This is a genomic window from Dyella choica, from assembly GCF_003977665.1.
In the GTDB taxonomy this organism is placed as follows: Bacteria; Pseudomonadota; Gammaproteobacteria; order Xanthomonadales; family Rhodanobacteraceae; genus Dyella_B; species Dyella_B choica.
Window position 1 is genome coordinate 115344 of record NZ_RYYV01000001.1, and the last position, 56484, is coordinate 171827.

Annotated in this window: 54 protein-coding genes and 1 tRNA gene (1 of these 55 cut by a window edge); 7 read left to right on the forward strand and 48 right to left on the reverse strand. The window is 62.5% G+C overall.

Annotation, left to right across the window (positions count from 1 at the left end; all coding sequences use genetic code 11):
* Both EKH80_RS00580 and EKH80_RS00585 read right to left on the reverse strand, forming a co-directional pair.
* On the reverse strand, window positions 1-838 hold the 5' portion of the coding sequence (locus EKH80_RS00580; protein ID WP_126682784.1) for a DnaJ C-terminal domain-containing protein. It extends 59 nt beyond the left edge of the window; 838 of the gene's 897 nt are visible here — the first part of the coding sequence; its start codon is at window positions 836-838; its stop codon lies beyond the left edge, outside the window.
* A gap of 123 nt (window positions 839-961) precedes the next feature.
* Window positions 962-1411 (reverse strand): Hsp20/alpha crystallin family protein, encoded by a 450-nt coding sequence (locus EKH80_RS00585; protein WP_126682785.1) that lies wholly within the window; start codon window positions 1409-1411, stop codon window positions 962-964.
* A gap of 137 nt (window positions 1412-1548) precedes the next feature.
* Between EKH80_RS00585 and EKH80_RS00590 the strand changes: the two genes are divergently transcribed.
* A complete protein-coding gene (locus tag EKH80_RS00590; protein ID WP_126682786.1) occupies window positions 1549-2034 on the forward strand; it encodes a peroxiredoxin in 486 nt (161 codons plus the stop codon).
* A 6-nt stretch (window positions 2035-2040) separates the two neighbouring features.
* Here the strand turns inward: EKH80_RS00590 and EKH80_RS00595 are convergent, their stop codons facing one another.
* The 44 genes from EKH80_RS00595 to EKH80_RS00810 all read right to left on the reverse strand — a co-directional run bounded on the left by EKH80_RS00595 (window position 2041) and on the right by EKH80_RS00810 (window position 48774).
* The gene (locus EKH80_RS00595) at window positions 2041-2877 is read right to left on the reverse strand and encodes a hypothetical protein (protein ID WP_126682787.1); all 837 of its coding nucleotides are present in this window, start codon (window positions 2875-2877) and stop codon (window positions 2041-2043) included.
* A 371-nt stretch (window positions 2878-3248) separates the two neighbouring features.
* Complete coding sequence (locus EKH80_RS00600) at window positions 3249-4085, reverse strand: hypothetical protein (RefSeq protein ID WP_126682788.1); 837 nt, start codon at window positions 4083-4085, stop codon at window positions 3249-3251.
* 303 nt (window positions 4086-4388) lie between these two features.
* Window positions 4389-5165: a hypothetical protein gene (locus EKH80_RS00605; RefSeq protein ID WP_126682789.1), complete on the reverse strand. Its 777-nt coding sequence runs from the start codon at window positions 5163-5165 to the stop codon at window positions 4389-4391.
* A gap of 405 nt (window positions 5166-5570) precedes the next feature.
* Window positions 5571-8180, reverse strand: a complete 2610-nt coding sequence (gyrA, locus tag EKH80_RS00610) for a DNA gyrase subunit A (protein ID WP_126682790.1) — start codon at window positions 8178-8180, stop codon at window positions 5571-5573.
* Between the two features lie 139 nt (window positions 8181-8319).
* Entirely contained in the window at window positions 8320-8730 is a 411-nt protein-coding gene (locus EKH80_RS00615; protein ID WP_126682791.1) for a GtrA family protein, read from the reverse strand.
* Window positions 8727-9746, reverse strand: a complete 1020-nt coding sequence (gene mtnA, locus EKH80_RS00620; protein WP_126682792.1) for an S-methyl-5-thioribose-1-phosphate isomerase — start codon at window positions 9744-9746, stop codon at window positions 8727-8729. Before mtnA ends, EKH80_RS00615 begins: the two co-directional genes overlap by 4 nt.
* Window positions 9747-9853: 107 nt before the next feature.
* A complete protein-coding gene (phaC, locus tag EKH80_RS00625; protein ID WP_126682793.1) occupies window positions 9854-10924 on the reverse strand; it encodes a class III poly(R)-hydroxyalkanoic acid synthase subunit PhaC in 1071 nt (356 codons plus the stop codon).
* A 9-nt stretch (window positions 10925-10933) separates the two neighbouring features.
* Window positions 10934-11959: a poly(R)-hydroxyalkanoic acid synthase subunit PhaE gene (locus EKH80_RS00630; RefSeq protein WP_126682794.1), complete on the reverse strand. Its 1026-nt coding sequence runs from the start codon at window positions 11957-11959 to the stop codon at window positions 10934-10936.
* A gap of 112 nt (window positions 11960-12071) precedes the next feature.
* Window positions 12072-14177: a polyribonucleotide nucleotidyltransferase gene (gene pnp, locus EKH80_RS00635; RefSeq protein WP_126682795.1), complete on the reverse strand. Its 2106-nt coding sequence runs from the start codon at window positions 14175-14177 to the stop codon at window positions 12072-12074.
* Window positions 14178-14196: 19 nt separating this feature from the next.
* On the reverse strand, window positions 14197-14466 hold the full coding sequence (gene rpsO / locus EKH80_RS00640; RefSeq protein WP_126682796.1) for a 30S ribosomal protein S15: 270 nt from the start codon (window positions 14464-14466) through the stop codon (window positions 14197-14199).
* Window positions 14467-14619: 153 nt separating this feature from the next.
* The gene (truB, locus tag EKH80_RS00645) at window positions 14620-15552 is read right to left on the reverse strand and encodes a tRNA pseudouridine(55) synthase TruB (RefSeq protein WP_126682797.1); all 933 of its coding nucleotides are present in this window, start codon (window positions 15550-15552) and stop codon (window positions 14620-14622) included.
* 100 nt (window positions 15553-15652) lie between these two features.
* On the reverse strand, window positions 15653-16012 hold the full coding sequence (gene rbfA / locus EKH80_RS00650) for a 30S ribosome-binding factor RbfA (RefSeq protein ID WP_126682798.1): 360 nt from the start codon (window positions 16010-16012) through the stop codon (window positions 15653-15655).
* A gap of 147 nt (window positions 16013-16159) precedes the next feature.
* Window positions 16160-18967, reverse strand: a complete 2808-nt coding sequence (gene infB, locus EKH80_RS00655) for a translation initiation factor IF-2 (protein ID WP_126682799.1) — start codon at window positions 18965-18967, stop codon at window positions 16160-16162.
* A gap of 130 nt (window positions 18968-19097) precedes the next feature.
* Window positions 19098-20603 (reverse strand): transcription termination factor NusA, encoded by a 1506-nt coding sequence (gene nusA, locus EKH80_RS00660; RefSeq protein WP_126682800.1) that lies wholly within the window; start codon window positions 20601-20603, stop codon window positions 19098-19100.
* A gap of 54 nt (window positions 20604-20657) precedes the next feature.
* Entirely contained in the window at window positions 20658-21173 is a 516-nt protein-coding gene (locus EKH80_RS00665) for a ribosome maturation factor RimP (RefSeq protein WP_126683184.1), read from the reverse strand.
* A 460-nt stretch (window positions 21174-21633) separates the two neighbouring features.
* Window positions 21634-21710: transfer RNA gene (locus EKH80_RS00670), tRNA-Met, on the reverse strand.
* 84 nt (window positions 21711-21794) lie between these two features.
* Window positions 21795-23234, reverse strand: a complete 1440-nt coding sequence (gene nuoN, locus EKH80_RS00675) for an NADH-quinone oxidoreductase subunit NuoN (RefSeq protein WP_126682801.1) — start codon at window positions 23232-23234, stop codon at window positions 21795-21797.
* A 12-nt stretch (window positions 23235-23246) separates the two neighbouring features.
* The gene (locus EKH80_RS00680) at window positions 23247-24755 is read right to left on the reverse strand and encodes an NADH-quinone oxidoreductase subunit M (protein ID WP_126682802.1); all 1509 of its coding nucleotides are present in this window, start codon (window positions 24753-24755) and stop codon (window positions 23247-23249) included.
* 15 nt (window positions 24756-24770) lie between these two features.
* A complete protein-coding gene (gene nuoL / locus EKH80_RS00685) occupies window positions 24771-26810 on the reverse strand; it encodes an NADH-quinone oxidoreductase subunit L (RefSeq protein WP_126682803.1) in 2040 nt (679 codons plus the stop codon).
* Window positions 26811-26815: 5 nt separating this feature from the next.
* Window positions 26816-27121, reverse strand: coding sequence for an NADH-quinone oxidoreductase subunit NuoK (gene nuoK / locus EKH80_RS00690; protein WP_126682804.1), 306 nt, complete (start codon window positions 27119-27121; stop codon window positions 26816-26818).
* Entirely contained in the window at window positions 27118-27771 is a 654-nt protein-coding gene (locus tag EKH80_RS00695; protein WP_196240312.1) for an NADH-quinone oxidoreductase subunit J, read from the reverse strand. Before EKH80_RS00695 ends, nuoK begins: the two co-directional genes overlap by 4 nt.
* A 10-nt stretch (window positions 27772-27781) precedes the next feature.
* Window positions 27782-28273 carry an NADH-quinone oxidoreductase subunit NuoI gene (gene nuoI / locus EKH80_RS00700; RefSeq protein WP_126682805.1) on the reverse strand — a complete coding sequence of 164 codons (492 nt, stop codon included), beginning with the start codon at window positions 28271-28273 and terminating at the stop codon, window positions 27782-27784.
* A 9-nt stretch (window positions 28274-28282) separates the two neighbouring features.
* The gene (gene nuoH / locus EKH80_RS00705) at window positions 28283-29308 is read right to left on the reverse strand and encodes an NADH-quinone oxidoreductase subunit NuoH (protein WP_126682806.1); all 1026 of its coding nucleotides are present in this window, start codon (window positions 29306-29308) and stop codon (window positions 28283-28285) included.
* A gap of 3 nt (window positions 29309-29311) precedes the next feature.
* A complete protein-coding gene (nuoG, locus tag EKH80_RS00710; protein ID WP_126682807.1) occupies window positions 29312-31639 on the reverse strand; it encodes an NADH-quinone oxidoreductase subunit NuoG in 2328 nt (775 codons plus the stop codon).
* Window positions 31636-32958, reverse strand: coding sequence for an NADH-quinone oxidoreductase subunit NuoF (gene nuoF, locus EKH80_RS00715; protein WP_126682808.1), 1323 nt, complete (start codon window positions 32956-32958; stop codon window positions 31636-31638). Before nuoF ends, nuoG begins: the two co-directional genes overlap by 4 nt.
* A gap of 12 nt (window positions 32959-32970) precedes the next feature.
* Window positions 32971-33498, reverse strand: a complete 528-nt coding sequence (gene nuoE, locus EKH80_RS00720; protein ID WP_126682809.1) for an NADH-quinone oxidoreductase subunit NuoE — start codon at window positions 33496-33498, stop codon at window positions 32971-32973.
* A gap of 20 nt (window positions 33499-33518) precedes the next feature.
* A complete protein-coding gene (locus EKH80_RS00725) occupies window positions 33519-34778 on the reverse strand; it encodes an NADH-quinone oxidoreductase subunit D (RefSeq protein ID WP_126682810.1) in 1260 nt (419 codons plus the stop codon).
* Window positions 34779-34780: 2 nt separating this feature from the next.
* Window positions 34781-35509, reverse strand: coding sequence for an NADH-quinone oxidoreductase subunit C (locus EKH80_RS00730; RefSeq protein ID WP_126682811.1), 729 nt, complete (start codon window positions 35507-35509; stop codon window positions 34781-34783).
* Window positions 35510-35524: 15 nt separating this feature from the next.
* Complete coding sequence (locus EKH80_RS00735) at window positions 35525-36082, reverse strand: NuoB/complex I 20 kDa subunit family protein (protein WP_196240313.1); 558 nt, start codon at window positions 36080-36082, stop codon at window positions 35525-35527.
* The gene (locus EKH80_RS00740) at window positions 36073-36429 is read right to left on the reverse strand and encodes an NADH-quinone oxidoreductase subunit A (protein ID WP_126682813.1); all 357 of its coding nucleotides are present in this window, start codon (window positions 36427-36429) and stop codon (window positions 36073-36075) included. Before EKH80_RS00740 ends, EKH80_RS00735 begins: the two co-directional genes overlap by 10 nt.
* Before the next feature lie 362 nt (window positions 36430-36791).
* Window positions 36792-37145: a PilZ domain-containing protein gene (locus EKH80_RS00745; RefSeq protein ID WP_126682814.1), complete on the reverse strand. Its 354-nt coding sequence runs from the start codon at window positions 37143-37145 to the stop codon at window positions 36792-36794.
* A 183-nt stretch (window positions 37146-37328) separates the two neighbouring features.
* Window positions 37329-38240, reverse strand: coding sequence for a PIG-L deacetylase family protein (locus EKH80_RS00750; RefSeq protein ID WP_126682815.1), 912 nt, complete (start codon window positions 38238-38240; stop codon window positions 37329-37331).
* Window positions 38240-39175, reverse strand: coding sequence for a DNA polymerase III subunit delta' (holB, locus tag EKH80_RS00755; RefSeq protein WP_126682816.1), 936 nt, complete (start codon window positions 39173-39175; stop codon window positions 38240-38242). The genes EKH80_RS00750 and holB overlap by 1 nt, the downstream gene beginning before the upstream one ends.
* The gene (gene tmk, locus EKH80_RS00760; RefSeq protein WP_126682817.1) at window positions 39175-39807 is read right to left on the reverse strand and encodes a dTMP kinase; all 633 of its coding nucleotides are present in this window, start codon (window positions 39805-39807) and stop codon (window positions 39175-39177) included. The genes holB and tmk overlap by 1 nt, the downstream gene beginning before the upstream one ends.
* Window positions 39804-40844, reverse strand: coding sequence for an endolytic transglycosylase MltG (gene mltG / locus EKH80_RS00765; protein WP_126682818.1), 1041 nt, complete (start codon window positions 40842-40844; stop codon window positions 39804-39806). The genes tmk and mltG overlap by 4 nt, the downstream gene beginning before the upstream one ends.
* On the reverse strand, window positions 40841-41656 hold the full coding sequence (pabC, locus tag EKH80_RS00770) for an aminodeoxychorismate lyase (protein WP_126682819.1): 816 nt from the start codon (window positions 41654-41656) through the stop codon (window positions 40841-40843). The genes mltG and pabC overlap by 4 nt, the downstream gene beginning before the upstream one ends.
* On the reverse strand, window positions 41656-43005 hold the full coding sequence (locus EKH80_RS00775) for an aminodeoxychorismate synthase component I (RefSeq protein ID WP_126682820.1): 1350 nt from the start codon (window positions 43003-43005) through the stop codon (window positions 41656-41658). The genes pabC and EKH80_RS00775 overlap by 1 nt, the downstream gene beginning before the upstream one ends.
* Before the next feature lie 8 nt (window positions 43006-43013).
* A complete protein-coding gene (fabF, locus tag EKH80_RS00780; RefSeq protein ID WP_126682821.1) occupies window positions 43014-44252 on the reverse strand; it encodes a beta-ketoacyl-ACP synthase II in 1239 nt (412 codons plus the stop codon).
* Between the two features lie 198 nt (window positions 44253-44450).
* Window positions 44451-44690 (reverse strand): acyl carrier protein, encoded by a 240-nt coding sequence (gene acpP / locus EKH80_RS00785; protein WP_126682822.1) that lies wholly within the window; start codon window positions 44688-44690, stop codon window positions 44451-44453.
* A 251-nt stretch (window positions 44691-44941) separates the two neighbouring features.
* Window positions 44942-45682: a 3-oxoacyl-ACP reductase FabG gene (gene fabG, locus EKH80_RS00790; protein WP_126682823.1), complete on the reverse strand. Its 741-nt coding sequence runs from the start codon at window positions 45680-45682 to the stop codon at window positions 44942-44944.
* 45 nt (window positions 45683-45727) lie between these two features.
* Complete coding sequence (gene fabD / locus EKH80_RS00795) at window positions 45728-46675, reverse strand: ACP S-malonyltransferase (RefSeq protein ID WP_126682824.1); 948 nt, start codon at window positions 46673-46675, stop codon at window positions 45728-45730.
* A gap of 209 nt (window positions 46676-46884) precedes the next feature.
* The gene (locus EKH80_RS00800; protein WP_126682825.1) at window positions 46885-47862 is read right to left on the reverse strand and encodes a beta-ketoacyl-ACP synthase III; all 978 of its coding nucleotides are present in this window, start codon (window positions 47860-47862) and stop codon (window positions 46885-46887) included.
* Between the two features lie 179 nt (window positions 47863-48041).
* Window positions 48042-48236: a 50S ribosomal protein L32 gene (rpmF, locus tag EKH80_RS00805; RefSeq protein WP_126682826.1), complete on the reverse strand. Its 195-nt coding sequence runs from the start codon at window positions 48234-48236 to the stop codon at window positions 48042-48044.
* Between the two features lie 19 nt (window positions 48237-48255).
* Entirely contained in the window at window positions 48256-48774 is a 519-nt protein-coding gene (locus EKH80_RS00810) for a YceD family protein (RefSeq protein WP_425481122.1), read from the reverse strand.
* 132 nt (window positions 48775-48906) lie between these two features.
* Between EKH80_RS00810 and EKH80_RS00815 the strand changes: the two genes are divergently transcribed.
* Both EKH80_RS00815 and EKH80_RS00820 read left to right on the forward strand, forming a co-directional pair.
* Window positions 48907-49359, forward strand: coding sequence for a Rossmann-fold NAD(P)-binding domain-containing protein (locus tag EKH80_RS00815; RefSeq protein WP_126682827.1), 453 nt, complete (start codon window positions 48907-48909; stop codon window positions 49357-49359).
* A complete protein-coding gene (locus EKH80_RS00820) occupies window positions 49356-49943 on the forward strand; it encodes a Maf family protein (RefSeq protein ID WP_126682828.1) in 588 nt (195 codons plus the stop codon). Before EKH80_RS00815 ends, EKH80_RS00820 begins: the two co-directional genes overlap by 4 nt.
* Here the strand turns inward: EKH80_RS00820 and EKH80_RS00825 are convergent.
* Window positions 49930-51558, reverse strand: coding sequence for an ArnT family glycosyltransferase (locus tag EKH80_RS00825; RefSeq protein ID WP_230473345.1), 1629 nt, complete (start codon window positions 51556-51558; stop codon window positions 49930-49932). The genes EKH80_RS00820 and EKH80_RS00825 overlap by 14 nt on opposite strands.
* Here EKH80_RS00825 and EKH80_RS00830 point away from each other — a divergent pair.
* The 4 genes from EKH80_RS00830 to EKH80_RS00845 are packed head-to-tail and all read left to right on the forward strand — an operon-like array spanning window position 51557 to window position 56069.
* Entirely contained in the window at window positions 51557-52498 is a 942-nt protein-coding gene (locus tag EKH80_RS00830) for an AAA family ATPase (RefSeq protein ID WP_126682829.1), read from the forward strand. The two genes, EKH80_RS00825 and EKH80_RS00830, sit on opposite strands and share 2 nt — an antisense overlap.
* An 11-nt stretch (window positions 52499-52509) precedes the next feature.
* Window positions 52510-53457, forward strand: a complete 948-nt coding sequence (locus EKH80_RS00835; protein WP_126682830.1) for a DUF58 domain-containing protein — start codon at window positions 52510-52512, stop codon at window positions 53455-53457.
* Window positions 53454-55424, forward strand: a complete 1971-nt coding sequence (locus tag EKH80_RS00840; RefSeq protein WP_126682831.1) for a transglutaminase TgpA family protein — start codon at window positions 53454-53456, stop codon at window positions 55422-55424. Before EKH80_RS00835 ends, EKH80_RS00840 begins: the two co-directional genes overlap by 4 nt.
* Before the next feature lie 51 nt (window positions 55425-55475).
* The gene (locus EKH80_RS00845) at window positions 55476-56069 is read left to right on the forward strand and encodes a Slp family lipoprotein (protein WP_126682832.1); all 594 of its coding nucleotides are present in this window, start codon (window positions 55476-55478) and stop codon (window positions 56067-56069) included.
* Window positions 56070-56135: 66 nt separating this feature from the next.
* Here EKH80_RS00845 and EKH80_RS00850 read toward each other — a convergent pair whose 3' ends face one another.
* Window positions 56136-56480 carry a histidine triad nucleotide-binding protein gene (locus EKH80_RS00850; RefSeq protein ID WP_126682833.1) on the reverse strand — a complete coding sequence of 115 codons (345 nt, stop codon included), beginning with the start codon at window positions 56478-56480 and terminating at the stop codon, window positions 56136-56138.
* Window positions 56481-56484 lie beyond the last annotated feature (4 nt).

The window sequence follows — 56484 nt, forward strand, 5'->3', positions numbered from 1 at the left end:
GGTCATCGCTCTCCGGCAGCGGCACCCTGATCGACACTTCCACCAGCTGATCACCCGGCGGCTGCCCCGGCCATCCGCGCTCTTTCAGCCGCAGCTTGCGGCCTGACTGGGTTCCTGCGGGAATGCGCAAGTCCACTGTGCCGGCCAGGGTCGGCACCGAAACGGTGGCCCCCAGCGCCGCCTCCCACGGACTGACCGGCAGAATGTGCAGCACATGGCGGCCGTCCAGCTTGAAACGCGCATCATCGCGAATCCCCACCTCCAGCAACAGGTCGCCGCCCGGACCACCTCCCGCGCCGGGGTGCCCCTGGCCGCCGAGGCGAATCACCTGGCCCGGCTGGATGCCGGCCGGGATCTTCACTTCCAGCACACGTTCTCGGCCACTGCCGTCGTCAAGGTTCAGACGCGTACGGCCGCCGCTGTAGGCAGTCTGCAAGTCGATTTGTACCTGTGCACGCACATCGCGGCCACGGCGCGCGCGTGGCGCATGCCGCCCGCCCGCGGCGCGGCCGAACAGGCTTTCGAAGAAGTCGCTGAACTCGCCGTCGCCGGCGTCGCCGAAGTCAAAACTCTGGCCCTGCCCCCAATTCGGCGGCGGACGGAACTGCTCGCCCGGGCGATATCCGCCGGCACGCAGCTGGTCGTAGGCCCGACGCTTTTCGGGATCGCGCAGGACTTCGTTGGCTTCGTTGATCGCCTTGAATTTCTCTTCCGCGCCCGCTTCCTTGTTCTTGTCCGGGTGATATTTGCGCGCAAGCTTGCGATAGGCCGCCTTGATATCGGCCTCGCCGGCGTCGGATTTGACGCCCAGGACTTCGTAATAGTCTTTGAATTCCACTGCCACTCCTCAAGCAAATCCGCACTGCACCTGCCCACTGCACATGTCCGGCCCCAACACGAACAGCTCGCCGCGGATCATGGTCCGCGGCGAGCCGTCTACGCAACATCGGGCGATAGGTACTTACTGTGTGCTGATGGTAATGCGGCGCGGCGCCTTTTCCGCCTTCTTCGGTATCACGATTTCCAGCACGCCATGCTTACCGGTGGCGCTGATGTTGTCGGCATCTGCACTATCGGGCAAGGCGAAGCGACGGTGGAAGCTACCGTGCGCACGTTCTACGCGCGTAAAGCGACCACTCTGATCCTGCTTTTCGACCGCACGCTCGCCCTTGATGGCAAGGATGCCTTTTTCCATGCTCACTTCGATGTTGGCGGGGTCCACGCCTGGTATATCGGCATAGATCACGAAGCGCTGCTCTTCTTCCTTGATGTCCACGCGCGGCGCCCACTGGCTGGTCACCACGCTGGAACCGTCGCTTTCTTCGCCTTGGAAGTAGCGTTCGAACCTGTGGCGGACGTCGGCTGGAAACGCGCGGCTGGCGCTCCAGAGATGGCTACGACTGACATTCATGGCTGTTTCCTCAATAAGGTTGCGGATTGCTTCCCGCTTGACAGCCAAATAAGTTCCCATGCACGCAGTTTCAAGGCGACAAGCTGCCTGTCCCGACGGTAGCATTCCCGCCGTTGCCCCTGTTTCAGCGAGCCCCCATGACCATTCAGATCGGACAGTCTCTGCCTGACTTCGAGATCGCCGTCATCGACGACGGCGCCGACATCCAGCGCACCAGCACCGCGCAGCTTTTCGCCGGCCGTAACGCCGTGCTGTTCGCTGTACCCGGCGCATTTACCCCCACCTGTTCAGAGCGCCATCTGCCGGGTTACGTCAAGCACTATGGCGACTTCAAGGCGCGTGGCGTCGACGTGTACTGCATGGCGGTGAACGACGCCTACGTGATGAAGGCCTGGGCTCTGTCGCAAAGCGTACCTGCCGGCCTCAAGCTGCTGGCGGACGGAAATGGCAGCTTCGCGCGCGCGCTGGGCCTGGAGATGGACGGCAGTGCCTACGGCATGGGCACGCGCTCACGCCGCTTTGCGCTGTATGCGGAAAACGGCGTGGTGAAATTGCTCAACATCGAAAGTCCGGGCGAGCTACGCGTAACGACAGCCGAAGCGATGCTGTCAGCCATCCCTTAAGGCACGCTACTGAAACACGGCTACCTGTCCGTAGTCATTACGGCAGAAAGCAGGAATACATCCGTTCACTAAGGTGGGATAGAAGCCCGCGACAGAGTCCGACCAACAGTTCACGGCCATCTGCAGGTAGCCCGAAGCACCTGGGGCGACGGGATCAGACCTGAATGCTACACACTTATTCATTACGGTAAGTCGTCCGGTCGCCATTCCGGATTGGGTCGAGCCGTATTGAACAGTCCCATGTACAGCAAAATTTGTATTAACCACGACAGACGTACTGGGTGCGACTGGATTGACGTAATCGGATGAGGCTGGTGCGGCTGAACTCGAAGGTTCGCTACCACTATTCTCCATCGTAGTGTCCTTGAGCACCCCGCCCTCAATTAAGCCGGCTTTTGGAAGGTACTTCGATGCCTTGGAGTTGGGGGATGGCCCTCTGCATGCCACTCCGTCCAAAGTACCGGGCTCGATAATCAGGCCGTCACCATCATTAGTGATATCGACACCGCCTAACTTCTGACAAAGTTTCTGCCGGTAGAGATCCGCCTCTTCCGGCTGCCTGCCGGGAACGATACGAAAATTACCGTCCCGAGTGCGCTCCAAGACTTGGCCTATGACAACTTGCTTGCCAGATTCGTCTAGGCTGACAACTTTTACCGATCGGTAAATCAGGGTTCTGCCATCGGGCTCCAGGCTTTCATGGTAATCAACGATGGCGTCCGGACTGAGCGAACCGAACGCTGACAGTGTGGGCGCCGTCTTTTGCCCCTCGGCCATGCATGCCAGTGGTGTGGCCCATGCAAACACCAGGCCCGGCAGAATGATCTTCGCTAGATTTTTCATTACTAGTGCCCTCCGTGAGTCTTGCCATAACGCCCGCAAAACGGCACAAGCCGAAGGTCAGTTATCGATCACGGCCTTAAGCACGATTCTGCGGTCGTCGTGGGAAGCTAACGTTGCCCTCGCAATGCCGTATAGGGGCATGCATCGCTTCTCCCTATCGGGAAATGCACACACTTTGTGTAGGCGAGCGGATTAGGACGCTCTGATCCATTCCACGTCTTCGTCAAGACAATGACGTCCGTAGGCTGGGATATCAATCCCAGCATCGCGATGTGGCATGCGAGGCAATGCTGGGATTGTCATCCCAGCCCACGCGCGGTGCCGCTTGCCTGCGGGTTCACTCGCCCGCAGGTGATGCTCACAGCCATTCCTTAGCGATCGCGACGACTGAATACAGCTATCTGTCCGTAGTCGTTACGACAGAAAGCTGGAATGCACCCGTTCACGACGGTCGGGTAGAAGCCTGCGACAGACCCGGACCAACAGTTGACGGCCATCTCCAATACGCCGGTTTGGCCTGGAACGACGGCATCGGATTGGAAGGCTATACATCTATTCATTACCGTAAGCCGCCCGGTCGCCATGCCAGCTTTGGTCGAGCCGTAAAAAGCTCTCCCGTACACAGTAAAATTCTGATTGGTTATCGTTGACGTGCTAGGCGCAGCTGGGTTGACGTAATCGGATGTGGCTGGTGCAGCTGGGTTCGAAAATTCGCCACTTTTCTCCGTTCCTGACTCCTTGAGCACTCCACCTTCAATGGAGCCGGCTCTTGGAAGGTACTTGGATGCCTTGGAGTTGGGGGACGGTCCTTTGCAGCCAACGCCATTCAAAGTGCCTGGGCCGATAATGAGGCCGCCATTATCGTTGCTGACGTCGATACCGCCCAACTTCTGGCAAAGTTTCTGTCGGTAGAGATCCGCTTCTTCCGGTTGCCTACCAGGGACGATACGAAAATTACCGTCCTGGGTGCGCTCCAAGACCTGGCCAATGACAACTTGCTTACCGGGTTCGTCCAGGCTGTCAACTTTTACCGATCGGTAAATCAGCGTTCTGCCATCGGGTTCCAGGCTTTCGTGGTAGTCAACGATCGCGTCCGGATTGAGCGCGCCCAGCGCTTGCGGTCGGGGTGCTGCATTTTGCCCCTCGGCCATGCATGCCAGCGGGATGAACGCCAGACCAGGCAAGATGATACTCGCGTACGTTTTCATCGCTTAGCCTCCGTAAGTATCTCTACAACGGCTGCAAAGCAGCGGACCGAAGGTCGGCTAGCTGTGATTTCGCGGTCGTTATAGGAGGCTAGCGTTGCCCAATCGATGCGACATATGGGCATACACCTCGCCCGCATAGCGGGGAATGCTTACACGATGCGTAAGTGAGCAGCTTAGGACGCAGTGGCTTAGCCCATCTACGCGCTAATGCGAGTGTGCACGCCTGCAGCTTGCACCTATGGCGTCGGCATAGGGGTGGGCTGGGATTGCGATCCCAGCCTACGTGCGCCACTTTGCGTCCTATCAAATCACTGTTACCTCCCCTCGATCCGCGGTGCAGACACCTTGCAGGCAACTGGTGGTTGAGGTCATGATGGTGCCAGGGCTGCTCGCATAGCACGCAATAATGAAATTGCTCGTTCCGCGTGAATTCGCATTGACCCAATCTTGCTGCGATATTCCACAACCATTGCCGATTTGCATCCTCGATGACAAGTAGCCCGCGACATTGGTGGTGTATTCCGTGTACCCCTGGTACACCACGTTTTGCCGGGCAGGAACGACAAAGTTTTTCGGCGCATATGCCTTAAGAATGATTAGATTGCCCGGAGCGTGAAAATCGTCCGCCTGCTTGATCGCGCCGGCACCGGTCGCTGGCTTTCTATTGGGCTCTTGCTGATCGGACTCGTCTTTGGTCCGTTCCTGCCACACACCATTGGCCATGACGCCAATCTTTGGCGTTACGGAAGAAGAACTCATGCATGAGGCGCCGAAGAGCGTGTTTTTCTCAAGAACGCGTTGACTGGCAAACGAGGCTACCCCTCCAACACGCTGGCAGAACGCTTGATCGAACTTCAACGTATCGGCGGACTGCAGCGCGGGAACATACGTAAACGTCCCGTCCTGATTCGGAATGAGCACTTGTCGAACAAGCGTCTGCTTTCCATCGGGATCAGGTAGGTAGACCATACGCTCAATTAAAGTCTCCCCTTGTGGGGAACGTATAGTCTTTTGACTGACCACCTGGGCGCTCGCCAAGGCAGGCGCTATGACCAACAGGCCAAGCATGAGGGATTTCATAGGCTGCTCCTGTTCTCAATCATTCATGGGATTGACACCGCGAACGAAACTTGGCGCATGCCAGACCGAAGATCGGTTAGCGACCACGAGCGGAAAACGATAAGTTATTTTTTGCGCCACATTGCGATCGCGCTGAAAAGCTAAGCCTCCCTATCGGCCCTGCATATCAGCGTACACCGCCTCTTCATCTAGGAAAGTGCTTACGCTGTGCGTAAGCGAGCGACTTAGGACTATCTATTTCTCATCCGAGACGCGCCTGAAGTTATGCGTTTGAGTTGAACGTATACGGATGGCGTACCTAAATGAGGTGATGGTCAAGGCGCTCGTTGGCTGGTATGAAAATCCCGGTCCAGAAAACCGCCGGAAAGCTGGAATTTGCATCCCAGCCTACGCCGATCTGCGGGCTTACTCGCCCGCAGGTTCCCCACCTTCTTGCGTACCATTCGGCTCTAGCGGCGCCCCTTCCAGGACGTCAGCCTCGTCACCATTGCTCTCATCTGCGTCCACACGCACTACGCTGACCAGCGACTCCTCGGCCGGCAGACGGATCAGCGTGACGCCCTGCGTGTTGCGGCCCAGCTGCGAAATTTCCATCGCACGGGTGCGCACCAGGGTGCCCTGGTTGGAAATCAGGATCAGTTCGTGCGTGTCGCTGATCTGCGTGGCGGCGACCAGGGCGCCATTGCGTTCGGAGCATTGGATGCCGATTACGCCTTGCGTACCACGGCCCTTCTTCGGGAACTCGTCGAGCACCGTGCGCTTGCCGTAACCACGCTCGGTGGCGGTAAGAATGTCGCCTTCCTGAGCGACCACCAGCGATACGAGCTTGGCCTCGTCAGTGAGCTTCATGCCGCGTACGCCGGTGGCAGTACGGCCCATCGGGCGCACTTCGCTTTCATCGAAACGCACGACCTTGCCGTTCGATGCGAACAGCAACACATCGCTATTGCCATCGGTAAGCATCACGCCGACCAACGCATCGCCCTCTTCCAGGTTGATGGCGATCTTGCCCCTTTGCAGCTGGTATTCGAATTCGGTCAGCGGCGTCTTCTTCACCGTGCCTTCGGAGGTGGCAAAGAATACATAGCGGTCGGCGCTGTACTCGTGGACCGGCAACACCGCCTGCACCTTCTCGCCCTGGGCCAGCGGCAGCAGATTCACCATCGGCTTGCCGCGCGCATTCGGGCCGGCATCCGGCATCTGGTAGACCTTCAGCCAGTACACACGGCCAGTGCTGGTGAAAGTAAGCAGCGTATCGTGCGTGTTCACCACCCACAGCTGCTCGACGAAATCTTCTTCCTTCAAGGCCGACGCGGAACGGCCCTTGCCGCCGCGACGCTGCGCGCGATAAATGCTGATCGGCTGGCGCTTCACGTAACCGGCATGCGACAGCGTGACCACCACGTCTTCCGGCGCAATCAGGTCGAGCACGTTGAGATCTTCCTGCGAAGGCTGGATCTCGGTGCGGCGCGCGTCGCCGAATTCGGCCTTGATCACTTCGAGTTCATCGCGGATCACGGCGAGCAGGCGTGCCGGATCTTCCAGGATCAGGATCAGCGCGCGGATAGTTTCCAGGATCTCGCGATACTCGTCGGAAAGTTTTTCCTGTTCCAGGCCGGTAAGGCGATGCAGACGCATGGCGAGGATTTCCTGCGCCTGCGTTTCGGAAAGCTGATAACCGTCGGCCTTCAAGCCCGCGCGCGGATCGAGGTCCTCCGGCCGCGAGGCTTCCGCACCGGCAGCGGCCAGCAGCGAAGCGACCATGCCCGGCTGCCACTTGCGCACCAGCATGCGCTCCTTCGCTTCCTGCGGCGAAGCGGAGGTCTTGATCAGCTCGATCATCTCGTCGATGTTGGCGAGCGCGACGGTCAGGCCTTCCAGCAGATGCGCGCGCGCGCGCGCCTTGCGCAATTCGAAAATCGTGCGCCGTGTAACCACTTCGCGGCGATGACGAATGAACGCCTCGAGGATTTCCTTGAGGTTGAGGGTGCGCGGCTGGCCATCGACCAGCGCCACCATGTTGATGCCGAAGGTCACCTGCAGCTGCGTCTGCTGGAACAGGTTGTTGAGCACCACGTCGGCCATCGCATCGCGACGGATCTCGATGACGATGCGCATGCCGTCCTTGTCGGACTCGTCGCGCAGCTCCGAGATGCCCTCGACGCGCTTTTCCTTCACCAGCTCGGCGATCTTCTCGATCAGCCGCGCCTTGTTCACCTGGTACGGCAGCTCGTGGACGAGGATCGTTTCGCGGCCGTTGGATTCGGTTTCGATCTCGGTCCGCGCACGCACCAGGATGCGCCCGCGACCGGTGCGGTAAGCCTCGACGATGCCGGCAGCACCGTTGATGATGCCGGCGGTCGGAAAATCCGGGCCAGGGACGTGCTGCATCAGCTCGTCGACACCGAGCGACGGATCATCGATCAGTGCGATCGTCGCGGAGATCACCTCAGTGAGGTTGTGCGGCGGCACGTTGGTGGCCATGCCCACGGCGATACCCGCCGAGCCATTCACCAGCAGGTTCGGCACGCGCGTGGGCAGTACCAGAGGCTCCTGCTCGCTTTCATCGTAGTTGGGGCCGAAGTCGACCGTTTCCTTGTCAATATCCGCGAGCAGTTCGTGCGTGAGGCGCGCCATGCGCACTTCGGTGTAACGCATCGCCGCCGCATTGTCGCCGTCGACCGAACCGAAGTTGCCTTGGCCGTCCACCAGCATGTAGCGCAGCGAGAACGGCTGCGCCATGCGCACGATCGCGTCGTAAACGGAGGCATCGCCGTGCGGATGGTATTTACCGATTACGTCACCGACGACGCGCGCGGATTTCTTGTAAGCCTTGTTCCAGGCATTGCCAAGTTCGTTCATGGCGAACAACACGCGGCGGTGCACGGGCTTCAAGCCATCGCGGACATCCGGTAGGGCGCGTCCCACGATCACGCTCATGGCGTAATCGAGGTAGCTCTGGCGCATTTCGTCTTCGATATTGACGCGGATGACTTCTTTGGCGAGATCTGCCATCAATCGGCTTCCCTGGTAGCAAATAAGAGCCCCGTGACGGGCGCGCCGGGCGCCCATCCAAGAGGGTCAAGTGTTAGCTTTGGAATTATACCACAACGGCACTCGAAAAGGCCGGAATTTCATCTTTTGAATCAATGAGTTACGAGTCAGTTTTGGCGCGCCGAAAAAGCAGCATGCGAGCGCTTGCGAAATTGACTACGGCAGCGAAAATCGAACCCACGCCGACGGCCCATGCCGGCCATTCGTGCCAGCCCGGAAAAGCCATCAGGCAAGCCACATAGGCGGCGTAATTCACCGCCGCTCCACCGCCCATCAGCGCCATCCAGTGCAGCCATTCCATCACCAGTGAACGTCCGCTATGACGTGCTGCGAAGGTATGGCTTCGATTCCACCACCAGGTGACGGTGGCCGCCGCCAGAAAGGAGATCACCCGGCCGGTGTAGGGATTGAAGTGCGCGAAAGTGACCAGCGTCTGCACGATGCCGGCATCGACCACGAAGCCGATCACCCCACCGACCGCAAACAGCATCACTTCGTGGCGCAGTCTCATGCGGCGAACACGGCCCTCATCCGCGCAAGCGTAGGCTGCTCGATCACCCCGCGCTCGGTAACGATGGCATCGATCAGGGAAGCCGGCGTGACATCGAACACCGGATTCCAGGCTTGCGCCCCTTCCACCACGGTACGGCGCCCCGCCACGCTCAGCAGTTCTGCGGTGTCACGCAATTCGATGTCAATGTCATCGCCCGTAGCGGTCGCCATATCCACCGTGGACGAAGGCGCTACCACCATGAACTTCACGCCATGGTGGCGGGCGGCAATGGCGAGCTGGTAAGTGCCGATCTTGTTGGCGGTATCGCCATTGGCGGCAATGCGATCCGCCCCCACGATCACCCACTTCACGGCGCCGGATTTCATCAGATGCGAGGCGGCCGAATCGGCAATCAGCTTGGCGGGAATGCCGTCGCGCACCAGCTCCCACATGGTGAGCCGCGCCCCTTGCTGCCAGGGACGCGTCTCGCCGGCAAACACCTGGTTGATCCGCCCCGCCGCGACGCCGGCGCGGATCACTCCTAACGCAGTGCCGTAGCCGGAGGTGGCCAGCGCGCCGGCGTTGCAATGGGTCATTACGCCGGAGCCAGGAGCAATCAACGCCGCCCCTAGTTCCCCCATGTGATGGTTGGCGGCCAGATCTTCATCTTGAATGGCCTGGGCTTCGCGCTCCAGGGCCGCCGTGTCCGCACCTGCGGCCAGGCACGCCTTCATCCGATCGAGTGCCCACATCAGGTTCACCGCAGTAGGACGTGCTGCTCGAAGCTCGGCCAGCGCCTGCTCCATCGGCGCACCGTGCCGCGCGGCAAGCACCACGCCCCAGGCTGCCGCAATTCCGATGGCCGGCGCGCCTCGCACCACCAGGTCCTTGATAGCCTGGGTAACCGCCTGGAAATCGCGGTATTCCAGCCACTGCTCCTCGGTGGGCAGCAGGCGCTGATCCAGCAGGCGCAGATGATCGCCGCGCCATTGCACGGCGCGGATGGTGTCATGGGCGGAGGCGAGATTAGTCATTGCGTTAGTTTAGCAGCAATGCTTCGCATGCCTTGGGCACGTAGGCTGGGATGACAATCCCAGCTTCGTGCCTGGGGGATGCTGGGATTGTCATCCCAGCCTACGCGCTACGCGCCGCGTTGGCGCAGCCACTGATGGATCGATGGCGCCACTTCGCGCTGCGCGCGGCCGGAAACGTAGATGCCGATATGCCCGCCCTTGAAGGCGATCTCAGTGTAATCGGTGGTGCCGACGTGGCGCTGCAGCGCCCGCGACGCATCCGGCGGCACCAGGTGATCCTGGGTGGCGTAGATGTTGAGCACCGGCTGGGTGACCATCCCCAAGTCCACCGGCTGCCTACCGATCTGAAGGTCGCCTTTGATGAGCTTGTTCTGCTGGAAGAATGCCTTGATGAATTCGCGGAAGGCTTCGCCGGCCTGGTCGGGCGAATCGAAGATCCAGCGCTCCATGCGCAGGAAATTTTTCAATTCCGCCGGGTTGTCGAGGATCTCGACCATGCTCACGTATTTCTGCTGGTTCAAGCGCAGCGGCTTGAGCATCAGGTACACCCAATTCATCAGCTCCGCCGGGACGTTGCCCAGCGTGTCGACGAACAGGTCCACGTCCATGCTCTGTACCCAGTGCGAGAGCATGTTGTCCGGCGTACGGAAGTCCACCGGCGTCACCATGGTGACCAGGTTCTTCACCTTCTCCGGGTGCATGGCGGTGTAGCACAGCGAAAACGTGCCGCCCTGGCAGATGCCGAGCAGGTTGATCGCGTCCAGGCCGTGGCGCTTGCGGACGGCATCGACGGCACGATCCAGATAGCCGTTGAGATAATCGTCCAGCGTGAGCCAGCGGTCTGCGCCGTCGGGATAGCCCCAGTCGATGAGATAGACGTCCTCACCCTGCTCCAGCAGGTTGCGCACCAGCGAGCGGTCTTCCTGCAGGTCGGTCATCCACACGGTGTTGACCAGCGCATACACAATCACGATCGGCACGCGCGCGGTGGGTTTGTTGCTGCCCTTCATATGCCAGACTGTGAGCTTGTCCTCGTTGTACACCGCTTCACGCGGTGTGTTGGCATACTCCTGCTCGCCGAGGCCGCGCAGGTTCTGCAGGCCTGCAGCCAGCTTGCGCTGGAAGGTGGCGACTTCGTTGAAGGCCTGCTGCGGATCGAGGTGCAGGGGATTTTGCATGCTGGTTCCTTATTTTCGCTTGCCGGCGGCGGAGCGCGTGGCCTTGGTGCGTCGCGAAGGGGTTTTTCCGTTTTCGCTGCTCGCCGGGCGTTCGATCGAGCTTACCTTCGCTGCCTTGCTCGCCGCGAGTTCCCTTTTCAGCGCGGCAATTTCGCCTTGCAGCGCATCGACCACGGAACTATCCGCGGCGGATTCGCCCTGCCCGCGGGCTTTCCATTCCCGTCGCAACTGCTGCACGCGCTTGCCAAGACTGTCGACTTCGCTGCGCGTGGGAATGCCCAGCTCGCGACACATCTGCTCGGTTTGTTGCTGCTGCAACTTGCGCACCTGCATCTGGGCATTCACCAACGCGCCGAATACCTCCTTAAATTCCTGCGAAAGCGCCATTTCGGCGTAAGCCTCTTCCATGGCATCAATCCACAGGTCGTACAACGCCTTGAGCGACTCGACCTGCTTACCAGGCTCGCTGTGCTTGGCCAGCAATTCCTGCAGTTTGGCGACGCCTTGCGCGTTCACCTGCTGCAGCAAGCCCTGGTAGCGCGCGTTGATCTGAGCATATTCCTGCATCGCCGCCTGCAGGGCCTGCTGGTCCAGCTGGAATTCGCGGGTAATGCCGAACGCAGCCAGCTGGCTGTTCGGCATGCCGGCAGCCATGCCCGCTCGCTGCATGGCTTGCAGCCAGGCTTGCCATTGATGCTCCAGGCCGAAGGCGGAGGCACTGTCGATGCCGGCCACAGTCTGCGCAAATGGCTGGGTGAAACCCGCCAGGAAAGACTGCATGGCGACTGGTTGCTGCCAGGGAGATGGCTGCCCCAACCCGGCCCCTGCGGCCTGCTGCAACCAGTTGCCATAGGCCTTGAGGCTGGCGAGGCTGCGGCTGAGCATGTCGTCCTGCGGCATGGCCGCGAAGCCCATCCCGAGGCCCATCGGATTCGCTTGCCCCGGTTGCTGTTGCAGATAACGCATCCAGGTATCCCAGGATTGTTGCGCAAAAACCTGGTAGTCCTTCAGAAAATCAGTCGCCTGGTCGGGCATGCCGGCATCCTCGAGGTGAAGCGCGGATCGTACCAAATACCCGCTTGCAAAAATGAAAACGCCCGGCCATCAGGCCGGGCGTTTGCTTGGGATCAGCGGGTCAGCAAAGCGCTCACACGCTGGCGCCCTCGTCTTCGGCGACCGCCTTCATGGACAAGCGGATACGGCCCTGCTTGTCCACTTCCAGCACCTTCACCTTGACGATGTCGCCTTCCTTGAGCTTGTCGGAGACCTTCTCCACGCGCTCGTTGGAAATCTGCGACACGTGCACCAGGCCGTCCTTGCCCGGCAGGATCGTCACGAACGCGCCGAAGTCCATCAGCTTGGCCACCTTGCCTTCGTAGATGCGGCCCGGCTCCACGTCCGACACGATCTGGTCGATGCGCTTGCGCGCCTCTTCCGCCGCCATGCGGTTGACCGAGGCGATCACCACGGTGCCGTCGTCACTGATGTCGATGGTAGTGCCGGTTTCTTCGGTGATGGCGCGGATGGTGGCGCCGCCCTTGCCGATCACTTCGCGGATCTTGTCCGGGTGGATCTTGATGGTGAGCAGACGCGGTGCGTATTCGCTCATTTCCGCGCGCGGCTGGCTCATCACCTTGGCCATTTCGCCCAGGATGTGCAAACGGCCACGCTTGGCCTGCTCCAGCGCCACCTTCATGATCTCTTCGGTGATGCCGTCGATCTTGATGTCCATCTGCAGCGCGGACACGCCTTCGGCGCTACCGGCCACCTTGAAGTCCATGTCGCCGAGGTGGTCTTCGTCACCCAGGATGTCGGACAACACGACGAAATCGCCGCCTTCCTTCACCAGGCCCATGGCGATACCCGCCACCGGCGCCTTCAGCGGCACGCCGGCATCCATCAGCGCCAGCGAGGAACCGCACACTGAAGCCATCGACGAGGAACCGTTCGACTCGGTGATTTCCGACACCACGCGCAGCACGTACGGGAACTCTTCCATCGCCGGCTTCACTGCCTGCACACCACGCTTGGCCAGGCGACCGTGGCCAATCTCGCGGCGCTTCGGTGCGCCGAAGCGGCCCGCTTCGCCGACCGAGAACGGCGGGAAGTTGTAGTGGAACAGGAAGGGGTCCTTCGACTCGCCTTCGGGAGCATCGATGATCTGGGCATCGCGCGCCGTACCCAGCGTGGCCACGACCAGCGCCTGGGTTTCACCGCGGGTGAACAGCGCTGAGCCGTGGGTGCGCGGCAGCACGCCCACGCGGACCGAGATCGGGCGGATATCGTCCAGCTGACGGCCGTCGATGCGCACTTTGGTCTTCAGCACGCCGTCGCGCATGGTGCGGTATTCGATCTCAGCGAAGGCGTTGCTGATGTCCAGATCAGTCCAGCCGTGCGAGGCCGCCGTTGCGGCAATGCCGGCCTTGATATCGGCCTTCAGCGCGGCGATGGCGTCGCGGCGCTCCAGCTTGTCGCGGATCGCGAAAGCCTTTTCCAGGCGGTCGCCGAGGATGCCCTGGATGGAGCTGAACAGCGCGTCGTTGCGTGCCGGAGCTTGCCACTGGAACGGCTTGCGGCCGGCTTCATTGACGAACTCGTTGATGGCGTTGATCACCACCTGCATCTGCTTGTGCCCGTGCACCACCGCGCCCAGCATCACTTCTTCGCTGAGCAGCTTGGCTTCGGATTCCACCATCAGCACGGCGTTGGAGGTGCCGGCGACGACCAGGTCCAGGTCGGAAGTCTTCAATTCCGTGACCGTGGGATTGAGCAGGTACTGACCGTTCGCGTAGCCCACGCGCGCTGCGCCGATCGGCCCCTTGAACGGAATACCGGCCAGGGACAACGCCGCGGAAGCGCCGATCATCGCGGGAATGTCGCCGTCGATTTCCGGATTGAGCGAGATCACCTGGGCGATGATCTGCACTTCGTTCTTGAACTCTTCCGGGAACAGCGGACGCACGGGACGGTCGATCAGGCGCGAGGTGAGCGTTTCCTTCTCGGTGGGGCGCCCTTCACGCTTGAAGAAACCGCCGGGAATGCGGCCGGCAGAGTAGAACTTCTCGACGTAGTCGACGGTGAGCGGGAAGAAATCCTGCCCGTCTTTCGCCTTGGCCGCGGCGACCGCGGTGACCAGCACCACCGTACCGCCCATGCTGACCATGACGGCACCCGAAGCCTGGCGGGCGATTTCGCCCGTCTCCAGTGTGACTTCGTGATTACCGTACTGGAATGACTTGGTTACTTTCGCCACTTTGGATGTCCTCGTCCGATCAGCGTCGCAGGCCAAGGCGTTCGATCAGGCTCTGATAACGAGACAGATCGCGATCCTTCAGATAGCCGAGCAGACGCTTGCGCTGGTTGACCAGCTTCAGCAGACCACGACGGGAGTGATGATCCTGCTTATGCGTCTTGAAATGATCGGTAAGATGTTCGATGCGGGCGGAAAGCAGGGCAACCTGCACTTCCGTGGAGCCAGTGTCGTTCGGCGCGTGGCCGAAGTCAGCAATGATCTTGCCGGACTGTTCTGCGGTGAGGGACATGAGTGTCTTCCTTAAAAAAACGGGTGCGGAACTTGCGCAACGTCACCGCCCGATGACGTTGCGCAAGCTCCGACAGGTTGAATGAAAAGTCTGAATCAAGCGGGGTATTGTACCGAGGCGCAGTGGATTGCAACAAGACCATCACAATGCGCGTTAAGCGGCCGCAGGCAGATTGAAGCCCCGCAGGATGCGGATCCGCCCCTGCTCGTCACAATCCACCAACGCCAGCAGACGCCCGTCGGCGGCAAAAGCGGCCGAGCGTTCACGCGGCAGGCCGGCGGGCCAGTCGATCTGACGCCCCTGTGAGACAGCCTGGCCGGCTGTGGCGTCCAGGTGCAGCGGCGGAAGATCGGCCACTCCCGCCGCTAGCGGCAGGACCAGCTGATCGGCCGCTTCATCGCCCTGCTCGGCTGCTTCGCGCAGCTCATCCAGGGTAATCATGGCCGGGCTGCGGAAAGGTTCTACCCATAACCGGCGCAGAGCGCTCAAATGGGCGCCACAGCCGAGCTTTGCCCCCAGGTCCACCGCCAAGCTGCGGACATAGGTGCCTGAGCCGCACTCCACGTATAGCGTAAGAGTGTCCTCCGAGCGGGACACCAGCTCCAGCCGATGGACATCTACCTCCCGAGGTGGCGCCTGCACGTCTTCGCCGCGGCGCGCCTTGAGGTACAACGGCTCGCCCCCCTGCTTCAGCGCCGAATAGACCGGTGGAACCTGAACGATCCGGCCTCGCAGCGTCGCGAGGGCGTCCTCGATAGCAGCCTCGTCCAGCTCCGGAACGGGGCGCCGCTCAAGCACTTCGCCCTCGAGGTCGGCGGTGGTGGTGGTGACGCCAAGCCGGCATTCGGCGAGGTAGGCCTTGCGAGAGCCCAGCAAGTTGCCGGCGATCTTGGTGGCTTCGCCGAAGCACAGCGGCAGCAGGCCGGTGGCGAGAGGGTCCAGCGCACCGGTATGGCCGCCCTTGGCCGCGCGCAGGATGGTCATGGCGACCTGCAGCGCCTTGTTGGAACTCATGCCCAACGGCTTGTCGAGCAGCAGGATGCCGTGCAGGTCACGGGCACCGGGACGATGGCGGCGACGGCTCATGGGTACGAGTGAAGTCGAGAACGTGTAGGTTGGGGTGCAAACCCCAACATCGAGGTGCCTGTGTGCATGGCATGTTGGGATTTACACCCCAACCTGCGACTCAATCGGAATCCTGAGGCGGGTGCTCACGCAGCAATTGGTCGATGCGCTCGCCCTTGTCCACCGAGTCGTCGTACTTGAAGCGCAATTCCGGGACACGGCGCAAGCGCATGCTGCGCGAAAGGGAGCGACGGAATTCGACCGCCAGTTCGTTCAGCGCCTTCACGGCTTCTTTCGACTGCTGCGGCAGCAGCGCGGTCACCCACACCGTCGCCCAATCCAGATCTCGCGTCACTTCCACGTCCGACACGCTGCACGAAGGCAGGCCGTGGTCGCGCACAGCGGCATGCACCAGCATGCCCAACTCACGGCGGAGTTCGGCGCCTACACGGTCGGTGCGTTTGAAGTCGCGGGATGGCATGTATCGATTGATCGCAAGAGATAGAGAAACAAGGGTGCGTAGGCTGGGATGACAATCCCAGCACCACGTAAAAGCGAAGCTGGGGTTGTCATCCCAGCCTACGGGTCCCAAGCCCTCTCCCCGGAGCGAGAGGGCTTATGGCGTGAATTACAGCGTACGGGCCACTTCGATGCGCTCGAAGCACTCGATCTGGTCACCCACCTTCACGTCGTTGTACTGCTTCACGGCGATGCCGCATTCCATGCCGCCGCGGACTTCGTCCACCAGATCCTTGAAGCGGCGCAGCGATTCGAGCTCGCCCTGGAAGATCACGGTGTTGTTGCGCAACACGCGGATCGGCTTGCTGCGCTTGACCATGCCTTCCACCACCATGCAGCCGGCGACGGCGCCGAACTTGGAGCTGCGGAACACGTCACGCACCTGGGCAATGCCGATGATCTCCTCGCGCACTTCCACCCCGAGCAGACCGGAAGCGGCCTGCTTCACCTGGTCGATCACGTCATAAATGATCGAGAAGTAGCGAACGTCCAGGCCGGCCGTGTCGATCACTTTGCGTGCCGAAGCGTCGGCGCGCACGTTGAAGCCGATGATCAAGGCCTTCGAAGCGGCCGCCAGGGTGGCATCGGATTCGGTGATGCCGCCGACACCGGCCGCAATCACGTTCACCTTCACGTTTTCGTTGCCAATCTGGCTGAGCGAATCGCGCAAGGCCTGCACGGAGCCCTGTACATCGGCCTTGACCAGGATGTTGAGCGTTTGCTGTTCGGCAGCCTGGCCCATTTGCGCCATGATGTCTTCCAGGCGGTTGGCCTTGCTGACCATACGCGTCTCGCGCCGCTTCAGCTGGCGCTCCGCCGCCACTTCGCGTGCCAGGCGCTCGTCGGCCACAGCCACGAAATCGTCGCCCGCCTCCGGCACGCCGGACAAGCCCAGTACCTGCACCGGAATCGAAGGACCGGCTTCCTGCACGGTCTTGCCGGTCTCGTCGATCAGGGCGCGCATACGGCCGTATTCGATACCGCACACCACGAAGTCGCCGCGCTTGAGCGTACCCTGCTGGACCAGCACGGTCGCCACCGGACCGCGGCCGCGGTCGAGGCTCGATTCAATCACCACGCCCGAGGCCGGGCCATCCTTGACCGCCGTCAGCTCCATGATTTCAGCCTGCACCGAAATCGCGTCGAGCAGGTCGTCCACGCCCATGCCGGTCTTGGCCGACACCGGTACAAACGGCGTGTCGCCACCCCATTCTTCGGGGATCACCTCGAGATTGCCGAGGCCTTGCTTGACGTGGTCCGGATTGGCGTCGGACTTGTCCATCTTGTTGATCGCAACGATCAGCGGAACCTTGGCCGCGCGAGCATGCTGCACAGCCTCCGCAGTCTGCGGCATGACGCCGTCGTCGGCGGCCACGACCAGCACCACGATGTCGGTGGATTGCGCACCGCGCGCACGCATTGCGGTAAACGCAGCGTGACCGGGCGTGTCCAGGAAGGTGATCACGCCCTTGGGCGTGGTCACGTGATAGGCGCCGATGTGCTGGGTAATGCCGCCGGCTTCACCCGCCGCCACTTTGGTGCGACGAATGTAATCGAGCAGCGAGGTTTTGCCGTGGTCAACGTGGCCCATGATGGTGACCACCGGCGGACGCGACTCGCGCTCGCCTTCCAGCTCGACGCTCTGCGTGTGCGCAGCGAGTGCGGCTTCGGCGCCCTGCTCGCTCGCTTCGACCGCCTTGTGACCGAGTTCTTCCACCACCAGCATGGCGGTGTCGCGGTCGATGGTCTGGTTGATGGTGGCCATCACGCCCATCTTGAACAGCGCCTTGACCACTTCCGAACCCTTGACCGCCATCTTCTGCGCGAGCTCGGCGACCACGTTGGCATCGCTTACCACTACTTCGCGCACCACCGGTGCCGTGGGCTTGGAGAAGCCATGCGTGCCCGCCGACGACACATTGCTGCCACGCGCGGTTTCGCGCACGGGCGATCTGCCGCCCTTGCCGCGCTTGGAACGGCGTGCGCGATCGGCGTCGGAAAGATGCAGTTCGCCGGCGGCGAAGCGCTTGCCGCCCACCGAGTCGTCACGTTCACGGAAGTTGCCGGCACCGTGCTTCACCTTGCCACGATCCGCGCCGCTGCTCGGGGCAGGTGCCGGAGCCGGCGCGGGGGCTGGCGCAGGGGCTGCCACCACAGGTTTCTTCTCACGCTTACGCGGCTCATGGATGCGCGGCAGGATCATGCCCAGCGAGCTGGGATCGATACGCTGCACGGCCGGGGATTCGGCCACTTTTTCTTCCTCGGGTTGGATCACCGGCTCGGGGGCGCGTACCGGTTCTGGTTTTTCTTCGACAGGCTTGGCTTCCTGCTGCTGCGCCTGCTGGGCGGCCTGCGCCTCGGCGGCGGCCAGCTGTGCCGCAGCTTCCTGGCGCGCGCGCTCGGCCGCTTCGGCCTCGCGACGTGCCGCTTCTTCTTCAGCACGCAGAAGCGCTTCTTCCTGGCGCCGACGCTCGGCGGCCTCGGCGCGCTCCTGCTCTTCGTGCTCGCGCTGCTGCTGCGATTCGTGCAGCCTGCGCAAGGCTTCCTCGCGCTCGGGCTCCGCGCTCGCTTCCTCGGCGATCACACTGCGCTTGACATAGGTACGCTTGGCGCGCACTTCCACGTTGACCGTCTTGGCGCTGGATGCACCGCGGCCACCCGGGGTCGACACTTTCAGCTCGCTGATCTTGCGGCGCTTCAAGGTGATCTGCCGTGGCGAGGAATCTTCCACTTCAGTGGCCGCATCCGCCTTGCCATGGGTGCGGCGCAGGAAGCCCAGCAGTTTCACTTTCTCAGTGCTGCTGATGACCTGCTCCGGGTTCTCGAACTTCATGCCGGCCTCACCGAGCTGCGTCAGCAGCCGGTCGACGGGCATGCCCAGAACCTGGGCGAGTTGTTTGATTGTGACGTCCGACATCGTGATTCTTTCTCCGCCGTTCCCGCGCTTATCGTCCGTGCAAAAAAAGGTTCTTGCACGGCCACCGCCATCCTTGGTGGAGACCTCCTCGATCTCCCGGCGCGCCTATCCGAGACGCTGCCGCTCGCGGTTAGCCGCCCTTCTCCAGCCGCGCAATCATCGGCGCACGCGCCGCCATGATGAGCGCCGCAGCGCGCTCTTCGTCCATGCCTTCAATGTCGATCAGATCATCGACCGCGAGGTCGGCCAGATCGTCCAGCGTCACGACGCCGCGCTCAGCCAGTGCATACGCCGTCGCTTCGTCCATGCCGTCCAGTTCCTGCAATTCCTTCGACGGCTGGTGTTCGTCCAGGTTTTCCTCCACCGCCAGCGCTTCGGTCAGCAGCGAGTCGCGGGCGCGGGCGCGCAGCTCTTCGACGATGTCCTCGTCGAAGCCTTCGATGGCCAATAGCTCCGCGCTCGGCACATAGGCAATTTCCTCGACGCTGGAGAAACCTTCCTGCACCAGGATGTTGGCGATTTCCTGATCCACTTCCAGCTTGTCCATGAACAGCTGGCGGGCGGACTCCTGCTCAGCCTCGCTCTTGGCGGCGACCTGGTCCTGGGTCATCACATTGAGCTGCCAGCCGGTGAGCTTGCTGGCCAGGCGCACGTTCTGGCCGCCGCGGCCGATGGCCTGGGAAAGCTTGTCCTCGCCCACCGCGATGTCCATCGAATGCTTGTCTTCATCCATGATGATCGACTGCACTTCCGCCGGCGCCATCGCGTTGATCACGTACTGGGCTTGGTTCTCGTGCCACAGGATGATGTCCACGCGCTCGCCGTTGAGCTCGTTCGACACCGCCTGCACGCGCGAACCGCGCATGCCGATGCAGGCACCGATCGGATCGGTGCGGGTGTCATGCGCCACCACCGCGATCTTCGCGCGATCGCCGGGATCGCGGGCGCAGCCCTTGATCTCGACCAGGCCCTGGCCGACTTCCGGCACCTCAAGCTTGAACAGCTCGATCATGAATTCCGGTGCGGCGCGGGAGACGAACAACTGCGGTCCGCGCGCCTCAGACTTCACCTCGAACAGGTAGCCGCGCACGCGGTCGCCGACACGGTGTGATTCGCGCGGAATGGTCTTGTCGCGCGGAATGAAGGCTTCGGCGTTGCCACCGAGGTCGAGATAGACGTTGCCGCGCTCGACACGCTTGACGATGCCGGTTACCAGCTCGCCCACGCGATCCTTGAACGCATCCACCACCTGCTGGCGCTCGGCTTCGCGCACGCGCTGCACGATGACCTGCTTGGCGGCCTGGGCTGCAATGCGTCCGAACTCGGCGTTTTCAATCTGCTGCTCGATGAATTCGCCAATCTGGGCACCCGAGCGCTCGTCTTCGGCGTCCATCAGGCGCAGCTGGTGGAACGGGGATTCCATCTCACCGTCATCGGCGATGACTTCCCAGCGACGGAAGGTTTCGTAGTCGCCCGAGTTGCGATCGATGGCGACGCGGATATCCGGATCTTCGTCCGGATAACGTTTTTTCGCAGCCGACGCCAGCGCAGCTTCCATGGCCTGGAAGATCACCTCGCGCGACACGCCTTTTTCGTTGGCAACTGCATCAACGACCAGCAAAAGCTCTTTGCTCATTGCAACCACTCCGTGAACGCTGCTCCAGCGTTCCATCGACAGATTGACCTACATCTAACCTTGCTTTTTACCCGGCTTGCGACCGCCGGGCTTGGGCTGCGGCACGTAACCGAGCGCTGCCCAGTCCGGCACGATACGCGCGCTTTCCACCGCATCGTGCTCGAACTGAAATACCTTTCCTTCAGCTTCCAGACTGATCTGGCCGCCTTCCACCGAAGCCACCTTGCCGCGCAGGCGACGGCGGCCTTCCAGCGGTGCTTTGAGCAGCACCTTCGCCTCCTGCCCGACCACCTTGGCGAACTGCCCGGCGGTAAACAGCGGCCGGTCGATGCCTGGCGAGGACACCTCCAGCAGGTAATGGCCGGGAATGGGGTCTTCCACGTCCAACAGCGCAGAAAGCTCGCGGCTGGCCGCCTCGCAATCGTCGAGAGTGACCTCGCGCCCATCTGCGTCGATATAGACGCGCAGCGTACTCTGCCCCTGCGAAGGGCTGAATTCCACACCGATGCATTCCAGCTGGATATCCGCCAAAACCTCGGTGAAGCGTTGTGCTAGCGCCTGTGTGTCCACTCGCTCGATACCGTTGCCGGAAACAAAAAATGGGCTCGAACGGCCCATTCCCTTACCTTGCCGATGTCCCGCTCCTCCAGGACCTTTCCGCGCACTCAAGCCGGTCATCATCACCCGGCAAGGCGCACCCGCATCCTTGCGCCCAACAAAAAAGCCTCGCGAGGAGGCTTTCTTGTCCAAGAAAGATCTGGTCGCCTGCCGATTCGCGCCTGCCCTGAGGACGTTGATGCGCGCTTCCAACCGCTACAGAGTTCATGGAGTATACGGAAGCGGACGGTACAGCGCAATGATTTGTGACCCCTTTCCCATCCGCGGCGCCCTGTAGGCTGGGATGACCATCCCAGCATCGGGATCCCGCAAGGAAAGCCAGGATTGTCATCCCAGCCTACGGTACGACCTATCGTCCGCGCATAAAAAAAACCGGCGACCCTGTGGGATCGCCGGCTTTCCATCCAATGCATGGTAGCGGGGGTAGGATTCGAACCTACGACCTTCGGGTTATGAGCCCGACGAGCTGCCAGACTGCTCCACCCCGCATCAGAGTCCGAGAATATTAGCGATTTGGCCGAATTCTTGCAAGAGCATGACCGCTTTTTTTCTCGTCTGTGCGAAAAATATTTTTCAGCCCACAAACGCCTGCTTGCACCAGTTCAGCAGCGGGCCCCAATACAGCCCAAGTCCGAGCAGCACCAGCGCATTCAGCGACAACACCAGGCGCAGGGTGAAATCGGCTTGCAGACGTACTTCAGTACCAGCCTCCGGCTTGTCGAAGTACATCACCTTCACCACGCGCAGGTAGTAGTAGAGGCCGATGATCGCGAACACGGCACCCACGATTGCCAACCACAACATGCCGGCATGGATCGCGGCCTGCAGCACGAGCAGCTTGGCGAAGAATCCGAACATCGGCGGCACGCCAGCCAGCGAGAACAAGGCGAGCATCATCAGGAACGCCATCCAAGGCGCGCGCTGGTTGAGGCCTTTGAAGTCGTCGATGTTGTCGCATTCGAAGCCGGCGCGGCTGAGCGCCAGAATCACGCCGAACGCGGCGGTGGACATCAGCGCGTAGCTCACCGCGTAGAACATCGCGGCGGAATAGCCTTCGGGGCCTGCATTGACCAGGCCCAGCAGCAGGTAACCCATGTGCGAGATGGTCGAGTAGGCGAGCAGGCGCTTGAGGTTGCTCTGCACGATGGCCACCACGTTGCCGATGGCCAGCGACACTACGGCAAGCGCAGACAGCATCATTTGCCAATGATGTGCGAAGTCGCCCATGCCGGTAGCCAGCAGGCGGAACGCCATGCCGAACGCAGCGAGCTTGGAAGCCGAGCCGATGAAGGCCGTCACCGCCGTGGGCGCGCCTTCATAGACGTCCGGGATCCACATATGGAACGGCGCCACGCCTAGCTTGAACGCCACGCCGATGACCATGAACACCAGGCCGAACACCAGCAAATGCGGCATCGCGCTGTGCGCAATCGCTTCATGCAACTGGGCGAGGCCCAGCGTGCCGGTAGCGCCGTAAACCATCGACATGCCATACAAGAGCATGCCCGAGGACAGCGCACCGAGCACGAAGTACTTGATTGCCGCTTCCGAGGACAAACTGGAATCGCGGTTCAGCGCGACCAGGGCGTACGACGACAACGTCAGCAGTTCCAGCCCCAGGTAGATCATCAGCAGGTTGCCGGCCGATACCAGCAGCATCACACCGATCACCGCGAACAGCATCAGCGTGTAGAACTCACCCACGAACAGCTTGCGGTCGCGCATGTACGGCCGGCCGTAGATGAACACCAGGATGGTCGACAGGATCGCGAACAGCTTGAGGATCGCACTCAGCCCATCGCGGATGAACATGCCATTGAACGCCGTGACCGCACCTTCCGGCTGATAGCGCAACACCAGGTATCCGGTAACGATCAGCACGCCGATCGAAAGCCAATGCAGGTACACGCGCTCGTCCGGCCTCATGAAAGCGTCGGCCAGCAGGAGAATGCACGCCGCCGCCACCAGGAAGAACTCCGGCAGCATGATGAGAATGTCGTTGATATTCGGCATGGTCGTTCTCGATCAGACCTTGTGATTGGCGAGCACTTGCACGAGCTGGTTCACCGAACTGTCCATCAGGTGAGTCAGCGGCGCCGGCCAGACGCCGAGCACCAGCACCGCAGCGGCGAACGCGCCCAGCACGAACCACTCGCGGCCGTTGATGTCCTTCATTTCCGCCACGTGCGGATTGGTGACATCACCCCACAGCACGCGCTTGACCAGGTACAGCGTGTACGCCGCGCCGATGATCAGGGTGAAGGCGGCGAAGAAAGCGATCCAGGGATTGGCGCTGAAGCTGGACAGGATCACCATGAACTCGCCTACGAAGCCGCTGGTGCCCGGCAGGCCGCAGTTGGCCATGGCGAACAGCACGTAGAAGAAGCCGAACCAGGGCATCACGTTGATCACGCCGCCGTAATCCTTGATCAGGCGGGTGTGCAGGCGGTCATACAGCACGCCGATGCACGAGAACATCGCGCCCGAAACGAAGCCGTGCGAGATCATCTGCACCATCGCGCCCTGCATGCCCAGACGTGCGGCATCCGTGTTGCCCTGTTCGCGCACGAGCATGAAGGCAATGAAGACGCCCAGCGTTACGAAGCCCATGTGCGCCACGGACGAGTACGCTACCAGCTTCTTCATGTCTTCCTGCACCAGCGCCACGTAGCCGATGTAGACCACGGCGATCAGGCTGAGCAGGATCACCACCCAGGCGAACTGGTGCGAGGCATCCGGCACGATCGGCAGGCTGAAACGCAGGAAGCCGTATCCGCCGATCTTCAGCATCACCGCGGCCAGCACCACCGAACCACCGGTCGGGGCTTCGACGTGCGCATCCGGCAGCCAGGTATGCACCGGCACCATCGGCACCTTCACCGCAAAGGCGACCAGGAAAGCGAAGAACAGCCAGCTCTGCTCGGTCAGCGACAGCGGCAGGGTCGCCAGCGTATGCAAGTCCCACGAGCCCGCCTTCAGGTACAGGTAGATCAGGCCGATCAGCATGAAGATCGAACCGAAGAACGTGTAGATGAAGAACTTCAAGGTGGCGTAGACGCGGCGCGGACCACCCCAGATGCCGATGAGAATGAACATCGGGATCAGCATCGCCTCGAAGAACGCATAGAACAGCAAGGCGTCGGTGGCGCAGAACACGCCGATCATCAGGCCCTCGAGCACCAGCATGGCGGCCATGTACTGGTGCGGCTTGTCCTGGATCACCTCCCAGGCACCTACGATGACCAGGATGCCCACGAAGGTGGTCAGCAAGATCAGCGCGACGGAGATGCCGTCGACGCCGAGGCTGTAATGAACGTTGAGCGCCTCGATCCACAGATGGCTTTCGACCAGCTGCATCCCAGCCACTTCAGGGTGGTATTGCGGGATCAGGAACAGGCTGATGGCGAAGGTGAGGATGGCCATCAACAGGGAAATCCAGCGCGCCGCGTTGGGACGGCCGGAGCCTGCCAGCAACACGGGCACCGCGCCAACGATGGGCAGCCAGATCAACAGGCTGAGCAAGTGATTGAACATGGAGCTCGATTCCCTTTAGTGCCCGACCAGCCAATACCCGCCCATGAGCAGGATCAGACCGAGGATCATCGCAAACGCATAGTGATACAGATAACCGGACTGCAAGCGGCGCACGCTCGAGGCGATGCGCTGCACCAGGCTGGCCGAACCGTCGATCAGCACGCCGTCGATCACGGCGGCGTCGCCGCCCTTCCAGAACATGCGGCCCAGCGCAATGCCGCCGCGCGCGAACACGATGTAGTAGACCGCATCGAACCAGTACTTGTGCTGCAGCACGTGGTACAGCGGCTGGAACACGCGACGCACACGATCGGCGACGGACGGGTTGAACAGGTAGATGTAGGTGGTGATCAGGAACGCCAGCGCTACCAGGACGAACGGCAGGGTAGCGAACCCGGACAGCGTCTGGTGGATCGCATCGTGGAATTCATGGCCCACTTCACCAAGCACATCGTTGGCTTCGCTCACCTTGATCGCACCGCCGAACCAGCCACCAAACAGCATCGGCTTCGCCGTGAAGAAACCAACCAGCAGCGAAGGAATGGCCAGCAAGATCAGCGGTAAGGTGACCACCCACGGTGACTCCTTGGGCGTCTCATGCATGATGCCCGCTTCGTGGTGGCCGTGATCGTCACGGTGATCCACGTGGTGGCCATGGCCATGATGGTCGTCATGCACGACAGTGAAGCGCTCCTTGCCATGGAACGTCAGATACATTTGGCGAAAGGTGTAGGTCGCCGTAACGAAGACACCGGCCATTACACAGAAATAGGCGTAATGCGCGCCCCAGCGATGCGACTCGCCCACGGCCTCGATGATCGTATCCTTCGAAAAGAAGCCGGCAGTACCGGGAAACGCCACCAGCGCCAGCGAGCCGATCCACATCGTGATCCAGGTGATCGGCATGTACTTGCGCAGGCCGCCCATGTAGCGCATGTCCTGCTCATGGTGCATGGCGATGATCACCGAGCCCGCCCCCAGGAACAGCAGCGCCTTGAAGAACGCGTGCGTCATCAGATGGAACACTGCACCGGCGTAGGCAGACACGCCCAGCGCGACCGTCATGTAGCCCAGCTGCGACAGGGTGGAATACGCCACCACGCGCTTGATGTCGTTCTGCACGATTCCGATCAGGCCGGTGAACAACGCACCGGTCGCCCCGATCACCAGCACCACGCTTAGCGCGGTTTCCGACAGCTCGTACAGCGGCGACATGCGCGCCACCATGAAGATGCCGGCGGTCACCATTGTCGCGGCGTGAATCAGCGCGGAGATCGGCGTCGGGCCTTCCATTGAATCGGGCAGCCACACGTGCAGCGGCACCTGTGCGGACTTGCCCATGGCGCCGACGAACAGCAGGATGCAGATCACCGTGGCCGCATCCCAGTGGACGTTCTGGGTAAGCGTCAGCGTCTTGCCGATCAGCGTCGGCGCGCTGGAAAACGCGGTGGCGTAATCGAGCGTACCGAGAAAATACAGGATGGCAGCAATGCCGAGCAGGAAGCCGAAGTCCCCCACGCGGTTGACCAGGAACGCCTTGAGATTGGCGAAGATCGCCGTCGGGCGCTTGAACCAGAAGCCGATCAGCAGATACGACACCAGGCCCACCGCTTCCCACCCGAAGAACAGCTGCAGGAAGTTGTTGCTCATCACGAGCATCAACATCGAGAAGGTGAACAGCGAGATGTAGCTGAAGAAGCGCTGGTAGCCGTCGTCGTCCGCCATGTAGCCGATGGTGTACACGTGCACCAGCAACGACACGAAAGTGACCACGGCCATCATCATGGCGGTGAGTCGGTCGATCAGGAAGCCCACGCTGGCCGTGTATTTGCCGATTTCGAACCAGGTGTAGAGGTTGTGGTTGTAAACCGGTGCACCGCCCGCGGTGATCTGGTACAGCACGTAGAACGACAGGCCGCAGGAAATGAGCAGGCCGAGAATTGTCACGCTGTGCGCGCCGGCACGGCCGATCTGCTTGCCGAAGAAACCGGCCAGCAAGCAGCCCACCAGCGGCGCCAGTGCGATGGTCAACAGGATGGAGGAGGAAAGTTCCATGATGCTCAGCCCTTCATGCTGTCGATTTCGGCAACGTTGACCGTGCTGCGGTTACGGAACAGCAGGACCAGGATCGCTAGGCCGATGGCGGACTCCGCCGCGGCCACGGTGAGGATGAAGAACACGAAGACCTGCCCCGCCACGTCATGACTGAAGCGCGAGAAGGCCACGAAGTTGATGTTGACGGCAAGCAGCATCAGCTCGATCGCCATCAGCAGCACGATTACGTTCTTGCGGTTGATGAACAAGCCTGCCACCGAGATGCAGAACAGGATCGCGCCCAGCACGATGTAATGCGAAAGCGTAATCATGGCTTGGACTCCTGGGCCGGTGCGCTCTGGATCTCGGCCGGGCGCTCCGCCGCCATCTTGATGATGCGTACGCGGTCGCTCGCCTTGACGGCCACCTGCTCGCTGGGGTGTTGCTTGCGCGCACCGGTGCGGTGGCGCAGCGTCAATGCGACAGCGGCGATCACGCCCACGGTAAGGATCAGCGCGGCGATTTCGAACGGCAGCAGATACTGCGTATACAGCGCCATGCCCAGCCACGCGGTGTTGGACAGGCCCGCAGCAGTGGCCGGGTTCTCGCCCATCGTCTGCACATGCATCACACGTACGCCGATCAAGCCGAGCATTTCCACCAGCATCACCACCGCCACGATCAGGCCGACAGGCAGGAACTTCACGAAGCCCTCGCGGATCTTTTCCTGGTCGATGTCGAGCATCATCACCACGAACAGGAACAGCACCATCACGGCGCCGACGTAGACCACGATCAGGGCGATGGCGAGGAACTCTGCTTCAGCCAGCATCCAGATGCAGGCCGTGCTGAAGAAGGTCAGCACCAGCGCGAGTACGGCATGCACCGAATTGCGCAGCGTGATCACCGAGAGCGCAGCCGCCACGGTAACCGCGGCGAAGGCGTAGAAACAGACGAGTTGGAACAAGGACGGATCGATCATAAGTATGTCCTTAGCGGTAAGCCGCGTCCTGGGCCCGAGCCGCCGCGATTTCCGCCTCGAAGCGGTCGCCAATGGCCAACAGCTGCGGCTTGGTCACCACGTTCTCGCCGCGATGCTCGAAGTGGTACTCGTGGATGTGTGTTTCGACGATCGAGTCCACTGGGCAGCTTTCCTCGCAGAAGCCGCAGTAGATGCACTTGAACAGGTCGATGTCATAGCGCGTGGTACGGCGTTGGCCGTCGCTGGCGCGTGGCGCGGAATCGATCGTGATGGCCAGCGCCGGGCACACCGCCTCGCACAGCTTGCACGCGATGCAACGTTCCTCACCATTGGCGTAACGGCGCAACGCGTGCAGGCCGCGGAAGCGGTTGGACTTGGGGATGTGCTCCATCGGATAGCGCATCGTGTACTTCGGCAGGAACATGTACCGAAGCGTGAGCGCCATGCCTTTGACCAGCTCGATCAGCAGCAGGCTTTTGAAGTAGTTGGTAACGCGGGACATGTTTTTTCCTTAGCCTCCCGTGCCGACGTGAACCCAGCCGTAGTACTTCATGCAGCCGGCCACGAGCACCCAGACGATGCCGATGGGGATGAACACCTTCCAGCCCAGGCGCATGATCTGGTCATAGCGATAGCGCGGGAAGGTGGCACGGAACCACAGGAACAAGGTGGCGAATATGAAAACCTTGGCGGCCAGCCACAACGGACTGACAGCGCCGAGTACGGGCACGCTGGCCGGAATCGGACTCAGCCAGCCGCCGCAAAACAGGATCGCCGCCAGGAAGCTGACCAGGATCATGTTGGCGTATTCGGCCAGGAAGAACAGCGCAAACGCCGAACCTGAGTATTCCACGTGGAAGCCGGCCACGATTTCCGACTCGCCTTCCGCCACGTCGAACGGGGCGCGGTTGGTTTCGGCCACGCCAGAGATGAAGTAGACGACGAAAGCTGGCAGCAACGGCCACATGAACCAGTCAAAGACGCCCTTGTGGCCGCTCTGGGCGTTGACGATGTCAGTGAGGTTCAAGCTGCCCGCCAGCACGAGCACGCACACCAGGCACAGGCCCATGGCCAGCTCGTACGAAATCACCTGAGCCGCCGAACGCATGGCGCCAAGCAACGCGTAACGCGAATTCGAGGACCAGCCGGCGAGGATGATGCCGTACACGCCCAGCGAGGTCATCGCCAGCAAATACAGGAGGCCCGCGTTGGCATTGGACAGCACCACTTTGTCGCTGAACGGAATCACCGCCCAGGCGGCCAAGGCCGGCACCAGGCCGATCAGCGGTGCGAGGTAGTACAGCGCCTTGTTTGCATTGGTGGGAAGAATCACTTCCTTCAGCAGCAGCTTCACCACGTCGGCAAAGGCCTGCAGCAGACCGAACGGCCCCACTTTGTTGGGCCCCATGCGGACGTGCATCCAGCCGATGACCTTGCGCTCCCACCACACGTACAACGCCACCCCAATGACCAGCGGCAGCACGACGCAAACGGTGTAGAGAAGCGGCAGCAGGAGTTGATGGATAAGTTGATCCATGGGTTACGCCTTGCTCAAGGTGATGGCCGCGCCATACGGCGGCAGCGTCGCGGTCTGATCGTGCGCAGCTTCGATCCATACGGCCCCATCCGGCACCGTCGCATCGACGACCAGTGGCAGGACGACGTTCGCGAGCTTGACCTGATCGCCCGTCGTCAGACCTTGACGCTGTGCTTCGTTCGCATTCATGCGAACCGCCGCGACCCGGTTGAGCGGGTGCGCCTGCAGCGAGTCCGCGCGGCGGACCACCGCATCGCTGCGGTAGATCGGCCAAGTAGCGAGACGGCTCAGACCCTGCACTGGCTTGCGTTCACTCAAGCCCTGCACGACGCTTGCCTTGCGTTCGGCCATGCCATCGCGCAGACCGGCGATGTCATCGAACTCAAAGCCGGAAAGCTTCATCAGGCCGCCGAGCGCACGTAGCACTTTCCAGCCCGCCCGTGCTTCAGCCGGAGCCTTGGCGCCAGCTTCAACGCGTTGCGGCATACCGTCGACGTTGACCAGCGTGCCGGCGATCTCCGGCAGCAAGCCGATCGGCAGGATCACGTCTGCCACGTCACGCAACGCCGCATTGGCGAAGGCACTGAAGGCAACGATGTGCTGTGCGCCGCCCAGGGCATTGGCGACCGCCGCACCATCGGCGAAGTCGTGCGGGAATTCCAGGCCGTACAGCAAATAAGCCTTGCGCGGCTGCGCGAGCATGGCCTGGGCGTTCAAGCCGCCATTGCCCGGCAACACACCGGCCTTGGCCAGACCCACAGCGTTGGCGCCAACCGGCAGCTCGTTATAGGCGGCACCGGTAGCCTCGGCGATGAAACGCGCCACCGCACGCAACCACGAAGCTTGCGGGTGAGTGACGGCCGCTTCGCCGAGAATGACTACGGCGTGACCGGACTTCAGCGATGCGACAGCCTCGCGCGCCTTGTCGGTCAGCTGCAGCGGGGCCAGCGATTCGCTGGAAATGAAACCCGGCTGTGCCGCACCAGCCTCGATCGCTGCCTTGGCCAGCACCAGCAGCGAGTCGACCAAGTAGTGCGGCGGCACCACGGCCTCGCCGGCCAGGTTGTAGTTGAAGTTGAATTCCGCGGGATTGACGGCGTAGACCTTGGCACCCTTCTTCACCGCCTGGTGGATGCGGTGGTTGAGCAGCGGCATTTCGTGACGCAGGTCGGAACCGACCAGCAGCGCCGCCTTGACCTTGTCCACGTCCGCCACCGGCATGGCAAAGGCCCGTGCCGCGGCATTGTCGGCGAAGTCGAGCTGACGCAGGCGATGGTCGATATGGGCACTGCCCATGCCCTGGGCGAGGCGCACCAGCAGGTCGCCCTCCTCGCTGGTCGTGGCCGGATGCACCAGCACGCCGAGCTCGCTTCCCGGAACGCCCTTCAGCGCTTTGGCGGCAACCGCAAGCGCGTCGTCCCAGGTGGTCTTCTGCCACTGGCCGTTGCGTTTCACTTCCGGCGCATGCACTCGATCGTCCGCATACAGGCCTGCATAGCTGTAGCGGTCGCGGTCGGACAGCCAGCATTCGTTGATGGCTTCGTTGTCGCGCGGCACCGTGCGCAGCACTTCACTGCGGCGCGTGTGCAGCCACAGGTTGGAGCCGAGTGCATCGTGATAGGCCACGGACGGCTTGGCGACGAGTTCCCAGGCGCGTGCCTTGAACTGGAACGGCTTGTTGGTGAGTGCACCGACCGGGCATACGTCGATGACGTTGCCGGAGAGTTCCGTTTCCAGCGCCTTGCCGATGTAGGTGCCGATCTGCAGATTCTCGCCGCGACTCATGCCGCCGAGCTCATAGGTACCGGCAATTTCGCTGGTGAAGCGCACGCAGCGCGTGCACTGGATGCAGCGGGTCATTTCCGTAGCGACCAGAGAACCGAGGTTCTCGTCGGCGATGGTGCGCTTGCGCTCGGTATAACGCGAAACGCTGCGGCCGTAACCGAGCGCGACGTCCTGCAGTTCGCACTCGCCGCCCTGGTCGCAGATCGGGCAGTCGAGCGGATGGTTGATCAGCAGGAATTCCATCACGTCGCGCTGGAACTTCAACGCCTTTTCCGAGCGCGTGACCACCTTCATGCCCTCGGACACCGGGGTGGCGCAGGCCGGCTGTGGCTTGGGCATCATGCGACCGCCCATTTCCACATCCACCAGGCACATGCGGCAATTGGCGGCGATCGGCAATTTGCGGTGATAGCAGAAGCGCGGAATGGCGATGCCGACGTTGTCGGCCGCCTCGATGATCATGGCGCCCTTGCGGATCTGCGTGGGCTTGCCATCGATCTCGATGTTCACCAGATCGGGCGCGGTATTGGCTGGCTGCGCACTCATGCAGCAACTCCACGGGTTTCGGCGAGACGGTCCTCGGTCATCGAGTGGCCGTGCTGCACGTAGTATTCGAATTCATGCCAGAACTTGGCGAGGAAGCCCTGCACCGGCCACGCGGCGGCTTCGCCGAAAGCACAGATGGTGTGGCCTTCGATCTGGCCCGCGATGGCCTTCAGGCGATGCAGATCGTCCAGCGTGCCCTTGCCTTCCACGATGCGGGTCAGCACGCGATGCATCCAGCCGGTGCCTTCGCGGCACGGGGTGCACTGGCCGCAGGATTCGGCGTGATAGAACTGCGAGATGCGATGGCAGGCCTTCACCATGCAGGTGGTCTCGTCCATCACGATGACCGCGCCCGAACCCAGACCCGAACCGGCCTTCTGCAGGCAGTCGTAATCCATGGTCGCGGCCATCATTTCCTCGGCGTTGAGCACCTTCATCGAGGAGCCACCGGGAATCACGGCCTTGAGCTTGTTGCCGTTACGCACGCCGCCGGCCATCTCGAGCAGGTCCTTGAACGGCGTTCCGAGACGGATCTCGAAATTGCCCGGCTGGTTGACGTGGCCGGACACCGAGAAAATCTTCGGACCGCCGTTGTTCGGCTTGCCGAGGTTCAAGAACCATTCGGCGCCGTTGCGCAGGATCGCCGGCACCGAAGCATACGTTTCGGTGTTGTTGATCGTGGTGGGCTTGCCGTACAGGCCGAAATTGGCCGGGAACGGCGGTTTGAAGCGCGGCTGGCCCTTCTTGCCTTCCAGCGATTCCATCAGCGCGGTTTCTTCACCGCAAATGTAGGCGCCGGCGCCGAGCGCACCGTAGATGTCAACGTCGATGCCGCTGCCCTGGATGTTCTTGCCGAGCAGGCCGGCTGCATAGGCTTCCTTCAGCGCCTCTTCGAAATGCTCGAAGGGCTCGTGATGGAATTCGCCGCGCAGGTAGTTGTAGGCGACCGTCGAACCGGTCGCGTAGCAGGCGATCGCCAGGCCTTCGATCACCGAATGCGGGTTGTAGCGCAGGATGTCTCGGTCCTTCGCGGTACCGGGTTCCGACTCGTCGGAGTTGCAGAGGATGTACTTCTGCATGTTGCCCTTGGGCATGAAGGACCACTTCAGGCCGGTCGGAAAGCCTGCGCCGCCACGGCCGCGCAGATTGCTGTTCTTGACGATCTCCACGATCGACGCGGGATCGGGCTTTTCGGCGAGGATCTTCCTCCACGCCTTGTAGCCATCCACCTGCTGGTAGCTGTCCATCGCCCACGGCTTGTCGAAATGCAGCGTGGTGTAGACGACCTGGTGTTCCTGGGGTGCGGGTCCGACTGCCATAGTGCCCTGCCCTTACTTCAAGCCATCGAGGATCACATCGACTTTTTCGGTCGTGAGACGCTCGTGGTAATGGCCATTGACCGTCATCGCCGGCGCATACACGCAGGCAGCGATGCACTCTTCTTCTTTCTTCAGATACACGCGGCCGTCCGGCGTGCTTTCACCTGCCTTGATGCCGAGCTTTTTCTCACAATGGCGCAGCAGGTCTTCGCCGCCGTTGAGCCAGCACGAGATGTTGGTGCAGATCGCAACGTTGTTGCGTCCGACCGGCCTGGTTTCCAGCATCGAGTAGAAGCTGGAGACCTCGTAGGCCCACACGGCGGGCACGTCGATGTACTTGGCGACCGCGGTGATGAGCTCATCGGTGAGATAACCGTGGTTCTGTTCCTGCGCGGCGAACAGCGCCTGGATCAGCGCGGAGCGCTTGCGATCCGGCGGGAACTTGCCCAGCCAGTGATCGATGTGATGGCGCGTGTGCTCGTCGAGCACGACGAGCGGATCGATGTGCTTGACCTGCTCGTAATTTCCGGTGGCTTTCATGTGTGCTTATCCTCTTACGCTCAGCGATCGACTTCGCCGAACACGAGGTCATAGGTGCCGATCACCGCCACCGCGTCGGCCAGCATGTGGCCGCGTACGAGGACGTCCATCGACGAGAGATGCGCAAAACCTGGCGCACGCAGGTGCACGCGGAACGGCTTGTTGGCACCGTCGGAAACCAGATAGCAGCCAAATTCGCCCTTCGGCGCTTCGACTGCGCTATAGGTCTCGCCGGCCGGTACGCCATAGCCTTCGGTGAACAGCTTGAAGTGGTGGATCAGCGCTTCCATGTCTTCCTTCATGGCCTCGCGCTTGGGCGGCGCGACCTTGAAGTTCTCCACCATCACCGGGCCGGGGTTGGCGCGCAGCCAATCCACGCATTGCTTGATGATGCGGTTGGACTGGCGCATTTCCTCGATGCGCACCAGGTAACGGTCGTAGCAGTCGCCGTTGACGCCCACCGGGATGTCGAAATCGACGTCGGCGTACTTGGCGTACGGCTGCTTCTTGCGCAGATCCCAGGCGATCCCCGAACCACGCAGCATCACGCCCGTCATGCCCCACTGCTGGGCCATTTCCGGCGATACCACGCCGATACCGACGGTACGCTGCTTCCAGATGCGGTTGTCGGTGAGCAGCTCTTCGTATTCGTCGACCTTCTTGGAGAAGTCCGCGGTGAAGGCGTCGAGGAAGTCGAGCATGGAACCTTCGCGCCAGGCATTGAGGCGCTGCAGATCCTTGCCTTTGTGCCAGGGCGACTCGCGGTACTGCGACATCTTCCCCGGCAGGTCGCGGTAGACGCCGCCCGGCCGATAGTACGTGGCATGCATGCGCGCGCCGGAGACTGCCTCGTAGCAGTCCATCAGCTCTTCGCGCTCGCGGAAGGCGTACAGGAACACCGCCATCGCACCCAGGTCGAGCGCGTTCGAGCCCACCCACATCAGATGATTGAGGATACGGGTGATCTCGTCGAACATCGTGCGGATGTACTGCGCACGAATCGGCGCCTCGATCCCCAGCAGGGTTTCAATGGCGCGCACATAGGCGTGCTCGTTGCACATCATCGACACATAGTCGAGACGATCCATGTAGCCGATCGACTGGTTGAACGGCTTGGACTCGGCCAGCTTCTCGGTGCCGCGATGTAGCAGGCCGATGTGCGGATCGGCGCGCACCACGGTTTCGCCGTCCATTTCCAGCACCAAACGCAGCACGCCGTGCGCGGCAGGATGCTGCGGACCGAAGTTCATCGTGTAATTGCGGATTTCTTGGCTCGACATGCTCAGTTCTCCCGCCAGTGGTCCGCGGCTTCCGCCTTCGCTTGAATCAGGTCGGCGTCATCGCGGATCACGCGCGGCACCAGCACGCGCGGCTCGATCGATACGGGTTCGTAGATCACGCGCTTGAGCTCGGGGTCGTAGCGCACTTCCACGTTGCCGATCAACGGGAAGTCCTTGCGGAACGGATGCCCGACGAAACCGTAGTCGGTAAGGATGCGGCGCAGATCTGGATGCCCTTCGTAGAGGATGCCGAACAGGTCGAAGGATTCGCGCTCGAACCAGTTCACGCCCGGCCAGATGCCGGTAAGCGAGGGCACCACCGGCAGGTCGTTGTCGGCGCAGAACACGCGCACGCGCAGGCGCTGATTGAGCTCGATCGACAGCAGGTGGAACACCGAGGCATAGCGGTTGGGAATCGACACATCGCGCGGGCGATCAGCCCAAGTGAAGCGGCCGACCGCCTCGCCTTCCACGCCGCGCGAGAAACCATTGCCGGATACGTCGGTGGTATCCCATTCGGTCTGGCCGTAGCCGAGGTAATCGACGCCGCACAGGTCGACCAGTTCGCCGAAGCGAAAACCGGCTTCGTCGCGCAGTGAAGTCGCCACGGACAGCAGATGCTGCGCATCGACCTCGGCCGTGGCCTGGCCGTTGGCGACCGTGATTTTCAGCAGATCGCCGAATCGCGCGGCGAGCCGCTCGACCAGCGAGTTGTTTTGCAATTCGCTCATGACTGACGGCGCCTTTTAGGAACGCGCGATGGTGCTGGTACGACGAATCTTCTTCTGCAATTGCAGGATGCCGTGGATCAGTGCTTCGGCCGTGGGCGGGCAGCCCGGCACGTAGATGTCCACCGGCACGATGCGATCGCAGCCGCGTACAACGGAATACGAGTAGTGATAGTAGCCGCCGCCGTTGGCGCAGCTTCCCATGGAGATCACCCACTTCGGGTCCGGCATCTGGTCGTAGACCTTGCGCAGCGCTGGCGCCATCTTGTTGACCAGGGTGCCGGCTACGATCATCACGTCGGACTGGCGCGGACTCGGGCGGAACACCACGCCGTAGCGGTCCAGGTCAAGGCGCGCGGCGCCGGCATGCATCATTTCCACGGCGCAGCAGGCAAGTCCGAAGGTCATCGGCCACATCGAACCGGTGCGCGCCCAGTTCATCAGGGCATCGACCGAGGTCGTGACGAAGCCGCGCTGCATGACGGGATTGTCGCCGGCCGGACGCAGGATGTCGTCCACCAGGTTCAACGGCTGCGGGTTGTGCATCACCCGGTCAATGGAGGAGATCACTCCCATTCCAGTGCTCCCTTCTTCCATACGTAGGCAAAACCGACCACCAGCAGCAAAAGGAACAGCGCCATTTCAATCAGCGCGACGATGCCGATGTGCTGGAACACCACCGCCCAGGGAAACAGGAAGGCGATTTCCAGATCGAAAATGATGAAAAGGATGGCGAGCAGGTAATAGCGCACGTCGAATTGCATGCGCGCATCCTCGAATGCCTCGAAGCCGCACTCGTACGGCGAAAGCTTCTCCGACTCCGGACGACGCGGGCCTGCCAGCAGGCCGATGATCAGGAGGACGACACCCAGCCCTGTGGCAACGCCTAGGAACAGGAGAACGGGCCAATATTCGGCGAGCACGGTTCAAATACCTCCGCACCACATGAGTGCATCAGCGGCCGTTGGGGCAAACGGTCCGGAAGTTCAAATCAGCGGGCGGTCCAGCACTGTGAATCCAGAGGCGGGCGCTCGACGATCCTCGGGACGGGCCCGAGAATCACGACATTGTATCAGCGGGCACGGGTAGGCCGACAAGCCTTGTGTGGTGCAGTATGGGCCGTTTCTTGCATTTGGAGCCTGTTTCATCCAAACAAGCTTTGTTTCTTGCAACAGGCGATTGTCGCCATGGCGCTCAATATCTCCGCGCAGGCGCACGCCCGCCCCCTTGGGCAACGCTTTTTGTGCGAGCAGGCGGGGGTATCGGTTTCGATTGAACAGGACTGCTACATGGTCTGCGTAGCGCGCTCGGAATTGAGCACGCCCGCCAGCAGGGCCTCGATGCGGCTGCGTGCCGCTTCGCCGTCGGACGAATCGTTGAATTGCACGCCGATGCCGGCCGTGCGATTGCCCTGCGCGCCGATCGGGGTGATCCACACCACCTTGCCAGCCACCGACAAGCGCTCGCTTTCGTCGATCAGGCTGATCAGCAGCACTACTTCGTCACCCAGCGAATAGCGCTGGGCGGTGGGTGCGAACAGGCCGCCGTGCTTCAGGAACGGCATGTACGAGTTGTACAGCGAAGCCGTGTCCTTGAACTTCAGCGAGATGATGCCCTGACGGGCGGCGACCGGGTTCATGCCTGCTCCCCTGACTACAGCACTGGCGGTGAGTGGTGGAGGTACATCCTAACCATGCAACTTGATGCACGCAAAGACGTGTAGCGCAGAGTGAGCGCCATGCCCGTAAGTATCCATAACGAACACCAGCAACTCCGCCCCCACCCCTCGGGGGAGGCACAGTTGCCGGCAGCGAGCAGTCCTTCAGGCCTCCCACCAGCCCCAGCGGTCAAAAATCCAGGGCGAGCGCCAGTCCAGGTGCAGCTTCACGAAAGCCTGCCCTGCCTCCGGCCGTTCCAGCCGCCACGTTCCGCGGGCATCGCGCGCCACCGGCGCCTCCGGCCATGGCCAATCGCGTACGCCAGACGACGTCGCCACCAGCAGCCGCAGCCATGGTCGTAGCAGCGTAGGCGGCCGCCAGGGCAGACGCCCCTCTTCTGCCCCACCCTCTACGCGTATGTAGCGTTCCGGACCATCCGCCAGGCGCAGTATCCGCCGTCCGCTCAGCGCCATCTGGGTGCGGTGCTCGGCGAGCGCCGCCAGCTTGCGTTGACGCTGCTCGGCCGTGGCTTCCAGCGAGATCGGACAACCGGGCTCTTGGGCGGCACCATGTACGGGATAGGCGAGCAGCTTGGGCTCCGGCTCCATCCCTATCATGGCGAGCCGGCACAGCACATGGGCCGCACCATGGTCAGGATGGCTATCCCGCAGCGCCGGCACGGCAACGAGGCTGGGCCGGAATGCCTCGGCGGCCGCGCGGATCGACTCGACCGTACCGGCCGCATCGTCTCGCAGCCGGTGGGTCACTTCCATATCGCGCCACCCCAACGGCTGCAGCGCGGCCGCCGGCACACCCAGACACCCCAGCGCATGCATCACCTCTTCACGCCGCCGGGTGCCCCAGGCGCGACGCGACGCATCGTCGATGAACAAGCGTCGCTGTAGGTAACGCTGCGGCCAGGGATTATTGTCGCCGTCGGTCAGCAACAGAATCCGGACTTCGCCACCTGCGGCCAGCACTTGCTGGAGCAACACCCCGCAACCAAGCGTCTCATCGTCCGGATGCGGCGCCACCACCAACAGCCGGGATTGCGCAGGAACGGGCCATCCCCGCATCAGCGCCAGCGCCCCAGCAGCTCCAGCAGCAACAAGTCGCCACGCAGCGGGCCACGCAGCGCCTCGCGCGCACGGTTGGCGGTGTCGTACCAGGCCATCAGTCCTTCGCTGTCCAGGGTGCTGGACAGCGGCGCGGATTGCGCGGATGCGCGCGCGCGCATTTCATCGGCAACCGCCTGGGCGGCGAACCACAGGCGCTGCTCAGGCGCATCTTCCAGCCAGCGCTTGCTCACGGCCATGGAGTCACCGCGCCCAGAGGCCAGCGCGGCAAGATCCTTGCGGACTTCCTGGCGCTGAGCCAGCGAGCCCTGTTCCGCCCATAGCCGCGCAAGACCGGGATTGCCGCTCGCCGCGGCGAGCGCAGCTTCGGCATCGCGTACCCCGACCTCCTGCAACCAGGCCAGAGACGCTTCACGCCCGGGCAACTGGAATTCGATCCGCTGGCAACGGCTGCGGATCGTCGCCGGCATCCGCCATGGCGCGTCGGCCACCAGCACAAGCATGGTTTGCGAAGCAGGTTCTTCCAGCGTTTTCAGCAGGGCGTTCGCGGCTGCGTGATTCATCGCATCAGCCGGATCGATGCTCGCGATCTGCCAGCCGCCGAACTGACTGGCGGTAGCCAGCCGCGCCGAGAGTTCGCGGATCTGATCCACCACGATGTCCTGACGCTGCACGCCGTCCTTGCGCAAACCGTAGCTCAGCGCGACGTAGTCCGGATGCGTGCCGGCGTTCAACAAAAGACAGCTGCGGCAAGTGCCGCAGGCATCACCTTCATGCGGTTGCTGGCAAAGCAGGCCACGCACGAAGCGGCGCAGGAAATCGCGCTTGCCCAGGCCTTGCGGGCCACACAACAGCAACGCGTGCGGCAGGGCATCACGCTGGCGGCGCGACTGCAGACGTGCCCAATGTTCAACCTGCCAGGAGGGGATACTCATCAGCCAGCCTCGAACAGATGCGCCGTCGCCGCGATGGCTGCTTTCAACACCCGGTCCTGCGGCAGACTGGCATCGATCACACGAAAACGTTGCGGCTCCGCCTGCGCGCGTTCGCGGTAGGTTTGGCGAACGCGCTCGAAAAACGCATCGGCTTCTGTCTCGATGCGATCCGCTGCTCCGCGGCGCGCGGCGCGCGCGCGCCCGGTCGACACCGGCAGATCAAGCAACAAGGTGAGGTCAGGCTTTACGCCATCACATGCCCAGCCCTCCAATTGGGCAATGCGCTCGATCGGCTGGCCGCGTCCACCACCCTGGTACGCATAGCTGGCATCCACGTAGCGATCGCACAACACCCACTGCCCTGCCTCCAGCGCCGGCACGATGCGTTCGCGCACCAATTGCGCGCGCGAAGCGAACATCAGCAGCAATTCGCTTTCTGCGCCGATGGCGGCATGGGCCGGATCAAGCACGAGCGAACGGATCGCCTCGCCCAGCGGCGTGCCGCCCGGCTCGCGCGTCTGCAGCAGGTTCACGCCTTGCTGCATCAAATGCGCATGCAAACCGGCGAGCAAGGTGCTCTTGCCCGCGCCTTCGCCGCCTTCCAACGAAATGAAACGTCCGCGCCGGCTCATGGGCAATGCTTCAGCTGGTAGCAGGCGACATTGCGGTTCTGTTCTTCCAGCGTGCTGGCGAACGCATGCGTGCCGTTGCCGCGCGCCACGAAGTACAGCTCATCCCCGGCGGCCGGATGCAAGGCCGCTGCGATCGCCGGCTTGCCAGGCATGGCAATCGGCGTAGGCGGCAAGCCGGGCCGCGTATAAGTGTTGAACGGCGTGTCGGTAGTCAAGTCGCTTTTGTGGATGCTGCCCGCGTAACTGCTGCCCATGCCGTAGATCACGGAAGGATCGGTCTGCAGCAGCATGTTCTTCTGCAGGCGGCGGACAAAGACGCCGGCAACGCGCGGACGTTCGTCGGCCCGGCCGGTTTCCTTTTCGACGATGGAGGCGAGAATCAAGGCATCGTAAGGCGTAGCCAATGGCACGCCCGGATCGCGTTGCGACCACAATGCCGCCAGCGTCCTGTTCATGGCTTCGTGTGCGCGACGCAGGACATCCAGATCGCTGTCGCCTTTTACGTAGGCATAGGTTTCCGGCAGGAAACGTCCTTCCGGCTTTTCGTCCGGCGCGCCGATCCTGCGCATGATGGCCGCATCATCCAAAACAGCGGTTTCGTGCTTCAGTTTGTCGGCCTTGGCCAGAGCCTGCAAGACGTCGCGAAAGGTCCAGCCATCGACGATGGTGACATTGCGCTGCATCACCCTGCCTTGCGCCATGGCATTGAGCAGCTCCGTCGGCGTGATGCCAGGCGTGATGGCGTACTCACCGGCATGCAATTGGCCGGCCACGTGCATTTTCTCCGCCAACAGACGCCAGTACACAGGAGCGAACGTGGTCAGGCCTTGTGCACGCAACTGGTGCACGATGTCCTTGAAGCTGGTGCCGCGCCCGATGTCGACGCTCTCGCCCGATGCGTTGGCGCGCAATGGCGTCACGGCGAAACGCGTGAAGTTGAGCCAGAACCAGCCCGCGACGACAGCGAACGCCAGCAATAGGATTACCAGCAGCGCGCGCCGCGATACGCGCCCCCGTTGTGTATCGCCAAGACTCATGCCTGCTCCATTGCAAACCCCAAGCCGAGCCAATGCTGCTGCATCGCTCGAACGACCGGACCGGGAGCGTACACGGTATCGCCCACCGCCTGAACCGGCAGGATGCCGCGAACGCTGGAGCTGAGGAAGAGCTCGGAAGCACGCAAAGTTTCGTGCAGCGGCAAGTCCCGCACCTGGCACGCCGGAAAGGCTTCCAGCAGCTCCGCCCGGGCCACCCCGGCCACCCCGCAACGATCCAGCGCCGGCGTCACCGACACGCCATCGACGACAGCGAAAAGATTCGCCGCGGTGGCCGAAATAGCGTGCCCATGGCTATCACACAGCAAGCCCTCGCCGATGGCGGGATCGTTCCATTCGGCCCGCGCCAGCACCTGCTCCAGGCGATTGAGGTGCTTGATGCCGGCGAGTAGCGGCTGGTCCGCCAGCAAGGTGCGGCAGCGGTGCAGCCGGATACCGCCGGTAAAGAGTTCGCGGGAGATCGCGGGCATGGGAAAAGCCGCAACGATACGGGTTGGCGCAGCAAACACGGGCGGCGCGTAACCTCGCTCACCCAGGCCGCGCGTCAAGGTAATGCGTAGGACGAATCGCGCCTGCCCGCTACCGACCTGCTGCGCCTCCTGCCACAGCCCTTCGGCATCCGGCATGGGAATGCGCAAGCGCTCGCAGCCAGCAGCCAATCGCTGCATATGCCTGGCCCACAACGGCGCCTTGCCAAATTCGAAGCGAATCGTCTCGAACAAGCCATCGCCATAGCTCAAGCCGCGATCGAGCGCCGAGACGCTGTCGCACGGCTGGCCATTGACCAGCATCATCAGCCGGCCACCCCCAAGGCACGCAGCACGCCGCGTGCCTTGGCGCGCGTTTCATCCAGCTCCTTGTCCGCATCGGAGTCCGCCACGATGCCGGCGCCCGCGCGCAGGCTGACTTCACGGCCATTGAGGCTCAGCGTGCGGATCAGGATATTCAGGTCCAGGTCGCCGTTGCGGTCGAGATAGCCCAGCGCACCGGTGTAGGCACCGCGTGGCGCATCCTCCAGGGCCGCGATGATTTCCATGCAGCGCACCTTGGGACAACCGGTGATGGTGCCGCCTGGAAACGTCGCTGCAATCACCTGGCCCGGGGTAACCCCTTCACGCAATCGTCCGCGCACGTTTGAAACGATGTGGTGCACGTGCGCGTAGCTTTCCACCACCATCAGCTCGTTCACTTCCACCGTGCCAGGTTTGCACACGCGTCCCAGATCGTTGCGCTCCAGGTCGATCAGCATCACATGTTCGGCGCGCTCCTTCGGATGCGCGGTGAGTTCGCGGATGCGTGCAAGTTCGTCATCGCCGGCCACGCGAGGACGCGTACCGGCGATCGGCCGCGTTTGAGCCAGACCGCGGCGCGCTTCGACCAGCCGTTCCGGCGACGAACTGACCACGGCCCAATCCTTCTGCTGCAACAATCCGGCGAACGGCGCCGGATTGGCGCGCCGCAAGGCGGCATACAGGCTGGCCGCAGCCGGAGCCTGGGCAAAACGCGCCCGCCACGCCCGTGAAAGATTGGCCTGAAACAGATCGCCGGCGTGGAGATGTTCATGCACGCGAGCCACGCCATCGAGAAAGCGCTGAGGCGCATCTTCTTCGATCGCTTCCGGAACCGCGAGCGGCGCTATCTCGGGCATGGCGCAAAGATCGGCTTCCATCGCGTCGAGCAACGCGTCCTGTCCAGTTTCCGCGATCAGGATGGTGCGCTCGCGCAGATGGTCGACGATGATGGCCGCCGGACAGCGCACGGCCAGCGCCACCGGCAGCTGCTGCGACGCAGGCAGGCGCAACGTCGGTTCGATTTCTGCCGCCAGCTCATACGCCAGCAGCAGCACCCAGCCACCGTGGAACGGAAGTCCGTCATCGGCGCCGTGTGGCAAACATTCCATGCGCCACGCTGCGTCAAGCGATTCGAGAAATCGTCCGGCATGCACGCGCCCGTCCGGCTCGTGTACGAGGCCATCAGACGTCAACGTGAGCGTGGATTGCGGAAAAGCGAACAGGATGTCGTAACGCGCGTGTGCATTCGCGCGCGTCACACTCTCCAGCAAGGCCGGATAGCGCTCCGGAAAGGCAGCGGCCGGCGCGAGCAAGTCGCGCCGGCCGGTAAAACTGCGAACGATGCCGCTCACGCGATACGTCAGATACGGCGGAAAGCAAGCGTACCGTTGGTGCCGCCGAAACCGAACGAGTTGGAGATGGCAAGATCGATCTTCGCTTCGCGTGCGGTATGCGGCACGAAATCCAGATCGCAGCCCTCGCCCGGCTCGTCGAGGTTGATGGTGGGGGGCAGCACCTGGTCGCGCATGGCGAGAATGGTGAAGATCGCTTCCACACCGCCCGCGGCACCCAGCAAGTGGCCGGTGGTGGACTTGGTGGAGCTCATCGCCAGCTTGTACGCGTGGTCGCCGAATACGCTCTTGGCTGCCAGCACTTCACCCAGGTCGCCTAGCGGCGTGGAGGTGCCGTGGGCGTTGATGTACTGCACGTCGGTGGGGTTGATGCCGCCATCGTGCAGGGCTGCAACCATGCAGCGCGCCGCACCCTCGCCACCCTCGCTGGGCGCGGTAATGTGGTACGCATCGCCGCTCATGCCGAAGCCGACCAGTTCGCAGTAGATGTTCGCACCACGCGCCTTGGCCTGTTCGTACTCCTCCAGCACCAGCACGCCGGCGCCGTCGGACAGCACGAAACCGTCGCGAGCCTTGTCCCACGGACGGCTCGCCTTGGTCGGCTCGTCGTTGCGGGTGGACATGGCCTTGGCCGAGCAGAAGCCCGCCATGGCGGTACCGGTGGTCGCGAATTCGGCGCCGCCGGCCAGCATCACGTCAGCGTCGCCGTATTGAATCATGCGTGCGGCCAGACCGATGTTGTGCGCCCCGGTGGTGCAAGCGGTGACGCAGGCGATGTTCGGCCCCTTCAGGCCAAACATGATCGACAGGTGTCCCGACACCATGTTGATGATCGAGCTGGGCACGAAGAACGGCGACACGCGGCGCGGCCCCTTTTCATGCAGTTCGATCGAGGTGTCTTCGATGGTGTTCAAGCCGCCGATGCCCGCGGCGACCGCCACGCCAATGCGCGGTGCGTTCGCCTCCGTCACTTCCAGCCCGGAATCGCGCAAGGCTTGCGTGCCCGCAGCAATGCCGTAGTGGATGAACGGATCCATCTTCTTGATTTCTTTGGGCGCAATCCACTGCGCCGGATCGAAATCGCGCACCTGGCCGGCAATGCGCGTGGCATATGCCGTAGCGTCGAAGTGCGTAACCGGGCCAATGCCGCTGACGCCCTTGAGGATGTTGTTCCAGGCGGTGGCGATGTCGTTGCCAACCGGCGAGATGATGCCCATGCCGGTCACTACCACACGTCGTTTGCTCATGGATCGAATTCCTAACTGGTTCGGGAAGGATCAGCCACAAGGCTTTGCCTCCGTACTCGCTATGCGTGCCGATCCTGCACACCATACGGGATCGGACGTTACAAATTGCAGAAACGAAAACTGCGCCTAGATGGCGCAGCTTCCCGTTTCGCTACGTGGATGCACGGGACGTGAGTGTGCGTCGCCCCGCCACGCGGATTATTCCTTGGTGTGGGCCTTGATGTAATCGACGGCCTGCTGCACGGTGGTGATCTTTTCGGCTTCCTCGTCGGGAATTTCGGTTTCGAATTCCTCTTCGAGCGCCATCACCAGTTCGACCGTGTCCAGCGAATCCGCGCCCAGATCGTCTACGAACGAAGAGTTCGAGTTGACCTCGTCTTCCTTCACGCCAAGCTGCTCGACGACGATTTTCTTGACGCGTTCTTCGATGGTGCTCATGTTGCCTTTGCCTCCCAAGGGGAAATTAGTCCGTTTGCCGGGTTTCCTCCGGCAAAGTCTGCGGCATTGTAGTGGCTAAGCCGCGAAGCCGCCAATTATGCCAGGAATACCAGCCGGCGCGGGTTCCACTCGCCGTGAAGCGGCCGATTGTCACCCAAAACGGCTCCCGTGACGACTTTTTTTGTCTTCAGCGAGTTTCAAACGGGCAAACCGCGCCCGGTAACGTCTTTTTTCAGACCCGGCCGCCTGGCTCAGGGCATGTACATGCCGCCATTCACGTGCAAGGTCTCGCCGGTGATGTAGGCGGCGGCCGGCGAAGCCAGGAAGCCCACGGCCTTGGCGATGTCGCTCGCCTCGCCAAGCCGACCCAGCGCGATCTGGCCCAGCAAGGCCTGCTTGGACTCCTCCGGCAGGCCACGGGTCATGTCGGTATCGATGAAACCCGGCGCCACCACGTTGACGGTAATGCCGCGCGAACCGATCTCGCGCGCCAGCGACTTGGAAAACGCGATGATGCCTGCCTTCGCCGCGGCGTAATTGGACTGCCCCGGATTGCCGGTAAGCCCGATCACCGAAGCGATCGAAATGATGCGGCCTTTGCGCGCCTTCATCATGCCGCGCATCACTGCCTTGGACAGGCGATACACCGAGGTGAGATTGGTATCCAGGATGGCCTGCCAGTCTTCGTCGCGCATGCGCATCAGCAACTGGTCGCGCGTGATGCCGGCGTTATTGACCAGGATCGACACCGCACCATGCTGCTTGGCGATGTCGTCGATCAGCGCATCGACGGAAGCTCCTTCGGTGACATTCAGCACACGTCCCCGTCCACCCTGCGGGGCAAGCCGCGCCTCGATCGCCGCAGCGCCGGTTTCCGTGGTGGCGGTACCGATGACGGTGGCACCCATGTTGGCCAATTCTTCGGCAATGGCTGCGCCAATGCCGCGACTGGCGCCAGTGACCAGTGCGATTTCACCCTGCAGTGTGCTCATGCTAGCTGTCCTTCGGAGAGGCTGGATTCGAAGATGGAAAAAACTTCAGGACCACTCGCTGCGCACGGCATCGAGTTCGGCAGGCGTACCGATGGCGCGGGCTTCCACGCTCTTGTCGATACGCTTGATCAGCCCGGCCAGCACTTTGCCAGGACCGCATTCGGCGATGCGCGTGGCGCCGCCTGCAACCAGTGTCTGCACGCATTGGGTCCAGCGCACAGGCAGATATAGCTGGCGCTGCAAGGCGCCACGAATCTCTTCCACTGAAGCGTAACTGCGCGCCTCTGCGTTCTGCACGACCGGAATGGCCGGCAACAGCCATGCGATGGAAGCCATGCGCGTTCCCAGCTCGTCGGCCGCTTCGCGCATCAGCGCGGTATGCGAAGGCACCGATACGGCCAGCTTCACCGCCTTCTTGATGCCTTGCTCGGCCAGCTTCGCCAGCGCGCGGTCCACCGCCTCGGCGTGACCGGCAATCACCAGCTGGCCCGGCGAGTTGTAGTTGGCCGGCGCCACCACTTGCCCTTGCGCAGCTTCTTCACATGCGGCCGCAATTTGTGCTTCGTCGCCGCCGAGTATCGCGGCCATCGCACCCACGCCCGCCGGTACTGCAGCCTGCATCAGACGACCACGTTCAGCCACCAGCGCCGCAGCGTCGTGCAGCGACAAGGCGCCGGCGCAAACCAGTGCGCTGTATTCGCCCAGGCTATGCCCGGACAACTGCGCAGGACGCGCGCCGCCAAGCTTCTGCCATACGCACCACACCGCCACACTGGCCGCAAGCAAGGCAGGCTGGGTGTTCTCGGTGCGATTGAGCTGGTCTTCGGGCCCTTGCTGAGCCAGCGTCCACAGATCGATGCCGGCACCTTGCGAGGCCTCGTCGAACGTGGCTTTCACCTCGCCGTGGGCGGCGGCCAACTCGGCCAGCATGCCGACCGATTGCGAGCCCTGGCCCGGGAAAACGAAAGCGAGCGATGCGGACGCTTGAGTCATGAACAGGTGCGATCCATCAGGAAAAACGAAATGGTGCCATCAATACACGACGTACGCAGCCGTACATAGGTTGGGATGCAAGACCAACCTATGTACGGCTGTCATTCCCGCGTAAGCGGGAAACCATTCTGCTTTTGCGCAGGTCAAAATGGGTTCCCGCTTGCGCGGGAATGATGGTTCTTATTCCCACTTTCGTGGGAATGACGTTCTTAGTAGCGCAGCAACGCGGAGGCCCAGGTAAAGCCGCCGCCAAACGCTTCCAGCAGCAGGTTCTGCCCACGCCGCACCTTGCCCGAACGCACGGCGAAATCCAGCGCCAGCGGCACGGAGCCGGCCGAGGTATTGGCATGCTTGTCCACGGTGACGATCACCTGCTCCATCGGCATGCCCAAACGCTTCGCCGTGGCTTCGATGATGCGCAGGTTGGCCTGATGCGGAATCAGCCAATCCAGTTGCGCGGCTTCCATGTTGGCAGCCTTGAGCGTTTCCTCGACCAGCGCATCGAGCGTCTTCACCGCCACCTTGAACACTTCACGGCCGGACATGCGAATGTGCACGCCGTGATTGGGCTCGTCGTCCTTGAAACCAACCGAGACGCCGACCGGATTCCAGAGCAGTTCCTTGTAGCCGCCATCCGCATGCAGGCAGGTGGCATAGATGCCAGGCTCGCTGGAAGCTTCCAGCACCACCGCACCGGCGCCGTCACCGAACAGCACACAGGTTTCGCGCTCTTCCCAGCGAACCATGCGGGTCAGGGTTTCGGCGCCGATCACCAGCACCTTCTTCGACTGCCCGCTGCGGATGAACTTGTCCGCCACGCCCAAGGCGTAGACAAAACCCGAGCAGGCCGCATTCACGTCGAACGCGGCGCAACCGTTGGCACCGAGACGGTGCTGCACCAGGCACGCGGTAGAAGGAAAAATAATGTCGGGCGTGGTGGTGCCCAGCACGATCAGGTCGATTTCCGACGCTTTGACGCCGGCGGCCTCGAGCGCGCGCTGCGCAGCCAACGTGGACAGATCCCCCGTGGTTTCGCCTTCGGCGGCGACGTGGCGCTGGCGAATACCGGTGCGTTCGCGTATCCATTCGTCGCTGGTGTCGACGAATTTCTCGAGATCGGCATTGGTAAGAACACGCTCCGGCAAGGCGCTGCCGGTGCCGACGATGCGGGAGTAGATCTGGGTCATGGATTATCCATCAGCGGGCAAGGTGCCTGATGCCATCCGCCCGGCGGGTGACCATAAAACACCAAGACTGCAACGTTACGTTGCCGCGACTGCCGGTTCAATAGCCGTCAACGCGTAGCAGAACGCAAAGCGGCGCGTCACCGCGCCGCCTTGCGAACGAAACCAAGGATTTCGATGGATCAGTCTTCGTCTGCCACCGCAACGTTGGTGTCGATCACCTTCTTGCCGCGGTAGTAACCATCGGCCGTCACATGGTGACGACGATGCACTTCGCCGCTGGTCGGATCGGTGGCCAGCTGCACGGTGCTGAGCTTGTCGTGCGAGCGACGCATGCCGCGGGTGGACGGGGTCTTGCGGCTCTTTTGAACGGCCATGATGGTTTCTCCAGCTAAATCATTTGTTCTTGAGTTCGCGCAATACCGCGAACGGGTTATCGGGGCGCTCCTCGGCAGGAATCGCTTCCGCCGGCGGGCGTGTGACTTCTTCGGGCACCGCGCTGTCCGGATTGACCGGTACCAGCGGCAACGCCAACAACAGTTCGTCCTCGATCACATCGACCGGGTTCAGCTTGTCGTCCTCGCCCACCAGCAGGGGCTCGTACCCGGCCGGAAGCGCGGCTTCCTCGCGCTCGGAACGGATCAGGCCCAGGCGGGTATCCACCGCCACAGGCATGACGAACGGCTCGAGCGTGCGCTGGCAGAGCAGCCACAAGGGCGCCTGGACGCGAACCTCGATGTAGGCGGTGCCGAACTCGTCCCGACCGAAGTCGAGCTGGTACTGGGCCAAACCTGCATCATCCGCCAGTGCCTCGCTCAGACGAGACATTGCGGCGATGGGCAGTGACCCCTGGAACGAACGCCGCGCGGAAACCATGCGCCAAGCGTCCACGGACTCTGGCAGTGTCGCGGACATATCCGTGAAATAGTAAGTTTCCCGGGTGGTTAAGTCAACCGCGTCAGACCTCACATCTACCCGTCGGGGCTTTGCCTGAACCAGGCGTCTGCGGCAGACTGAGGTACATCTTAAGCCTTAAGCCTACTCTCCTTGGATATTTCCCTCACGCTCGGCCTGGCTACCTTGCTGATTCTGCTGGCCATCGCCATTGCAGGGGCCATGCTGCTGCGCCGACAGAGCCGGCGTAACGCCAGCCTCAGCCGATTGCTGGAACTGGCCGATCGAGTGGAAGCCGACCTGAAATCCTGCCGGGCAAGGCTCAAGCAGGCCCATGCTGTAATGTCGGTAAATCCGGATCTGCCGGCCGCCAGCGAGCAGGAGGCGGCACACGCGGTGGATGCCGGCCTACGTGCCCTGCTGCAGCACCGCATCTGGATCCGCGACCACGCCCCCACCGCTAGCCAGGGCGAGCTGGACGCCGCCGCCCGCGCCATGGACAACACCCGCGACCGGTTGCGTCCCTTGCTGCAGGCTCTGGGGGATGCGCAAGACGAGCTGGATACAGCCATGCGCGAGCATATCCGCCAGGATTCCCATTTGTGACGCCCCAACGCCGGCTGGTGCTCGGCTCAACCTCCCGTTACCGCGCCGAACTGCTGAGGCGGCTCGGCCTGCATTTCGAGCAACGAGCGCCCGGCACCATCGAAGCCGAACTGGCAGGGGAAGCACCCGCCGAACGTGCCATGCGGCTAGCCACGGCCAAGGCTGTCGACGCCGGCACGGGCCTGACCAACACCCTGGTGATCGGTTCCGACCAAGTCGCCGAGCTCGACGGCCTGCTGCTGGAAAAACCCGGCACCCAGGCACGCGCCCAAGAGCAGTTGAGTGCCTGCTCCGGACATACGGTCTGCTTTCACACGGCATTGTGCGTGTTCGATACAGCCAGCGGGCAACACCGTACGCATCTGGATCTTACGCGTGTGCATTTCCGTTATCTCACGCAGGAAGAAATCTGCCGTTATATCGCGCACGAACAGCCCTTGGACTGCGCCGGCAGTTTCAAGTGCGAAGGACTCGGCATCAGTCTGTTCGAGCGCATCGAGAACAGTGACCCCACCGCGCTGATTGGCTTGCCGTTGATTGCGCTGGCGCGATTGTTGCGAGAAGCGGGACTCAATCTGCCCTAAGGCGCAGGCTATGGATGTAACCGCGCCTGGCGATGCAATCCTCCGGATGGCTTTCGTGTAGCACAGGCGCAACCTGCCCGCGATAGAACGCGACGCTCTTGCGCCCTTCGAACCGACTTAAGCGCTGCACCGGCTGAAGGTTGTCAATGCTCGCGCACAGCGAACCGAGCCATGCCTCGCGCTCGCTTCCGCGCGCTGCGAATTCGTCGACCACCAGCAAAATCGAGGCCCCGGGATGCTTGCGGCGTAGCGCAGTCTCGTCCCTTTCCCAAATCGCCACCTGGGGAGCGCGCCCGTATTTCACGTTGAGCGGGTTGTTGAGCGTATAGATCTCGCGCCTGCCGTCGAACTGGAAATCGAGTTCCGCCGCCATCATGAAATTGTCCGCCACCAGCAACGCCGGTCGTGCGGCGAGCTGCGCTTTTGCTATATCGGCGCTTTCTCGCCACCCGACGAAGGCGGTCGGCACGATACGCGCCGCGCCAAGCGATTGCGCCGTACCCGGATACACGGCCAGCGCCAGATAAATCAATCCTGCCGCTTGCATCAGCAAGGCAAGCATCGCGCCGCCAACCGCCATCACGCGCCACCGGCGAACACTTGCCGATCCATTCAATAACGCAGGCAACGCGGCAAGCAAAGGCAGATAGCCGGGCAATGGCCAATGCACTCGAAAACGTTCGTTGTCGGCAAACAATCCCGCCACGAAATAGACCACGATGAAAGTAAGCGACAACAGGGCAATGACATCCCATGGCCCGCCGCAGCCACGTCGACGCCAACTTTGCCAGGCAGCCCACAGCAGGCACACATACAACAGCGGCGTACAGGTCACAGCCTGTTCCACCGGCTGCACCAGCGCATCGGCATGAAAGCGCCATGGATTGCGTTCGATCAACTGAAAGCTGATGCCCGCACCGTGCTGCTGCCAGTTGGAAACCAGCAAGGGCACCAGCCCGGAGGCCGCAACGGCCATCGCCAGCCAAAAACCGGGACGTCGCCATTGCACCCGCCCGCGCGGCGTCAACACACAAAGCAGAAAACCGGCAAGCACGTACATTGCCGCGCGATAGTGACTCATCCAGCAGACCGCGAGTGCGGCGCCGAGCAGCAGCCAATCACCCAGGCGATCCTCGTCCATTGCACGCAGCAGCGTGAACATGGCTAATGCGCCTGCCAGTGTGAGCGGCACGTCCGGCATCGCCAGCACCCCCAGGCTGCCGGCCAGCGGCAGGCACAGGCACAGCAGGCCAGCCTGCCAACCGGTACGTGCATCGAACGCGCGGCGGGCAAACCCTACGAGCAGCCAAGGCAATGCGCTTCCCAGCAGCAGGAACGGCCAGCGCATGCCCCACAGGCCATGCCCCGCCACCCTCTCGCCCAGGTGTATCAGGCAGGCCGTCAGCGGCGGCAGGTCGGTGTAACCCCAGGCAAGGTGACGGCTTTCCTGCCAGTAGAACGCTTCGTCGCCAAACGGCTGGAGGGTCGAGACGAGCAGCAGCTTCAGCAGGGACAGGCCAACGAACCCTGTGACGAAAGCCGCTCGCCAGCGTGCGACGCCGACGACTACACTGGCGTCGCCCATCTTATCCGTCCCCGGTTTCCACAAACTCATGTCCGCCATCACTCCGCTTCGTGATGAAAACCTGCAAAAGCGCCTCTACGCCGCTATCGCCCAGGTCAATAAAGTGCTGCTCGGCAAGGCGCGCCAGGTCAAGCTGGCCTTCACCTGCCTGGTCGCAGGCGGCCATCTGTTGCTGGAAGACGTACCCGGTGTAGGCAAGACCACCTTGGCGCATGCGCTGGCGGCCAGTTTTGCCCTGGAATTCCAGAGAGTTCAGTTCACCAGCGACCTGCTGCCCTCGGACATTATCGGGGTCAGCATGTACGAGCGCGAGACGGGTCAGTTCCGCTTCCATCCGGGACCGATCTTTGCCGGCCTGCTGCTGGCCGACGAAATCAATCGCGCTACGCCGAAAACCCAAAGTGCCTTGCTGGAAGCGATGGCCGAGGGACAAGTGACCGTGGATGGCCAGACCCATACCCTGCCCGATCCGTTCTTCGTGGTGGCCACGCAGAATCCGCTGGATCTCGCCGGCACCTTCCCGCTGCCCGATTCGCAGCTCGATCGTTTCATGTTGCGCATCTCGCTCGATTACCCCGACGCCAATGCCGAGCGCGAACTGCTCACCGGCAGCGATCGGCGCGACTTGCTCACTCAGCTCATGCCACAGCTGGATGCTGCGAGTCTTGCTGCCTTGAATCGGCAATCGAAAACCATTACCGCCAGTCCCGCGCTGCTGGATTATCTTCAAGCCCTGTTGGCGGCGAGCCGCCGCCACCCGGAAATCCGGGTCGGGCTCTCGCCACGTGCCGGCCTTTCGTTGCTGGCCTCGGCGCGTGCATGGGCCATGCTCAGCAATCGCGGCCACGTGCTGCCCGAAGACCTGCAAGCGCTATTCGTTCCGCTTGCCGCGCATCGGCTGGTCGCCTCGCGCGGCGCCAGTGGCGAGACTCTGGCGCGCACCTTGTTGAACGAAGTGGCGGTCGACTGAGGGTCGCTGCCATGCAAGCGCAATGGGAGCGCCTGCGGCTATGGGCCGAACGGCGCCTGCCGGCCCTGACCGAGCACCGCCGCCGGGAAGTCCTGCCGATCGAGCTGCACCGCCGGCGCATCTATATCATGCCTACCGGTTTTGGCCTGGCCTTCACCTTGTTGCTGCTGGTGATGCTGGTCGGCAGCCTCAATTACTCGAACAACGCGGCGTTGTTGCTGACGTGCCTGCTCGGTGCGGCCACATCGATCAGCATGCTGGTGGCGTTCCGCAGCTTGAACGGCTTGCGAATTCGCGGTGTGCGAGGCGGTCACGCCACGGCGGGGGAGCCCATCGACGTCACCTTCGATTTCGAAGCCAAACATTTGCGCCAGGCTCTGCGGCTGGATATCGCCCAGCTCGTGCATGCCTTCGACGTGGAGGGTCGTGCCGACGTCACCGTCAGCCTCCCGACCGAGTACCGAGGATGGCTCTCGGTACCGCGCCTGCGCATCTGGACGACCTGGCCGATGGGGCTGTTTCGCGCTTGGAGCTGGGTGAACCCCCAATACGCGGTACTGGTGTGGCCGCGACCGGAAATCAGCGGTCCCGGTCCGACCTTGCCTTTCGAAGACAACCGCAGGCAGCGCCTGCATTTTGGCGAAGACCTCGCTTCGCTGCGCGATTACCGCAATGGCGACTCCATCCGCCACGTGGCGTGGAAGGCCAGCGCGCGGCATGAAAACCTGCTGGTGAAAGACTACGAACAACCCGTGGCCCAACAGGAATGGCGGCTGGATTGGCGTCATCTGCAAGGCCTGGACCATGAAGCGCGCATCGCACGCCTCGCCCGCTGGCTGGGCGAAGCCTTGGCGCAAGGACGGCAATGGAGCCTGTGGCTGCCCAACGAAGTGATCGGCATAGGTAACGGACCGTCGCACTACACGCGCTGCATGAGCGCACTGGCGCTGCTGCCATGACCGGCTGGTGGAAAGCAAAGCATCCCGTGCACGAGCGGATCACCGAACGCAGCTTCGACTTGCTCAGCTTGACCACGGCCTTTGTGCTGGCCGTGCACGCAGGGCATGTGCCGATCTGGCTGACCCTCGTGTTTTGCGGGGCGCTGATATTGCGCTGGTGGCAGCGCCGATATCGTCCGGGCAGTGTGCCCGGATGGCTGAAGGTACCGATGCTGGCGATGCTGGTCGGTGCTGTCGTGCTCGATTACGGCAACCTGTTCGGGCGTGAACCCGGCTCGGCGCTCGCCGCGGGCCTGCTGGTGTTGAAACTCAGCGAAACCGAAGCTCCCCGCGACGCACGGGTGGCAGCGGCGTTTGCCTGCTTCTTGTTGATGGCGGCGCTGCTGTTCGGTCAAGGCATGCTGGCGACCTCCGTGGTCGCACTGGGGCTGCTGCCCGCACTGACCACCTGGCGTTCGCTCGAACCCACGCAAGCTTCGCCCAGCTTGCCGCGCCAGCTCGCACCAGCCCTCGGTTTGCTGGCTGCATCGCTGCCTTTGGCGCTGACTGCTTTCGTGCTGGTGCCGCGATTGAGCTCGCCTCTTTGGGGCACCAACGGCCCGTCCTCCGCAAAAACCGGGCTCAGCGATCACATGTCGCCCAGCGACTTCAACGAACTGCTCGTCGACGACACCGCTGCGATGCGCGTGAGCTTCGACGGTACGCCGCCGCCGCAAGGGCAGCGCTATTTCCGCGCCTTCGTGATGTGGGATTACGACGGCCGGGATTGGAACCGGTCCGAGCAATTGGAGGGCACGCAGATACCGGTCGAGGCAACCCGCACGATCCGCTATCGCATCAGCCTGGAACCCACTCACCAACGCGTGCTCCCTGTACTAGACGTGCCGCTCGACGCCCCCCCGCAGTCACAGGCGCGTACGGACGGCGAAATCTTTGCCGACAAGCCCGTCGACGAGGTACGGGAGTACGAGCTTCGCTCGGCGTTGAACTACCGCTTCGAGCCAAGCCTGGATCCCGTCACACGCTTGCGTGCCTTGCAACTGCCTGATGGCTTCGATCCGCGCACGCGCGCACTCGCCGGGCAATGGCGCCAACGCTACGGCCATGACAACGTCGCGATCATCCAGGCCGCCTTGGCCATGTTCCATGACGGCGGCTTCAGCTATACCTTGTTGCCGGCCCCGCTGGGACGCAATGCGGTGGATGATTTCCTGTTCAACACGCGCGAAGGCTTCTGCGAGCACTACGCGTCCGGTTTTACCGTGTTGATGCGCGCCGCAGGCATTCCCACGCGCGTGGTCACCGGCTTCCAGGGCGGCTTCTGGAACCAGATGGGCCAGTACCTGCTGGTGCGCAACGCAGATGCACATGCCTGGAGCGAAGTGTGGCTGGAGGGGCGCGGCTGGGTGCGCGTGGACCCCACCGCGGCGATACGCCCGCAGCGCATTACGCAGGGCGCGGCCGGTGCCGCCGGCAACCAGCTCCCCTGGTACCAGTCAGGCCTGCTGGAATCGATGCGCAACCATTGGGACATCGTCAACCGATGGTGGAACCAAAGCGTTATCGGTTTTGACGCTCTACGCCAACGCGGACTGCTGACACCGTTTGGCATTCGTGAGGCGGACGTCAGCCTGCTGACCAAGCTGCTGGTGATCGCCATGACGGTGTTCGGAGCAGCCGGCTTGGCGTGGGCGTTATGGCGTCGGCCGGAAGGTGACCCCGCCCTCGCGGCACTGCGCTCATTGGAACGCAAGCTGGCGCACGCCGGGGTCGCTCGCCGGCGCAGCGAAGGGCCACAGCACTACCTTCGCCGCGCAGCCAGATCATTGCCCGGCCAACGTGCGGAACTGGAGTCTTTGATGAGGTGCTATATCGAGCTGCGCTACGCCACTGCCGAACCGTCCACTGAATCTTTGCGCTCTTTCCGATTAGCCATACGGAATTTCCACCCGCGTCGCGTGGTCTAAGCGTGGCGCTTTCGATGTAGCATGCATCCGCCCAAGATGGAGAAACACACCATGTCTCCCCTGTACCGAATTCTCAGCCTCGCAGCGCTTTCCGCCGCGTTGGCCGCGTGCGCCACGGTGCCGCAGCCGCTGCAGGGCAACTTCGCTCCCATCACCACGGCAAGCGTCCAGCAAGGCAGCACCGCCAATGGCACGCAGGTTCGCTGGGGCGGCGACATCATCAGCACCGAACCCGGCCAGAATGCCACCTGCTTCTATGTATTGAGCCGCCCGCTCGACGATGAAGCGCGCCCGGTCACCGACAATAACAACAGCAACAACCAGGGCCGCTTCGTCGCTTGCCGTCCCGGCTTCTACGATCCGGAAGTCTTCAAGCCGGGCCGGGAAATCACCGTGACCGGTGCCGTCCAGGGCACGGTCAGCCGCAAGGTCGGCGATTACGACTACGCTTATCCGCGCGTCGAAGCCAATGTGGTCTACCTGTGGCCGAAGCGCCCGGTAGTGGTGGGCTATCCGTACGGCCCGGGCTGGTACGACCCGTTCTGGGGGCCCTACTGGGGTCCGGGTCCGTATTGGGGACCTTACTGGGGTGGCTGGGGCGGTTGGTACGCGCCGCCGCCGGTGATCGTGGTTCGCCACCGCTGATAGCCTTGCAGCCTCACAAAAAAAGCCGGCCCACGCCGGCTTTTTTATGTCGATGATCGTTACGAATCAGCCCGGCGGCCAATGCATGCGACGGCCGGCCAGCAGATGCAAATGCAGATGGAATACCGTCTGCCCGCCATGCTCATTGCAGTTGACCACCACGCGGTAACCATCCTTGCCGAAACCTTGGGCTTTGGCGTATTCGGCGGCGGCAAGCATCAGCTTGCCAAGCAGCTCCGCATCGGCCGGCGTTGCTTCGTTCAACGTGGCCAGCGCGCGCTTGGGCACGAACAGCACGTGCACCGGCGCTTGCGGGTTGAGATCGTTGAACGCCATCACGTCATCGTTTTCGTAGACGATTTCGGCCGGAATCTCGCGCCGGACGATCTTGCCGAAAATGGTGTCACCCATGTGC

What these genes read in the sequence shown, in the direction of transcription:
- EKH80_RS00585 (WP_126682785.1), bottom strand. Translation starts at nt 1,411, where the DNA reads ATGAATGTCAGTCGTAGCCATCTCTGGAGCGCCAGCCGCGCGTTTCCA.
- EKH80_RS00590 (WP_126682786.1), top strand. Translation starts at nt 1,549, where the DNA reads ATGACCATTCAGATCGGACAGTCTCTGCCTGACTTCGAGATCGCCGTC.
- EKH80_RS00595 (WP_126682787.1), bottom strand. Translation starts at nt 2,877, where the DNA reads ATGAAAAATCTAGCGAAGATCATTCTGCCGGGCCTGGTGTTTGCATGG.
- EKH80_RS00600 (WP_126682788.1), bottom strand. Translation starts at nt 4,085, where the DNA reads ATGAAAACGTACGCGAGTATCATCTTGCCTGGTCTGGCGTTCATCCCG.
- EKH80_RS00605 (WP_126682789.1), bottom strand. Translation starts at nt 5,165, where the DNA reads ATGAAATCCCTCATGCTTGGCCTGTTGGTCATAGCGCCTGCCTTGGCG.
- gyrA (WP_126682790.1), bottom strand. Translation starts at nt 8,180, where the DNA reads ATGGCAGATCTCGCCAAAGAAGTCATCCGCGTCAATATCGAAGACGAA.
- EKH80_RS00615 (WP_126682791.1), bottom strand. Translation starts at nt 8,730, where the DNA reads ATGAGACTGCGCCACGAAGTGATGCTGTTTGCGGTCGGTGGGGTGATC.
- mtnA (WP_126682792.1), bottom strand. Translation starts at nt 9,746, where the DNA reads ATGACTAATCTCGCCTCCGCCCATGACACCATCCGCGCCGTGCAATGG.
- phaC (WP_126682793.1), bottom strand. Translation starts at nt 10,924, where the DNA reads ATGCAAAATCCCCTGCACCTCGATCCGCAGCAGGCCTTCAACGAAGTC.
- EKH80_RS00630 (WP_126682794.1), bottom strand. Translation starts at nt 11,959, where the DNA reads ATGCCCGACCAGGCGACTGATTTTCTGAAGGACTACCAGGTTTTTGCG.
- rpsO (WP_126682796.1), bottom strand. Translation starts at nt 14,466, where the DNA reads ATGTCCCTCACCGCAGAACAGTCCGGCAAGATCATTGCTGACTTCGGC.
- truB (WP_126682797.1), bottom strand. Translation starts at nt 15,552, where the DNA reads ATGAGCCGTCGCCGCCATCGTCCCGGTGCCCGTGACCTGCACGGCATC.
- rbfA (WP_126682798.1), bottom strand. Translation starts at nt 16,012, where the DNA reads ATGCCATCCCGCGACTTCAAACGCACCGACCGTGTAGGCGCCGAACTC.
- infB (WP_126682799.1), bottom strand. Translation starts at nt 18,967, where the DNA reads ATGTCGGACGTCACAATCAAACAACTCGCCCAGGTTCTGGGCATGCCC.
- nusA (WP_126682800.1), bottom strand. Translation starts at nt 20,603, where the DNA reads ATGAGCAAAGAGCTTTTGCTGGTCGTTGATGCAGTTGCCAACGAAAAA.
- nuoN (WP_126682801.1), bottom strand. Translation starts at nt 23,234, where the DNA reads ATGCCGAATATCAACGACATTCTCATCATGCTGCCGGAGTTCTTCCTG.
- EKH80_RS00680 (WP_126682802.1), bottom strand. Translation starts at nt 24,755, where the DNA reads ATGTTCAATCACTTGCTCAGCCTGTTGATCTGGCTGCCCATCGTTGGC.
- nuoL (WP_126682803.1), bottom strand. Translation starts at nt 26,810, where the DNA reads ATGGAACTTTCCTCCTCCATCCTGTTGACCATCGCACTGGCGCCGCTG.
- nuoK (WP_126682804.1), bottom strand. Translation starts at nt 27,121, where the DNA reads ATGATTACGCTTTCGCATTACATCGTGCTGGGCGCGATCCTGTTCTGC.
- EKH80_RS00695 (WP_196240312.1), bottom strand. Translation starts at nt 27,771, where the DNA reads ATGATCGATCCGTCCTTGTTCCAACTCGTCTGTTTCTACGCCTTCGCC.
- nuoI (WP_126682805.1), bottom strand. Translation starts at nt 28,273, where the DNA reads ATGTCCCGCGTTACCAACTACTTCAAAAGCCTGCTGCTGATCGAGCTG.
- nuoH (WP_126682806.1), bottom strand. Translation starts at nt 29,308, where the DNA reads ATGGATCAACTTATCCATCAACTCCTGCTGCCGCTTCTCTACACCGTT.
- nuoG (WP_126682807.1), bottom strand. Translation starts at nt 31,639, where the DNA reads ATGAGTGCGCAGCCAGCCAATACCGCGCCCGATCTGGTGAACATCGAG.
- nuoF (WP_126682808.1), bottom strand. Translation starts at nt 32,958, where the DNA reads ATGGCAGTCGGACCCGCACCCCAGGAACACCAGGTCGTCTACACCACG.
- nuoE (WP_126682809.1), bottom strand. Translation starts at nt 33,498, where the DNA reads ATGAAAGCCACCGGAAATTACGAGCAGGTCAAGCACATCGATCCGCTC.
- EKH80_RS00725 (WP_126682810.1), bottom strand. Translation starts at nt 34,778, where the DNA reads ATGTCGAGCCAAGAAATCCGCAATTACACGATGAACTTCGGTCCGCAG.
- EKH80_RS00730 (WP_126682811.1), bottom strand. Translation starts at nt 35,509, where the DNA reads ATGAGCGAATTGCAAAACAACTCGCTGGTCGAGCGGCTCGCCGCGCGA.
- EKH80_RS00735 (WP_196240313.1), bottom strand. Translation starts at nt 36,082, where the DNA reads ATGGGAGTGATCTCCTCCATTGACCGGGTGATGCACAACCCGCAGCCG.
- EKH80_RS00745 (WP_126682814.1), bottom strand. Translation starts at nt 37,145, where the DNA reads ATGAACCCGGTCGCCGCCCGTCAGGGCATCATCTCGCTGAAGTTCAAG.
- EKH80_RS00750 (WP_126682815.1), bottom strand. Translation starts at nt 38,240, where the DNA reads ATGCGGGGATGGCCCGTTCCTGCGCAATCCCGGCTGTTGGTGGTGGCG.
- holB (WP_126682816.1), bottom strand. Translation starts at nt 39,175, where the DNA reads ATGAGTATCCCCTCCTGGCAGGTTGAACATTGGGCACGTCTGCAGTCG.
- tmk (WP_126682817.1), bottom strand. Translation starts at nt 39,807, where the DNA reads ATGAGCCGGCGCGGACGTTTCATTTCGTTGGAAGGCGGCGAAGGCGCG.
- mltG (WP_126682818.1), bottom strand. Translation starts at nt 40,844, where the DNA reads ATGAGTCTTGGCGATACACAACGGGGGCGCGTATCGCGGCGCGCGCTG.
- pabC (WP_126682819.1), bottom strand. Translation starts at nt 41,656, where the DNA reads ATGATGCTGGTCAATGGCCAGCCGTGCGACAGCGTCTCGGCGCTCGAT.
- fabF (WP_126682821.1), bottom strand. Translation starts at nt 44,252, where the DNA reads ATGAGCAAACGACGTGTGGTAGTGACCGGCATGGGCATCATCTCGCCG.
- acpP (WP_126682822.1), bottom strand. Translation starts at nt 44,690, where the DNA reads ATGAGCACCATCGAAGAACGCGTCAAGAAAATCGTCGTCGAGCAGCTT.
- fabG (WP_126682823.1), bottom strand. Translation starts at nt 45,682, where the DNA reads ATGAGCACACTGCAGGGTGAAATCGCACTGGTCACTGGCGCCAGTCGC.
- fabD (WP_126682824.1), bottom strand. Translation starts at nt 46,675, where the DNA reads ATGACTCAAGCGTCCGCATCGCTCGCTTTCGTTTTCCCGGGCCAGGGC.
- EKH80_RS00800 (WP_126682825.1), bottom strand. Translation starts at nt 47,862, where the DNA reads ATGACCCAGATCTACTCCCGCATCGTCGGCACCGGCAGCGCCTTGCCG.
- rpmF (WP_126682826.1), bottom strand. Translation starts at nt 48,236, where the DNA reads ATGGCCGTTCAAAAGAGCCGCAAGACCCCGTCCACCCGCGGCATGCGT.
- EKH80_RS00810 (WP_425481122.1), bottom strand. Translation starts at nt 48,774, where the DNA reads ATGTCCGCGACACTGCCAGAGTCCGTGGACGCTTGGCGCATGGTTTCC.
- EKH80_RS00830 (WP_126682829.1), top strand. Translation starts at nt 51,557, where the DNA reads ATGTCCGCCATCACTCCGCTTCGTGATGAAAACCTGCAAAAGCGCCTC.
- EKH80_RS00825 (WP_230473345.1), bottom strand. Translation starts at nt 51,558, where the DNA reads ATGAGTTTGTGGAAACCGGGGACGGATAAGATGGGCGACGCCAGTGTA.
- EKH80_RS00835 (WP_126682830.1), top strand. Translation starts at nt 52,510, where the DNA reads ATGCAAGCGCAATGGGAGCGCCTGCGGCTATGGGCCGAACGGCGCCTG.
- EKH80_RS00840 (WP_126682831.1), top strand. Translation starts at nt 53,454, where the DNA reads ATGACCGGCTGGTGGAAAGCAAAGCATCCCGTGCACGAGCGGATCACC.
- EKH80_RS00845 (WP_126682832.1), top strand. Translation starts at nt 55,476, where the DNA reads ATGTCTCCCCTGTACCGAATTCTCAGCCTCGCAGCGCTTTCCGCCGCG.
- EKH80_RS00850 (WP_126682833.1), bottom strand. Translation starts at nt 56,480, where the DNA reads ATGGGTGACACCATTTTCGGCAAGATCGTCCGGCGCGAGATTCCGGCC.